Here is a 57671-nt window from a genome sequence, read left to right on the forward strand (position 1 = left end):
TTTCATCATACCGGTCAACATTTTCAATGTGGTAGATTTTCCCGCACCATTCGGTCCAAGCAGTCCATAAATCTGTTTCTTTTCTATATTAAGTGAAACATTATTTACCGCTTTTTGTTTTCTAAAATATTTACATAGATTTTGTGTCTGTAACATCATTTCCATCTTTACTATCCTTCCTTCTATATTTCATTTCTTACTGAAATATAACCTAACAGAAAAAAATAAAGATTTGATGAAGATTTATTCCCGTATGGAATAAACCATCAATTGAATATCATTATCAGAACTCGGCTTTCCACTGAAATCAGCAAAGCTGTTACAAATACGAAGTCCTAATTTACAGAATATCTCCGTGATTTCATCCAAACTATATAACCTTATAGGATTTCCTTCTTTCATTTCAGGCTTATAAAGTGCTTCTCCATACATATAGTCTACCTGCCCATATATCAGCGTTTTTCTATCCTTCTCCCATTCAAAAGCAGATAATGTAAGTCCCTTTTCTCCTGCATCCCATAACTTGCAAGGGAAATGTGTTTGGGCATAGCTTCCATTCATGATATCCATAAAGTGCTTTCCACCATTTTTTAATGCTTTCGCAATGACAGAAAAAATCTTATGATTTTCCCCATCGTCTTCAAGATATCCTATTGCTCCATCCGCCATATTCAGCACAACATCAAATTTCTTATCAAATGTGATCGTGCGAATGTCCTAACAAATGAACTTTGCATTCAAATTTTCTTTTTTTGCCTGCTCGTTTGCATAATCTATGTACGCCGGTGTAATATCAATACCGGTAACATCATACCCACGTCTGGCAAACTCCAGTGAGTGCCGACCAAATCCACATGCAAGATCAAGTATTTTTTCCGTTCCTTTTAAATGTAACTGCTTGATTAGAAAATCTACTTGTCTGTTGGTGTCTTCTACCCATGACATATTCTGAATATCCAGCGTCCAATTTTTCTGATACCAGTCTTTTTCCATTGCTTTCACCTAAATTTACCTCCTGCTTTTCATCATTCAAAAATCTGTCCCAGAAGTTTTTTCTTCTCCATATACAGGAACTCTCTATCAAATGCCTCTGCTTCCTTTTCATTTACCAGATACCCTGCCGGAGGTGCATACTCTCCTGTAATTCCATTAAGATATCCCGGTATCAGTTCTTTGCACAGAAAGAAAGATGCATCCTCGCCTTCCGGCAATCCATGATAGCGGATGCCAAGCTCGCTTGCCTGTTTAAATCCGCTTTTTCCAGAGAATAATCCAGTAAAATCTTTCCATACCCCTTCCTTTTAAGCTCCGGTGCAATACAGATCGGTCCCATGGTCATAATCGGAATACTTCTGCCATCATCGGCTGCAATCACAGCCTTCATAAACATGTTCTGTCCAATCAACTGTCCATCTAATGTCATGACAAAATCCAATTTTGGAACAAATGCCGGATCGTTGCGAAGCTGATGGAGTACATAATACTCCAGACAACCTGGGCGATACACATTCCAGAAACTCTCCCTTACCAGATTTTCTACCTCATGGTATTCATTTTCTCTTTCCAATCGAATGATAATATTTTCCTTCATTTTCTTTTTCTCCATTTCTTTTTAACTCATGGTATTGCAATATAAAAAGCCACAATTCTAAATTCAAATCCTTTAGAATTAGCGACTCTGCGTCTTTTGCGTCTGGCTCTTCATTTATTGTTTATAATTATGTTTATTTAATTTGGCAATCTGTTTGAATTTCCTTTTCTTAGCAGCAAGATAATCAACTGCATTTTTATTGTATACATTCTCTGCTTTTAATTTCATATACGTTCTATATCGTTCTTCTGCAATCAATCCGTCCTTCACAGCCTGTCTCACTGCACATCCCGTCTCGTTTTCATGAGAGCAATCGCTGAATCTGCACTTCCTTGTTAGTTCTTCAATGTCCAAAAAAGTATGATCAATTCCATCCTCTACACTCCACATTCCGAGTTCTCTCATTCCAGGCGTATCTATTACCATTCCTTTTCCCGATATCATAAAAAAAATGGATCAATGATCCATTTACAAAACTTCTTTATAAACTCTTAATACATTCTTATAGAAGATTTTTTCGACTTCTTCTTGTGTAAGTCCTGCCTTATATAAAGCTTCTTCTAATAGATTCATCATAGAAGCATCTTTAATTTCTAAAGGACATGAAATACCATCAAAATCTGTACCCAATCCAATGACATCAATTCCAGCTAAGTCCTTGATATATAGAATATGTTTGACCATATCTTCTACACAACTCTTGTGATCGTTTCGATCTGCCAAGAAACTGCCACAGAAGTTAAGACCCATGACACCACCACGTTTAGCCAATTGAAGAATCATATCATCACTCATATTACGGGCTACATTACATACACTTCTCGCATTTGAGTGTGATGCCACAAATGGTTTTGTCGTATATTTTAATACATCATAGAAACCTGCATCATTCAAGTGAGAAACATCAATAATCATACCTAGTCTTTCCATTTCTTTTACATATGAAATACCAAACTCTGTCAATCCTCTTTCTGTATCGACACTACGCTTATAGTTAGGTTGATTTCCATTCATATCTTTCATTGAAAGATTTGGATAACCAATACCATTCTCATAGTTCCAAGTAAGAGCAATCATTCTTACACCCATACGATAGTAGTTTCTTAACATAGCTAAATCATTGAAGCATACACCACCATCTTCAAGTGTCAACAAACTTGATAATTTTCCTTCTTTGTCATTCTTTTCAATATCACTAAACGTATATACAGGTGCAATATAATCTGCATACTTATCCATTTGTGTACAATACTCATCATATAAGCGCATTGTCTGTTGTTCAGGAATAGCTAGTTCTTTCTGATCTGTAAAAAGCGCAAAATTCTGTAATAAATAATTACCCTTCTTCATTTTTTCTAAATCGATCGACAAATCATTTGAATATAAACTTGCCTCTTTTCCTTTTAAATCACGACTCAATAATTCTAGAACCGTATCACAATGCATATCGACTACTCTCATCTTTACAACTCCTTTAACCATTCTATACAGCCATCTTCATAACATGAAGGAACAATTTTCTTTGCGACTTTTTTACACGCTTCACAACCATTCTCAAGTGTTACACCTAAACCAGACGTTTCTAAAACAGGTGCATCACTTGAGCCATCTCCAATAGAACTGACATCTTCCCAAGAGATTTTAAGTTCAGACAACAAACGATTCACACTATTTAGCTTTTCACAATCCTTATGAATAATGTCAATCATCGTATCTGTACTATGCACAACTTTTACATTGCAGTTTGATTCAATATGATCTTTCATAGAATCATAAATCAAATCAATATTCTCTTTTGAATCCGATATAGACACTTTCCACACAGAATCCTTTAGATACTTTTCCATGTGATTTGTCAAAATGTAATCCACATCACAATTATGCATATCCAGTTCAAATCCATGTGTCATTTTATTGGCCACAAAATAATCAGGTTGACTATAACCAACACCTAAATCATGTTTTAATGCGTATTGCCAAATAAATGAAACATCATTATTTGAAATGGAATACTCAAACATCGTCTTTTTCGTTTTCACATCAAAACAATGAGCTCCATTACAACTAATGACATATCCACCAAAGTCTTGCATCAAAATCTGCTTAGATAATGGATATACGCCTTGAAAGCATCGAGCTGAATTTAAAATGACTAAAACATTTTTCTTTTCAACTTCAATCAATGCCTCTTTAACAGCTTTCTTTACATAGATTCCACTACTTGGATTCATCAAAGAACCGTCTAAATCACAAACTATTGCCCTAACCATATAGCACTTCCTTCTACTTGTTTAATAGTAATACGAAACGAACCAAAAAAAAAGACCCCGAAGGGTCTTATTTAGCTAAAGTTCTTAGTGAAATACTACTTTTTGAATTCAACAGCTGGTAAGTTGTAGAAAGTCTTGTCTCCAAGATATTCTGCAACGTTAACAGTTCCACGTTGGTTCAATTCGTCTTCAATACGCATTAAACGGTTGTATTTAGCAATACGGTCTGTACGGCTTAATGAACCAGTCTTGATTTGTCCTGCGTTCAATCCAACAGCGATGTCAGCGATTGTAGTGTCTTCAGTTTCTCCTGAACGGTGAGATACGATGCAAGTGTATCCGTGTTTCTTAGCCATTTCGATAGCGTCGAATGTTTCAGTTAAAGTACCGATTTGGTTAACTTTGATTAAGATCGCATTAGCGATTCCTTTTTCGATTCCTTCGTAAAGGATTGAAGGGTTAGTTACGAATAAGTCATCACCAACTAATTGTACTTTGTCTCCTAGACGGTCAGTTAATTTTTTCCATCCGTCCCAGTCGCTTTCTCCTAATCCATCTTCGATAGAGATGATTGGGTATTTAGCGATCCATTCTTCATACATGTCGATCATTTCATCACTAGTCTTAGTTCCTTGACCAGATTTTTTCAATTCATATAATCCAGTTTCAGTGTTGTGGAATTCACTAGCAGCAACATCCATTGCGATCTTCATGTCTTTTCCTGGAACATATCCAGCAGCTTCCATAGCTTCAACTAATAATTCAAGAGGTTCTTCGTTTCCATCTTTACAGCTTGGAGCAAATCCACCTTCATCACCAACGTTAGTGTTGTATCCTTTTTTCTTTAATACAGATTTTAAAGCGTGGAAAGTTTCAGCAGCCATACGAACAGCTTCTTTTTCACTCTTAGCACCAACTGGCATAATCATGAATTCTTGGAAATCTACTGTAGAGTCAGCGTGTGATCCACCGTTGATAACGTTGCACATAGGAACTGGCAATGTTTTTCCGTTGAATCCACCGAAGTATTTGTATAAAGGTTCTCCGTAGAAATCAGCAGCTGCTAAAGCACAAGCCATAGAAACACCTAAAGTAGCGTTAGCACCTAAATTTTTCTTGAATGGATCTCCATCCAATTCTAACATTGTTTTGTCAATTAATACCTGGTCACGGCAATCCATACCGATAATTTTTGGAGCAATTTTAGTGTTTACGTTTTCAACAGCTTGAGTTGTTCCTTTTCCTAAGTAACGAGCTTTGTCTCCATCACGTAATTCTAAAGCTTCACGAACACCAGTACTTGCACCACTTGGTACCATAGCACGTCCGTAAGCACCAGATTCTGTAGTTACTTCAACTTCAACAGTTGGGTTTCCACGTGAATCTAGAACTTCACGAGCATATACATCAACAATAATAGGCATAATTAAAATATCCTCCTCTAAGCCTTAAGCTAATAAAATAATAGCACGCAAGCCATCTAAAATCAACGATTATAGGCCCTGAAAGCGCTTTTAACTTCCTCTTCGTTCTCATCAGTAAACACAAACCGAAAATGTTTTATTCCATATGATTCATAATCTTTTCGATTTTGAATTTCATCCGTAACATTCACATCATATAATCGCATATGACAATCTTTATCTCCAAGTAAGAAGACACGTTTACCATCTAAACCTGCTAACTCATAACGATGACTATGACACAATCCACAATTTACTCGTTTTCCATCTTTTAAAGCCGTATTTACAGGACAATAATTCATCGTCATCAAACGACGTTTCTGATATAAAGTCTTATAAACTGGAGCCTCAAAATGATAACGATTCAAAAATGCCGTCATCAATGCTTCAACTTGATACTTATCACACTCATCACTTAAAACACAACTTTCATATCCCATCTCTAAAATTGCAGCTACTGCATAAGAATTGGAAACATTTAATGAATCTACAATTTTTCCTTTACCTAAATGCGCATTCACAAATCCATCTATACCTGTAATATTTGACCTATCTATTACACCTTCATTATGCAACATTTCACTTACATAACTAGAAGAATCATCCACCTTTTGATTCATTGCATTGATTTCAAACAAATCAAATGAAGTTTTACTTTCTTTTGGCATAAACACATAATCATATTCAACAATTGCTTCTTGTTTTAGACAAGCCTCTTTCATCTTCTCAAGAGCATCCCTACGAAGTTGATTCATCACGGAAATTGGAAAATAAATATCGTCACCTAAATGATATTCAATCTGATCAAAGCTTGCCCAACTATCTTTTGTCTTAGAAAACTGTTTATTCAATGTTTCTTCATCCGTTGCACGCTTTAAAGCTTTAACACTATTAATATCCGTAGAAACACAAATGCTTGTTCTATCATTATATACTTCCATCACCATTGGCATTCCAACTGCACTACAAGTTACAACCGCATTGACTATGCTTTGACGATTCGATCTACGAATTCTTTCATCAATTGTTTTATTCAATTCATAATCCATTGTTTTACGAACAATACTACCAACATGCACACCTACAGGGCCTTCGATAAGAACGGTATTGTTTTTAGGCATAAAAGAAATCAACTTTTGTTTCTTATCATACATAAAATTCACATGACAACCCAAGTTTTCTCTTTCAAAACGAATCCCATCATTTTGATGCAGATCTTGACTTAATTGAATACAAATCTTATTTTTATTTACCTTTACAACTTTACCAATTTCAATTCCCTGATGATTACAAGTCTTATTATTCATCAATTCATTGCCACTCGCCTTATACATATGGCCTAAAGTATATTCACGATTGAATGTAACACGTAGGTTCTGTTCATCCAAATTACTTCGTTGCATATTCTCTAATACTTTTTTCACTTGAGAAACACTCTCATATACATAAGGAGCTCTCTTCATTCGTCCTTCAATTTTTAACGAACAAACACCCATATTGGCTAGTGTATTCACTTCATCCATCAAAGATAGATCTTTTGGACTTAATACATATTCTCCATGTGTATCTACTTTATTGCCATCTTCATAAAGACTATATTTCATTCGACAAGGCTGCGCACACATACCTCGATTTCCACTTCGTCCATAATGTACACTTGAAAAGTAACATTGTCCCGAATAACAAATACACAAAGCTCCATGCACAAAAACTTCCACTTCAATACCTGTATCCACACATGCTTGAATTTCTTCTTTTGTGCACTCTCTTGCCAAAACTACACGCTTTACACCTAACTTTTTTAATTGTTTAATTTGATAAGGGTTTGAAATAGAAAGCTGAGTCGAAGCATGTAACACCAAATTTGGTAGTCTATGATGTAAAAGATGGATGAATCCTAAATCTTGAATAATCAAAGCATCCACACCATAAGAATGAACCTTTTTTGCCATTTGATAAGCATCCTCAATTTCATCCTCATATAATATAGTATTCATCGTAATATATACTTTTACACCACACAAATGACATCTTTCAATAACGGCTTTTGTGGTTTCTAAATCAAAATTATTTGCGAATGCCCTTGCTCCAAAACTAGGCAATCCAAAATATATGGCATCACAACCTGCAGCTAAAGCTGCATTTAATGCTTCCATACTTCCTACAGGTGCTAATATTTCTGGTCTCATTTTCCTCATTCCTTTCAAAATAAAAGCTACAGATACAATCTATAGCTAATCTTTATTATTTTGATAATACTTTTTAATTGCCTCAAAAGTTTCTTGTGAAATCACATGTTCTATACGACAAGCATCTTCTGTTGCGATATTTTTAGGTACTCCAATATTTTGTAGCATTTCCGAAAAGAAAGTATGACGCGCATACGTTTCTTCTGCGATTTTCTTTCCTTCTTCACTCAAAGTTAAAAATTTACTCACATCTAAAACAATCAATCCTTGTTCAGACAATAATTTTACGGCATGTGAAACGCTAGGCTTAGAAAAACCCAAATAACTTGCGACATCAACGCTACGAACATGATCTAAACATTTTGATAAAACTAAAATGGCCTCTAAATAATCTTCCATCGATTCGCCTAACTGCATATTCATTACTCCTCTAACTCTTTTCTTTAATTTTAAGCTAGTCCCCTTTTAAAGTCAATTGTCATGACATATAATAGTTATATGAACGATACAAAATTAACAATCGCAAACGCGCTATTAAACTTATTAAAAACACAACCCTTAAACAAAATTACGGTAACGCAGATCACAAAAGAGGCCGGTCTAACAAGACAAACATTTTATCGTAATTTTGAAGATAAAGAAGATTTAGTCAATTGGTATTTTGAAAAGCTATGCCTGGATTCTTTTAAAGAAATGGCGGATCAAACCACTTTAAAAGAAGCCTTGATCAAAAAGTTTACATTCATTCAAAGCCAAAGCACTTTCTTTAAAGAAGCCTTCAAAGAAGATGACTACAATTCTTTGACAAACTATGACTATCGTTGTATCTACGATTTCTACAAAAAGAAAATCGAGACAAAGACAACCATTGATTCACAACTAGATTTCTTGCTTCAAATGTATTGTCACGGTTCTATTGAAATGACAAAATCATGGGTAGAAAAAAATATGTATCTAAACATTGAAACACTCGTCAATATGTTGATTGAATCCATGCCAGAGAGATTGAAACAATATATCAATCTTTAACTACAATACCTAAAAGTTTCACAAATTCAAGTGCTTGGGATGAATTTACGACAACTCCTGTTAATTTATCACTCGACACGGCTATATTTTCAATTTCACAGCTTGAGAAATCAAGCTTTTTTAATTCCGTGTTAAACCATTCCGTTGAATTTAAAACACACTTATCAAAAGAAACATGTTTAAAATTACACTGTATGAATCCTGAACCTGTTAAATCATTAGTATCAAACATGCAATCTTTAAATGTACTACCACCAAAATCACAATAATGACCTTTACATAATTGAAACAACACATCCTGCATTAAGCTTTGTGAAAGTTCCATTCCACTAATTCGACAAGAAATGAAATGAACTCGACTTAAGCTACATTGATTAAAGTGTACATTTTCAAATTCACAGTGATCAAAAATAATATCCATACATTCACAAAAACTGAAGCTACAATCTTTAAATTGACACTTACTAAATTTACACCCATCGATTGTGATATTATCTAAACTTTCTTCGATCAATACATTCTCAAATATATAATCACTCACATATGATTCATATGTCCATTCATCCATGGGTTCAAGACACGTATTTATTTTTAATTTTTTCATAGACTCTTAATTTTCAATAACACTTCTTGATTAAATAAAATATCTTTTAATAATTGTAAATCTTCATAACTCACAAAATCATATTCAGCACGATTTAAGATAATATAGATTTGTTGAAGCGCATTTTTAAGTTCCATCCATCCTTCTGGCGTACCAAATTCTTCATCAAACAATTTATGAATATTATCTTCATTCATCAAAGGATACAAATAAGAATAGATTGTTGTGGTTGAAGGATTATTAAATCCATCAAAGAAATTTTTAAATACTGGATAGATGTATTTGCGTAACATATTTAAAGTAGCTTTCGCATAGAATAAGGCACTTGCACTAAAATCTGCATCCTTGACATCCTCATAATACACTTCTAAATCACTTCCTGCTTCAATCTGGTCTAATACACTTCCAGGAAAATCTGTATAATCCTCTTCATTAATATTTAAAGCTTCATAAAAGTCAGTTTCTTCTTCAGGCTCTTCATTTTGTTTCATATTATTCATCATATTTTGAGCCATGTCATTTAACTTATTCTTTTCTTCATCACTCATATTGTCCATCATTCTTGAAATGGCTGAAAAATCAATATCACTAAATTTCATTGTTTATTACCTCATTTCTAGAAAGTATTATACACAAAACATGAGTAGATTAACATAAACAAATGTATTAGAATATACACATGAAATTATTAAATATACAAAAAGAAATCCCCGATATTCTTTTAGAAATACGCTATTGCACAACTTACAATTTCATTGGTGAAATTATTGATGGCTACATAGATCCGGTAGCGTTAGGAACAAAAGAATTGGTGGAACAATTAAAAACAATCAACTCAAAGGCGAGACAAATGGGATATCGATTAAAGATATGGGATGCCTACAGACCGCAAAGTGCCCTAGATCATTTCATGACTTGGAAAGATACTGAAGATGATAAAATGAAATCCATTTTCTTTCCTGAATATTCCAAAAAATATCTTTTTGAGAATGACTTTATCATCGAAAAATCAGCACATACCAGAGGTAGTACTGTTGATTTAACTTTAGTTGATGAAAAAACAGGAAAAGAATTAGATATGGGATCTTATTTTGATTATTTTGGCGATATTTCGAGTCCATTATACACAAAAGGATTAACGAATCATCAAATCAACAATCGCATGACATTAAGAAATTTGATGTTAGACAACGGATTTATCCCTTTAGAATCCGAGTGGTGGCACTATACTTTAAAGGATGAACCCTATCCAGATACTTATTTTAATGAAGAGGTGAAATGTGATGGAAACTAAACTATGGTCCACTTTAATTGGACTTTCAAAAACTGTGGATTCAAATCCAAAAACAGAACATACAGACACGATCATCATAGATTGTCTTCAACATCTAAGAAATCATACGGTTACACAAGATCTAATTGATTTAGTACATGAAGAAAAAGACAAGATATCACCAGGTTGTAAAACGTGCACACATCCTTGTGGCAACACGAGTGATTATGATATGTCTTTGATCAACGACAAGAAAAAAGAATTGATGTATCAAATCCTGAATTTAAGCGATATCAACTATATATATCGTGGCTTATGTTACTTAGGATTTGACATTGATGATTCTTATATTGATGAATTAATGGAAGAATGTAAAGACAAATAGGAGGTCAACATGGAAAAAGATTGGAAATTATTTAGAAAGAAACTAGGTGGCTGGCAAGAAGCCTATATGGACAAATTGGTTGAAGAATATAAAGATATCCTAAATTCAGATGCATTATCATCCGATAAATACTGGGCACTACGAAAGAAAATTTATGATGATTATAAAAGTCCTGGTGTTTTGGCAAGAGATGTTTCTCGATCAAACATGCTTTGGATCTTGTTAGGATTATTACGTGATGAAGCAATCACTATGGATGATTTAGAAGAGTTTAGTGATGAGCTGAAGGACGATATTGAACAATTTATGAAGTAAAAAGCCGAAATAAATCGGCTTTTTAATTTAGTCTTCTTTTTTACCAGCTAATTCTTTTAATGCTTTTAAAGAATCCACTTTCTTTGAATATAAAGACAATGGAGCAGAACTAGTATCACCAATTGCTGTTAAATCATATCCTTGTGCTTTACATTCATTTTCTAAATATGCTTTGTGTTGGAATGAGTTCAAATCAATTTCACCATTATTTAAAGCTTCATTTGGTAAGTTATATGCATCAAAAACAACTACATCTAAATAGATTCCAGAATTTTCATCGTCTAATACTTTTTGTACCGCTCTAAATGTATCGGCAGAACCACAAGTACCAATCTTAATAACTTTCTTTCCATCTGAACTTGATTGATATCCTTCAATATCGCTCACAAAGTTTTTATCCACTGTATAATCTTTATCATATTCAAATGCAGGGACACTCGCTCCTTTATTCTTTTCTAGAATATATTCAGCTACCACCTGACTTTGGTATGCCTTTACTACCTTTTGATAATCTTCATTATCTTTATCAGCTGTACGTGCAACGATCACATTAATAAATGGATTGTCACTTCCTACTTCTTGTACTTCTGTAATCAAGCCATCCTTTTTAGGTTTTAATCCCGCTGGAATCGCATATGTACCATTGATTGTGGCAGCTCCAAAATCATCCAAAGTCGAAACTAAAGTGTTAGCTTGTGTAGGAACAATTTCAATATTGTATTTATACTTTGTGACATCCTTCAATTCTGGAGTCCAACCAGCCTTGTCATCCACGTCAATCAAGCCTGCTTTTTCTAGAAGCAATAATCCTCTTCCTCCATTTGTGGCATCACTTGGAATTCCAATTTTTACAGGTTCACTTGATGATTGAGATGAACATCCTGTAAGTAATGTTGTAGCTACTAAGCCTGCTGTTAAAAATGTTTTAAATAGTTTGTTTGTCTTCATAATCCTTTTCTCCTTATTTATTTATGAAATAATTCTTTATTTGTGGTTGCACTCGATAATGTATTACCCAACAATTGAATCAACGAAACAATGATCAATAGTAAGATAACACATAAATTCACAACATCTTGATAATGTAAGTTTTGTCCATAATTGATTGCGAACGAACCAATTCCACCAGCACCAACTGCACCTGCAGAAGTTGTAAGTCCAATTAATGAAATAGCTGTAATGGTTGTTACACGAATCAAATCAGGTAATGCCTCATGTAGATAGACACGAAAGATAATTCCTAATGTTGAGCTTCCCATGCTTCTTGCGGCTTCAATCTTTCCTGGATTTACATCCGCTAATGCCGTTTCTACTTGTCTTGTATAAAATGGAACAGCTCCAAATACCAATGGAACGATTGCTCCTTTGACTCCAATCGAAGTACCTGCAATACTTCGTGTTAATGGAATCAAGAAAATCAATAAAATAATAAATGGTACGGCTCTAAAAACATTTGTGATGACTTCTAAAATAAAGTGAACTATTCGATTTGGCTTAATACCATCGGCTTTAGTTACAATCAATGAAATTCCAAAGGCACCTCCTATCAATAATGTGATAAGTCCTGCGATGAAAAACATTTGATAAGTCGCATTCAATGCGGTTAAAAATATATCCCAGTAATTGGCAACGTTTGGAAAGAAATCCGCTATAAATTTAGGCATTATGAATCACCTCCACCCTTACATTCGATTCATGTAGAAAATCAATGGCCGCCTGAACATTTTCCTTTGTTCCTTCAACAGAAGCAATGATTCCTCCCAAGGCATCCGCATTGACCACATCCACATTAGCCAACATGATATTTACATCCACATTGTATTCACGAGATATCTTTGAAATAGTTGCACTACCCACACTATCTCTAGTGAACGTAAGTTTAACCAATTTACTATCTGTAGGAATAATTGTCTTATTCTCAATCAACTTCGTGATATTTGATAAAGCAGAAGCTGAATTGATAAATTTCTTTGTGATTTCTTCTTTTGGATTAGCGAAGATATCATATACATCCCCTTCTTCAACAACTTTACCATTTTCCATAACCGCCACACGATTTGCGATAGATTTAATCACACTCATTTCATGAGTAATCAAAATAATTGTTATTCCTAATCTTTTATTTAAATCCTTCAATAATTTTAAAATCGATTCTGTCGCATCTGGATCTAGAGCAGAAGTTGCTTCATCACTAAGTAACACCTTTGGATTGTTGGACAAGGCTCTTGCGATGGCTACACGCTGTTTTTGTCCACCTGATAATTGTGATGGATAGACATATTTTTTATCTGCCAAATCTACAAGATCTAATAATTCATCGACACGAGTTTCAATTTCTTTTTTTGATAAGCCTGTATATTTTAATGGGTAGGCCACATTATCAAATACTGTACTTCGATCTAATAAGTTAAAATGTTGAAAAATCATTCCGATTGATCGTCTTAACTCTCTTAATTTTTTTTGACTGATATCTAAACTTCCTTGTTTTGCGCTTACCTTACCAAACCCCTCAATTTCAATACTTCCAGAATCTGGAATTTCTAAAAAATTCAAGCATCGCACCAAAGTACTTTTACCTGCACCAGAATATCCAATCACTCCATAGATTTGTCCACTTTCAATATGCAATGAAACATCATCTACGGCATGTACGTCCGCATTCTTTAAATGATAGGTTTTATCTAAATGTTCTATATTAATCATTTATAACACTCCAATCTAACAAAAAAAGCCGAGGACTTACCCCGGCCTTTGCGCACTCAAATACGCGACAAACGAATCGAAAACCGGGTCACATTTATACACATATACATTTGCATCATTGACATCATCATTGTTTTCATATTCGTTTCCTCCTTGCATGTCTGTATTCTACAAGAAGGTTTAGTTATTGTCTAATTGTTAAATTTTTGAAGCAGTTATAAATTTTATTTATTACTAAAATAATCCTTCATCGTTTGAATATACGTACTGCCAATTTCACTTAATACCGTGTATTTTCTTGTGATATAACCAATTTCCATCATGGAATTTGGATTCTCCACATTTGCCTCATATGGAACAACTACATAGTCATCCCCATTCAAATCTTTACTAATAATTCCAGAACATAACGTATATCCATTCAAACCTCGCATTAAATTCAGCATTGTTGCACGATCATTGACTTGTATCTTTCTAGGAAATTCATTTTCAACCAATATCTCCTCCGCAGTATACATAGAAGGATTGTCTCCTTGATCAAAAGTCATGTTTGGATACGGTAGCAACTCTTCATAGGTAATGGATTTTTTCTTGGCAAGAGGATGTCCCTTATACAAATACACAAAGGCATCGCAATTAGCTAATTTATGAAATTCTAAATTCCACTCATCAAATTGTTTCATCATAAAATGACGATTATAGTTGGATAAATATAAGATTCCAATCTCACTTACTGAGTTTCCCACATCTTCAATCACATGCATCGTCTTGGTTTCACTGATCGCAAAATCATATTTGGAAGTTCCATATTTCTTCACTGTATCCACAAATGCTTTGGTCGCAAATGAATAGTGTTGACAGGATACGCGAAACTTAATTCTTCTTAAACTTTCATCTTCATATCGATTCTTTAATAATTCATATTGTTGATAGAGCTGTCTTGCGTACGTTAAAAATTCTCGTCCTTGTTGCGTTACAGTAACTCCATGACTTGTACGATTAAAGATTTGAATATCCAGTTCTTTTTCAAGTGATTGAATGGCAGATGTTAAAGTAGGCTGAGATACGAAAAGCTTTTCAGCCGCCTTATTCATAGTTTTCTCATCGGACACCGTTAATACATAGAGCAATTGTTGAAGCGTCATTTTCATTCTCCTTTTATTTATACTATTTTAATGTATATTTATTAATTTTCAAGAATCCAAAATAAAAGAGCTTGATAAGCTCTTTAAATGTTAAAAAATTAATTTTCCTTTTGATGTTCTACATGCCAAGCATGATCCTCTTTAACTTTCGCAAGCTCCTCTGGATTTTCAAATAATTCAAGTGCCGTAAAAGCCAATGCTTTTGCACCTTTGACAATCGCATCCATTGCCTTTTGGCTACATGAAGCATTCACCATATCTTGACTATGTCCTGCAATCTGTACATCTGTAATACTAATGTGAGGCTGAATCGTAGGTACAACCTGACTAATATTACCCACATCACTACTTCCTGGTATTACCACATCTTCTACATGTTTTACAGTATTGCCAAGTTCTGTAATATATTTTTCATAGATCGCATCTAAAGAAGGTGTCAACACCATATTTTCCACAAGATTTTGGTACAACTTCATACTTGAAGTACAACCCGTCTGCAAAGCTGAACCCTTCACAATATTTTCTACTTTCTCATATAATTCATGCAACGTATCAATATCAGCAGCACGAATATAATATTTTGCCTTTGTATATTCCGGAATCACATTAGGAGCTGTTCCACCCTCAACAATCACACCATGAATACGAATACGATCTGTTAGTTGTTGACGCAAAACACCAATTGCGGCATACGTTAAAATCTGTGCATCCAATGCATTGATACCGTCTTGAGGGCAGCCCGCTGCATGAGCTGGTTTTCCCCAGAATTCAATATCAACAGGTGCACACGCATAATTACGTGTACTTAATCCATCTTCTGGTCCTGAACCAGGATGTACACATAAGGCAAAATCTACATCTTTTAAATAACCCTTTTTCACAAAAGAACCTTTGGCACTTCCATTTTGGCCACCCTCTTCTCCTGGTGTTCCATATACACGTACCTCTCCACCAATTTGATCCACTACACTTTTTAAGGCAGCACCGGCAAGAGAAGAAGTAGCGCCAAATACATTGTGACCACAGCCATGGCCTAATCCTGCAAGTGCATCATATTCTGCAAGAAAGACAACCGTAGGACCTGGTTTATTACTTTTGTAGGTTGCCGCAAAACCAGTTCGATGTCCTGCTGCAGGCAATTCAATCTCAAAGCCTTCTTTTTTTAATTGTTCACTCAATGTTTTTGAGGCAAAATATTCAAAGTCACTGACTTCTGGTTTGGCATGAATTGCTAAAGAAATATCTTGATATGTTTTAGCGTTTGTATCTATAAATTGAGAAATTTGATTCTTTAATTCTGACATAAAATAGTTCCTCCTAAAATTTGAGTCTATTGTACAAAGAACGATTGTTATATTCAAATTCTATTTATTTATACCTGGCTATAAATTATTTTTATTATAATGAATAAAAAGAAAAACGGCATAGCCGCTTATTCTTTTGTCAGATCCTCACCAAAATATTTAATTGAAATCTTAGATAAAGTTCCATCTTCTTTCAATTCTTTTAAAGCCTTGTTTACAGCTTTCTTTAAAGAAGCATTATCATCACCTTTTACCATTGGAATCGCATAGGGTGTAGATTCTTTGGATTGATCTACAATTTTAAATGAACTATCCTTTGTCGTTTGAAGATAATCATTGATTGAAGTAGCCGCATTGATTGTCGCATCCACACCACCACTCTTTACAAGATCCATACATTTCGTTAAATCATCTACACCTTTTACAGTAGCCCCATAATCTTCACCCAATTCCATATAAGTAGATCCAATCGAATTGGCCGTTGTCTTTCCTTTTAAATCATCAAACGAAGTGATTGTCGTATTATCGTTACGAACAACTAAGACTGTATGATCATATGCATAAGGTGTTGAGAAATCAAATTTCTTTTCTCTTTCCTTTGTGATATCGACACCATTAACAACTAAATCATACGTACCTGTTGATAGACCTGTTAATAATCCATCCCATTTACTTTCTACTATATTGGCTTTTACCCCTAATTTCTTGGCAATATTTTTGGCAACTTCCACATCAACACCCACCAATTTATCATTCTTATCATGATAAGAGAATGGTTGCCAATCCCCTTCTAAACCTATTGTGATTTCACCTTTATCTTGAATCGTAGCTAAATGGTCTTTAGAAGATCCACATCCTGCTAAAGTAAATACCATAGCTGCACTTAATAAACCTGTTAATAATTTTTTCATCTTACATTTCCTCTTTCCTTAAAAATTCTTTTGTTCGTTCTTGTTGAGGATTTTCAAAGAAATCCTTTGAATTACCCTCTTCAACTATTTTTCCTTCTTCCATCAAAATCACATGATTAGAAACATGTTTCGCAAAAGACATCTCATGCGTAACCACAACCATAGTCATCCCTTCATTAGCCAATGTTTTCATTACACTTAATACTTCTTGAATCAATTCTGGATCGAGTGCTGAAGTTGGCTCATCAAAATAAATGATGTCTGGACTTGTAGCTAATGCTCTTGCGATTGCGACACGCTGTTGTTGTCCACCTGATAATTGTGAGGGATAATGATTAGCACGATCTTTCATCCCTACTTTTTCAAGCATCTGCATACCAATCTCATTGGCTTGGTCTTTAGAAACATTTCGTGCTACTGTTAAACCTATGGTTACATTTTGTAGAGCTGTCTTATTCGCAAATAAATTGTAATTTTGAAATACAAATCCCGTATGCTTTCTAAGATCAGCAACATCCTTTTTTGATGTATTTGACAAATCATAAGATTGATCTTTAAAAAACATAGTTCCTGCATCCGCTGTCTCTAAATAATTCATACAACGAAGTAAAGTTGTCTTACCTGATCCTGAAGGACCTAGTATCGCAACAACATCCCCTTTATGAACAGTTAGATCAATGCCTTTTAAAACATGTAAATTTCCAAACGATTTATGAATATCTTTAATTTCTAATAAAGCCATACTCTATCTCCCTGTCTGATAATAATTCAGCTTCTTTTCACCCCAAGCTTGCAGCCAAGTTAAAACTGTACAGAAAATCAAATACACTAAAGCAACTTCGATATACAACTGCATAAACTGATAGGTTCTTCCCGCAATTCTTTCGGTCTGCATAAACATTTCTGTTACTGTAATATTGGCAGCTAAAGATGTATCTTTAACAAGTGAAATCAAGTTATTAAACAAAGATGGAAAAGCACTTCGAAAAGCTTGTGGTAAAACAATATGCATCATAATCTGCATATAGCTCATCCCTACACAGTATCCAGCTTCCATTTGTCCTTGCGGTACACTTTCAATCGATCCACGAATGGTTTCAGCACAATAAGCGCCTGTATTTAATGAGAATACGATAATAGCGGCCGTCATAGCTGAAATACGCACACCAATCGACTGCATCCCAAAATACATAATGAACAATTGCACTAACATTGGCGTTCCTCTAAATATCCATATATAAAATTGAACGACATATTTCATAATTGGTACTTTCGCATATTGAACCATGGCGCATACAATAGCTATTATCATCGCAAAAATAAATGATACGAGCGCAAGTGGTAATGTCATTATAATTCCTGATACAAATATTTTTGGGAATGATTCTAAAAACAATTCCATACTTTCCCTCCCTAAAATCTTTTTACTATTTTACACCCTAAAGTAAACTTTAGGTCAATTAAATCAATCCAAATGATTTTAATATTGTTAACCAAAATGTAATACTAAAAGCACTTAGCAGTGTTGTCAGCATCACTACACTTGATGTTAAAACACCTTTATGCCCCATACTTTTAGCCATCACAAAACCAGATACCGTTGTACTGGATCCACACATAATCAAAATGGCAACTAAGGCTTGATTTCTAAATTCTAATAAAGCCCCTATTGGTAAGAAGATAGCACAAAAACCAATTAACTTCATAAATGTACAGAATAAAGATGGTTTTAATTCTCCTTTTGCCTGATCAAAATCAAAAGTGGCTCCCATTGCCATTAAGCCAAGTGGTGTTGCCGTACTTGCAATCATTGAAATCGTTTTATTGATAACTTGAGGCAATTGAAATGGTAATAAACTAACAAGTACACCTATCACAATTCCTAGAATCAGAGGATTCTTTAAAATCCCAATGAATGTTTTCTTATAATCAACCTTAGATTGTTCAGCCTTAAAGAAAGATAGAATCACAACGGATACTACGTTATAAACAAATACCACACTCATCAACATTAATGGTGCAACCCCTACATCTGGATAAATATTCGCTGTTAAAGCAAGTCCTAACAAAGCTGCACTACTTCTGTAACAAGCTTGAATAAATTCACCTTGAATTGTTTTATCTTTTAAACGTAATGAAAATAATATAGACAATAGAATACTAATTAGAGTAGATACAACACAAAATACGACAAACTTTGTATCCCAAAGATCTTTAAAATTAGATTTAGACACATCGACAAACAACAATAGTGGCAATGACACTTTAAAGACAAATGAATTTAGTTTGGATGCCAAAGCATCTTCTAAAATATTCATTTTATTTAAGAAATAACCGACAACCATCAATAAAAAGATGGGAATGGTCGCATTTAAGCTAAATAATAAATTTTCCACAAAATCCCTCCAAAACTAAATTATTGTTATTTTAGCACAAAACATATCAGAATGCTTTTTTAAGCACTCAAAAAGAGCAATTTTCATTGCCCTTACTTTAACTCATTCGTATGTTTTGCACGTTCTGCATCACGCCAATTATCTTGATATTTACCTAAACAATCCACAAAACGCTTTGTGACATAGTGAGGACGTGTAATAGCACTTCCCACAACAACACTATGACATCCAACAAAAATACATTTCATCGCATCTTCTGGCGAATAAATATGTCCTTCCATGATGATGCAGGCTTCATCTTGAAGTTCACGACACATATCAGCTACCATTCTAAAATCCGCCCCTTCAATATGTGCTGTTTCCTTCGTATATCCATATAATGTTGGAGCTACAATTTCTGCACCATTTGCGCTGGCATGTTTTGCCTCTTCTAAATTAGATACATCCGCAAAAATTAAATGATTTGGATACTTCTTACGTACTTGAGGAAGTAGATCCCACGCAATCGTACCTTCATGTGTTTTTTGTGCTGTACAATCTATCGCAATAATATCTGCACCTGCTTCTACAATTTCGTCTACTTCTTTCATCGTCGGCGTAATAAATACATCTGTATCCTCGTGCCATACTTTATATAAACCAACAATAGGTAATCCTAAATTGGCTTCTTTGACTTTACGAATTTGTTCTGGAGAATTTAAACGCAATCCTACAGCACCACCCCATTTTGCGCATTCCGCCATTTTCACAACCATATCTTCTGTATAAATTGGCTCATCTTTTTGCGTTTGACAAGAAACTATAAGTCCTCCTTTTAAACTTTCTAATAATGCTAATTTTTTTGGATCATTTGTCTTCATTTTCTTCTTCTCCTTTACATACCACAAAATTTTCTGGTATTTCTTTACCATTTACATACCTATCCACATAAACGCTATGGAAATCTTTTAAATTCGCCCAATTACACATGGCTTTTACACCGTATTTAGATGCGTCTATCAATAAATCACATTTTTCACTACAGTCCATAATAGCCTTTTTACATGCCCCAACATTAAAATCAAATACATACACATTCCCATTTTCTAAATCAATACCATTCGTACTTAAAAAGGCATGATCAAAATGAAATTGTCGAATCATATCTAAAGTTAAAGAACCATAGCTTGTATCATAAGAACGATTGAATTCTCCTCCCAACAAGAAAATATCTCCTTTAAAACTAGCTGGTAGTTTTCGAATCAAATAAATACTTGGTGTCACAAGTTTAATTCTCTTATCTTGAATATAATCTAAAAGATGTACAGGCGTAGTACCCGAATCAATATATACACAATCTCCATCACGAATACTACGAGCTGCGTGTGCACAGATTAATTGTTTTTCTTCCATATTCATGTTTTCTTTTGAAACGATGGACATTTCATTATAGTTTGTAAGTGTCGTACTCACACTCTTCAAACTAGCGCCACCGCGCTCTCTTTGAATCAAGCCTTGATTTTCTAATTCAATCAAATCGCGCATTACACTTGATCTAGAAACATCAAAACTTTCTTGTAATTCTTTTACAGTCACAAATTGTCTTTCTTCTAACAGCTGCACAATCCGAACCATTCTTTCTTTTGAAAGCATATTATCCTCCTATTTTTACATACACACCTAATTGTTTACCCATTTCAATATATGGAGTTAAGATTTTACGCTCCATCATTTTATCTTTATCATAAACAAACTCTTTATTCAATTGATTCCATTTATTTTTTCCCATTGTATGAAACGGTAGAAGGTTAACTTCACTAAGTTTTAAACTTGCACAAAACTTAATGACATCTTCACAAATATCATCATTGAACCTTGGAATCACTGGCATTCTGACAATAACTTTCTTGGGACAATTCTTAGCTAGATATGTAAAATTATTTAAAATCAAATTTAAATTGCCGCCCGTAACATCCTTTAATTTTTGTGCATCCAAATGTTTTAAGTCCATTAAAAATAAATCAATATATGGTAATGCCTGCTTCAACTTATCCAAACTATAGTTTCCCGTTGTTTCTACTGCTACATGTAATCTTTTTTCTTTGCATTGTTTGATCAATTCTAAAAATGCATCAAACTGCATAAAGGGCTCTCCTCCACTAATTGTGACTCCACCATTGGATTGATCAAAATAATCCTTATCCTTTAAAATTTCCTTGAGTACGTCATCAATTTCCATATCTTTACCCGCAAAAGAAATCGCATCTTGTAAACAAGCATCCTCGCATTTTTTACAATATATACATTTTTCCTTGTCCCATTTAAATGGAAATGAAATGGCATGTTGGCTACATACATGCATACAAGTCTTACACTCAACACATTTTCTATCATCATGCATTAGTACATGTTCAATATTCCATGTTTCAGGATTGGCGCACCAAGGACAATGTAAAGGACATCCCTTTAAAAAAACAGTTGTACGAATACCCGGGCCATCGTGCGTGGCAAATTTTTCAATATTCGATACTCTAATCATATAAAGTCCTACTTAATAGTTCATCCTGAACATCTTTGGTCAAATTCACAAAAACAGCACTATATCCTGCTACACGAACAATTAAATCCGGATATTTTTCTGGATGTTTTTGTGCATCTTCTAACTGACCATGATCCACAACGGTAACCATTAATTGACATCCACCTTTTTTAAAGTATGTATCAAATAATACTTTTACTTTCTCTTTATCTTCATGCATCATACGAGGAGTAAACTTAATATTTTGAACACTTCCCCCATGATACTTTGCCTTAAATTTACTCAATGAATTCAATACGGCTGTTGGCCCATTATTTGCAGCATATCCTTGCGGATTATTAGCCGGATTTAAGTATACGCCTTGTAAACGTCCATCTAAGCTTGCATCGGTTTGATGTCCCCAATCTGTATTTGTTTGATTATTTGAAATCACAATTAAATAATAGTCCATTCCATTTAAAATACCTCGATTACGAATACCTTTCGCTACATATTCATATAAGTCATTGGCCATTTCATCCACATCGCTAATATCATTTCCGTATTTAGGTAAAGATAAAATCTCTTTACGTAAGTATTCATATCCAGAAAAATTATGTAAAGCTGCCTCATTTAATTCTTCAAGAGTATATTTCTTTTGATCATACACTAATGCTTTGATTGCATATAAGGCATCACTCGTATTGATATTTCCATAGGTTTCATTTGTACCACCTAAAATTTCAATACCTCCATCTAATATGGCCTTTTGTCGAGCCAAACAATCATCCATTAAGATCGAATTAAACAAGAAACTGACTTCTTGATTCATCACTTCATATGAGTGTTTTTGACAATATACACTTAAATCAAAATAGTAATCTAATAACACTTTATATTGATCATAGAATTCTTCAAATGTTCTAAAACTAGATAGTGGCAATACTTTAACTGGACCTGCCTTATATATATGGTCCATTGGATCATATCCTGCATTTAAAGCGAGTTGTAATATTTTAGTTAGATTCAATAACGTATTTGGTGTTCCCACACTTTTTCCTTGAATCACAAATTCTCCACATCCAAATGGAATATATTGTTCAGCTGTTTTGCGATCCACACGCATCGCATATTGCACAGCATCCACATTCACATCATCATTATATAAGGTTGGATACGTTGCTCCACTGGCAATACATTCATAGGCCATGTCCATGATATCTTTTGGCGTATTTGAATCAAAACGCAATGTAAATTGTGGTTCGACATAGCGAGTATCTTTACATACTTTTAAACAAATTCTTGTAAATAAATCACACGCTTCAACATTTTCTCTTCCTTTACCACCTACAATGATTCGGCCATTTACAGTTGTCCTTCTATTTTCAATCATTTTCCATAATGATTTTAAATAGCGATAAGCCTCATTTTCATCAATCAATCCAGAATCCATATCCTTTTTTAAAAATGGTCCAAGCACGATGTCCAAACGCCCATAGTTAATGCAGCCTGCACATAATGCATATAGCCAGAATAATTGAAGAGCCTGATGGAAAGTAGCTGGTTTATGTTCTAGTATATATTCCAAATCGTGTTTCATTAAATCTAAATCATGATTTCTAGATTCATCCAACGTATAGCTTTGATTAACCAAATCGATTTGTTTGCGAATAACAGATTTAAAGAGATACATACTTTCTAAACATGCTTGCATAAACTCATTTGTAGGATAACTTTGAATCAATTCAACCAATCCATTAATGCCTAATGTAACGAGTTTCTTATAGTCTAACATCATACCGGACAAGCGAGCTGTTGCCATAAATGGATATTTACAATCAATGAAGCGACCTGTTGTATCTTCGTTCAATACATCCTGGCAATAAATACTCTTTACATCATGATCTTGCCAATAGTCATATAACGCATCCACTCTTGCCTTCTCTTCATCAGTATTTAAATGTTCTTTAAAAGCACGAAGCTTATGGAAAACACAATAGTGCCCTACTCCACCAATACTTGTCACACTACCAAATCCAATGGGTAAAAAATCCAATCGCCCTGCAATCAAATCATCGGATTCAATACTTCTAAACAAACGAGGAAATAATACTTTTAAACATTTCACTTCACGAATCGCCTTATTTTTAGAACTATTTTCTTTGTGTACTTTCGTATAAGCCTCCATAATTTCTAATTGTTCAGAATAACTCTTTTCACATGGAATTTTAATTGAAACCTCAACATTCTGTTCACCATCAATATTAATTCTAGCCATATTTTCACCTCATATCTAAAACATACATTCATTTTGATTCATCGTCAATCATTTTTATTCATTTTCGTTCATATGTGACATTATTATCAATCTGTAACTTGTATGTAAGCGCTTGAACTCGTAAAATGAAATTAACAAGTATACAAGGAGGAAATAATACTTATGGCAAATCGTTTTATTTTAAATGAAACAAGTTATCATGGTGCTGGAGCCATCAAAGAAGTGGTTACAGAAGTTAAAGCACGTGGATTAAAGAAAGGTTTAGTTGTCACTGATAAAGACTTGATCAAATTTGGTGTAGCTACTAAAGTCACAGACTTATTAGATGAAGCTGGACTTCCTTACGAAATTTATGATGAAGTTAAGGCAAACCCAACTGTTGAACAAGTTAAAAACGGTGTAAAAGCAGCTAAAGCTGCTGGTGCTGACTATCTAATCGCTATTGGTGGTGGAAGCCCACAAGATACTTGTAAAGGTATTGGAATTATCTTGGCTAACCCTGAATTTGAAGATGTTGTTAGCTTGGAAGGTGTTGCTCCAACTAAAAACAAATCAATCCCAGTTATCGCAATCGCTACTACAGCAGGTACTGCAGCTGAAACTACAATCAACTATGTAATTACAGATACTGAAAAGAAAAGAAAATTCGTTTGTGTAGATGCTCACGATATTCCAGTTGTTGCGATCATCGACCCAGAAATGATGTCAAGTATGCCAAAAGGCTTAACTGCTAGTACTGGTCTTGACGCATTAACTCACGCTATTGAAGGATATACAACTTTAGCTGCTTGGGAACTTGCAGATACATTAAACTTAAAAGCTATCGAAATCATTTCAAGAAGCTTACGTGCTGCATGTGTTAACGATCCAAAAGGACGTGAAGACATGGCTTTAGGACAATATATGACAGGTATGGCATTCTCTAACGTTGGTTTAGGTGTTGACCACGGTATGGCTCACCCATTAAGCGCATTCTACGGAATCCCTCATGGTGTAGCTTGTGCTACATTACTTCCATATGTTATGGAATTCAACAAAGACTACACAGGTGAAAAATTTAGAGAAATCGCTCGTGTAATGGGAGTTGAAGGTGTTGATGAAATGTCTCAAGAAGAATATCGTCAAGCAGCTATCGATGCCGTTATTCAATTAAGTAAAGATTGTGGTATTGCTCAAAGCTTAAAAGAAATTGGTGTTAAAGAAGAAGACTTACCAACATTAACAGATTCAGCTATGGCTGACGTATGTACAGGTGGTAACCCTCGTCCATGTACTAAAGAATTGATCTTCGACTTATATAAATACGCATTTAACGGAAGAGACTAATAATACAATTCTAAAGAAGGCATCTTGCCTTCTTTTTATTATGCAGAAAAAGAAAAAAACGAGTTTAAATAAACTCGCTTAACGATTTACATGAACATAGCCAATAAATGGTTGACCACAAGATACACTTGTTAAAACAGTTTGGTTACCTAACCATCCACCATGAACAGCTTGACCATTTCCAACATATAATGCAACATGTCCTTGGTATACACAAATATCACCTGGAACCGGATCATTTGTCAATGTACCCAGGCTTAAATAAGCGGTTGGTGCACCATGGAAATTGATTCCAACGGCTGCTAAAGAATTTGTGACTAACATTGTACAATCTTGATATACACCAATCTGAGCTAATGCAGCATCCGCAATTCTTTGATAAAAACTCTTTTCGACATTAACTGTAATATTTTTTTCACTCATGTTACCAGCTGTATCTTTAGCTTGAATCGTTGTTGTGAATGTTCCTACATCACAAGTGTTGATATCGCTAGTTAATTGAATTGTTCCTTCTTCATTTAAAGAAACATGGCTATTGATATCAAAAGATTCATTTTGTTCAACTGTTAAAACATCTTCACAAGTGATTTCAGGAGCTGTCGTATCTTGTACTTTAACTTTTACTTCAGCACTTTGTTTTTCACTTGTTTTTTTATTTTCTCCCTCAATGGAAATTGTTTGTTTCCCAATTGTATCAACATCTAAATCTTTAACTTTTACCTTATAGTTTTTTGATTCATATACAGATACATTTTTTGTTTTCTTCTTAAATTTTACATTCGCATATTTTTTATGTAATTCTTTTTTAAACACAGATTTCATTGAATCTGCATCTTGATATTCGACTTTATAAGCTGGTGTGTTTTCCTTTGCTGAAACAGTTGTTACACCTGCAAATGTAGATGTAGCAATAATCAAACTTACGAATGCTTGGACTAATTTTTTCATAGTTATGGGCCTCCTCGTGCTTCACACAATTAAAGAGCCTACACTATTTAGTCTAAAGTGTCAAAAAAATACCCGTATTTCCCACAATTTAACATATTAATTTGTTTTAATTTGCCATTTTTTACAAGTCCGTCCCATTTATTTGTACTTTTTAGTAGAAAAGAACTACAAAAAGGACCCGAACAAATTAATGTTGTCCAAGTCCAATATTAGCTACAATCCATTTTAGAGCATATGTCGCACCTTAAATCTTAGAGCGTAAATTCATGTAACCTCACCCAATTTTATTCCACACGAAATTCATATTGTTACTCTCAATTATTGATTGTCAGACTCTGCCTGTCTGCTTTTTAAGATTTCCTTTGCTTCTTTAACAGTGATTGCACTCGAATCCGTCTCACTATTCAAGTAGATCTCTTCATCCCCATTTTGTAAGTAAGCTTCTCCACCTAGAAAGCCATCTCCTAATGGAATCACTTTTTCATCATCATCGCATCCAGGAAAATAGCCTACATCCTCATTTGTCTCTTTTACTTCTTTAATATTTACCGGTTCTTCACTCGATCTTGCGAAAGCTGGATAAGCTGTAACAGCAACTAAACCAACAAACAAAGGAACTAATAATTGAATCTTTTTCATTGTTTCACCCCCATCCATTAATCTTCATTCTCTAAATATGATGCTTTTTCAATTTCTTTTGCCTGCTTCACTGTGATAATTCGATCCCCATCCTGTAAATCAGATTTATCCACATCTGAACCATCTCCATTAAGTAAATAGCCACCACCTTTTACTAGAATAATATGCTGACTATTCTTCAATCCTTTAAATTTAAAATCCACATATTGTTGAGTCTGTACCTCTGAATCGGCATCAACATCTATAGTAGGACTTTCTACATGGATAGGCTCATAATAACTTGCTGCAAATGCTTTAAAGGTACAAACTCCTACAACAGCAGATAAACATAAAATATACATCGTTCTCTTTTTCATAAGTCTTTTCCTCCTTCTTTTGTTGCGAAAACGTTTTCCTATCTTCATTATATTCCGATTGTCTTTTTTTGCAAGCGTTTCATGTTTTAATTTATATTGCATATTTTTGAAACAATGTTAAAATTATATTGGGTGATAATTATGATACAACTAACAAAAAAAGAAAGAAGTGTGATGGACATTCTATGGGACAGTCACATTGAAATGTCAGCAAGTGAAATTAGAGAAACCTCTAATGAAGAATTGAGTATTTACACGATCCAACAAGCTTTGCGCCATTTATTAGAAGTGCATTTTATTGAAGTGTACGACATTGCCTTCAACAACAAATCCTTAACACGTAAGTATAAACCACTCGTATCACAAGCTGAATATGTAGATTCTTTTATCAACAATGATACAAGACTTCAATTAGCCAGTAACTTTGTCAATAATACGGATGATTTAAAAGAATTAGAAAAACTTCAAAAACTCATCGAGAAAAAATTAAGAGCATTAAAATGACATTTTCTCTGACTTCATTCTTCTCCGGATTATGCAGTGTTACTTTATTCATAATGTGTTTGGGATTTATACTACGACATAAAAAGGCATATAAATACTTTCGTACAGATGCACTCTTATTAATCATATGCCTGATTTTTATTCGCTTGCTGTTTCCGTTTGAACATGCACATATGATCTATATTCCAATCCAAAAAGTAATGAATCCACTTTTGGATTTCTTCAATCAAACACATGTAGTAAAGCTCTTGATCTTATTGTGGCTTATAGGAAGTGCAATCTTTTTAATCTACTTCGTAAAAGATTATATTCATACGGAATATATCTACAAAAAAATAATGAAGCAAAGTCAAATTGTTGGATATAGACAAGCTTATCCTGTATATAAATCGAATTTGATCTATGGACCTTGTGTGATTGGATTACACAAAACTATTTTGCTTCCTGAAATTGACTATTCAGAATCGGATTTAAATTCAATCCTCGCACATGAAAGTTACCACATCAAGAAGAATCACAATCTAATCAAAGGCATATTAAATCTTATTTGTTGCATGTACTGGTGGTTTATCCCCATATATTTCTTCAAAAAATATATTTTCCTATATTTAGAAATGAAAACTGATGATTCTATAATCCAAAATCTTGATGAAAAAGAAAGCTTTGCCTATATGCAAACCTTAATTCAAATACAGAAGCAATGTTCTCAGAAATCATTCACATCCTATATTTCTTCTAATGGATTCATTCTTAATTACAGAATCCATTACATGATGAGAGGTCTACACAAAAAGAAAACAAATGCTTTTATTTTGGTTTCAACTGTATTGATCTGTTTCTTATCTACCTTTATAAATATTTCTGGATATTATACAAATACTGAGTTAACAGAAAATACCTTTGAGATCACAAATTCAAATGCGTATATATTCGAAAACAAAAACAATCCTCCATCCTTATTATTTTATTTAGATAATCAATATATCTTAGGTGGATATACCAACTTAAAAGAAATACAAGACGAACAAAAATTGCCGACATACAAAGATCTCGGAAAAACCCGAAACATTCAATCAATCACAAATACACAGAATACAGTCATCAAGAATTCAAAACAAACTACTTACCGATGGAAATATAAATTAGAAGATGGTTATGTATACAGAAGGCTATATAATGCATGTAAAAACACTTGGGTTTCCGATTGGATGTCAGCCTGAAATTTATAACGAAGATTACCACAGTCTTCGTTTTTTTTATTCAACAAGGATAACTTAAGCATTAAAACGCCTGAAAAAAAGGACCCAGACAACTAAAACGTTGTCCAAGTCCAATATCAGCTATAAACAGTTTTGGAGTATATGCCTCCTGTTAAAAATCTTGGATAGCAAATTCACCTAACCCATTCAAATTTATCGTGCCAAACCTAATAGTTCCTAACGATTAATATTCTAATTTTTTAACCTTTTCCCAAGTAAATTGAGGATCACCAAAGTGTCCATAACATGATGTTTTGTGGTAAACTGGCTTTCTTAGATCCAACTCTGAAATGATATTTCCTACTTCGAAATTGAAGTTTTTCTTTACAATTTCCAATAGTTTTTCATCATCAAATTTACCTGTTCCAAAAGTATCTACACATAATGAAACTGGTTGAGCTTTACCAATTGCGTACGCAACTTCAACTTCACAACGACGTGCTAGACCATTCGCAACAATGTTTTTAGCTACATAACGAGAATAGTAAGCAGCACTACGGTCTACCTTAGTAGGGTCTTTACTAGAGAAGCATCCTCCTCCAATACGTCCACGTCCACCATATGTATCACATACGATTTTACGTCCTGTCGTTCCTGAATCTCCCCATGATCCACCTACAACGAAGCTTCCAGATGGGTTGATGAAATATTTAGTATTTTCATCTAAATATTTTTCATCAATACAAGGTTTGATAACTTCGTTCATAATCAATTCTTTGATTTCTTCTTGCGTAATATCTTTTGAATGTTGTGTAGAAACTACGATTGTATCAATACGTTTGATTTCATCATTTTCATATTCAACAGATACCTGTGTTTTTCCATCTGGTTTTAATAAGTCTGGGTGTTCTCTTCTAACTTTTGTCAATTGACGAGCTAAAAGGTGTGCATAATAGATTGTTAGTGGCATATACTCATCATTTTCATCACAAGCATATCCAAACATAATACCTTGGTCACCTGCACATACTTCATCACGGTTTACCGCATTGTGAATTTCAGGACTTTGTTGGTTTACAACAGTATGTACATGATATTCTTCTGTGTATCCAATACGTTTGATTTCATTTAATGCGATTGTTTCATAATCCAATTCAGCCTTTGTATTACATTCACCATAAATCAATACAAAATCATCTTTAATTGTACATTCAACAGCCATATTTGAATATGGATCTTGAGCTAATGCAGCATCTACGATTGCATCGGCAATTTGGTCACAAATTTTATCTGGATGACCTTCAGTAACACTTTCACTTGTAAAAATATAATCTTTCATTTTGTCTCCTCCTCTTGCTTATCCATAAAAAAAACATACTTTAAGAAGTATGTTACAATTCTCTATACTTCTTATCGCTGTTAGCAGGACCACCTTAACATATCGTCAGGTTGGCGTGAAGTCAACGAGCTAACTCTCTACTTCAACTCTGGATAATTTTTTTACGCATAAAGATTAAAACATGAAACTACAAATAATGCAAGAAATTCATCATTATAATTATACACATATGAAAAAATGGCTAAATTCTATAGCCATTTCTTTCTAATATCCTAATACTTCATCCACTAAAATCACATGAATACGATCGGGTTCCATGCTGTTTCTTGTGATGACTAGTTGATCACAAATGCAGCCTTCCGCTAAACAATTTGCACAACTACCTGTTAATTGGCAAGGTCTATTTCCTTTAAAACGTTGACTGTTGATTGGAGCAGCTACATTTCTTAGTCTAGAAATAGCACTCTCTACATCTTTTGTGACCTTATTCATACCCACAATCATTATGACATGTCTAGGACCAAAACATAAACATGACACACGATTACAATGCCCATCCATATTGACTAAGATTCCATCTTCTGTCATGGCATTTGTACTCATCAAATAGTAGTCTGCATAAAAACAATCTCTTTCTAATTTATATTTTTCTTCGGCATCTTTAGCCTGATCACGATCGATGACTTTAAAATTTCTTTTATAAAGCTCTTCCTTAATACCAATTTTATTTAAAGTATCCGAACCTCCCCAACCTACACTTGAGCCTGGTTCCATAATTTCAAGCGCCAAATCTACAGCTTCTTGTTTTGAATGTACATAATACCCATTCATATGTCTGTTTTTTAAACCTTGAATTACTTTTTTAGATAATAAATTATTTCGTTTTGTGATCATTTTTTACACCTCGATCCATTCTATTCTATTAACTACAATTGATGTTGGACGATCCTTCTTACCTTGGATCAAACAAATTCGATCTTTTTGAATATTCGCTTTTTGTTGCTCATACAAACGAGGCATGATAACCGCATCCATTTTACCAGCTTCATCCTCTACACTCATGAAGCACATCCAGTCACCTTTCTTTGTCTTATGCGTTCTAAAAGATGCGACACGCACTAAGATATTCATATACCCATCTCTATTTACCGCATTCAATAATGGAATGCAATTTGGATATTTATGCACACGCAAAGATTGCACAGGATGCTCACTTACATAAAAATCATACACATATTGTTCTTTTTGTGCCTTTTGAATTGGATTCTCTTTGATTCTTTGAATCCCCGGACGAGAAACAATACTAAAGTCAAAGCGTAAATCGTTAGGATCTTCAATTCGTACAATGTTTACATAATCCATGAGTTTTCTTAAATTCTCATTTAAAGTAGCTCGATTATACCCAAAACAATCCAATGCACCTCCATCAATTAAGATACGAATTGTAGATTCATTGATCTTATACATACTTGCCTTGGCCAAAAAGTCAAATAAATCTGTATAAGGACCATGCTCAATAATCGTTGGATAAATCGTCTTACCTACCCCCTTTAAAACTTGTAACGGCATACGAATTGAATTAGCTTCAATTGTATAGAAAGCCTTTGAATGATTAACATCACAACCATTCACAACAATGTTTCTTCTTTTACATTCATAAATATATTGCGACGTTTTTATACCCGAACCAATGACACTATTTAATAAACTCTGATAAAAATACAAAGGATAATTTGCCTTTAAATAAGCCATTTGATAGGCAACTAAACTATAGGCATAACTATGTGATTTATTAAATCCATAACCTGCAAATTGTTCCATAATTGAAAATATCTCATTGGAAACCGAATCTTTGATACGATTCTTTCGTGCACCTAATATAAATTGCTCTTTTAAGTTCTGCATGACGTCTAATTTCTTTTTGGACATAGCCTTACGAAGCGTATCAGCTTGTGCAAGACTAAAGCCTGCGATCACTTGGGCCGTCTGCATAACCTGTTCCTGATAAATCATAATTCCATAGGTTTCTTTTAAGATAGGTTCTAATAAAGGATGTGGATATACAACTTTTGAAGGATCCTTTTTCCTTTCAATATATGTATCAATATGTTGCATCGCTCCAGGACGATACAAAGCTAATACGACACTAATATCCTCAAATTTATTGGGTTGTATCTTTTGTAGTAAAGATGTAATTCCACTCGACTCCAATTGAAATACACCTAATGTATTTCCAAGTGATAGTAATTGATATGTTTTCGCATCCTTTAAATTGATTTTCATCATATCTAAAGAAATATGTTTTTGTTCTTTTAGATTCGTGACGATTTGATGAATCGTTGTTAAATTACGAATTCCCAAAAAATCCATTTTGATCAAGCCTAAATCCTCTAGATATTCGGCTGTAAATTGAGTAGCCTGTATATCACCATCCACACTCACAAGAGGACAGACATTCACAATTGGCTGATTCGAAAGAACAATTCCTGCTGCATGCAAGGATGTATGGCGTGGTAAACCTTCAATATTTACACACATCTTAAATAATTCAATTAATTTTTGATCCGATTGAATCCTTTTTCGAAATAAAGCATTCTCATTATAAGCCTGCACCAAAGTAATTTTTGGTGTATTCTTTAACATTTTAGAAAGCTCATCCACAATTCTTGCCGGAATATTCATCACACGGCCTACATCACGAATGGCTTGTCTTGCCTGCAATGTATTAAATGTTACAATATGACTCACATGATCTTGTCCGTATAATTCACGAACATATTGAATAACTTCATCGCGTCGATCATCTGGAAAATCCGTATCAATATCGGGCATAGAAATACGTGATGGATTTAAAAATCTTTCAAACAACAAATTATTCTGAATTGGATCAATATGCGTAATACCTAGACAATAGGCAACTAAAGAACCAGCTGCACTTCCACGTCCTGGACCCACAAATATATCTTTACTTCTGGCATATCGAATAAAGTCCCAGACAATCAAAAAGTAATCGGTAAATCCCATATTGATAATGACACTCAATTCATATTCTAGACGATTCATATAAACGGCATTTAGATTGCCATTTAATCGTTTTTCCAATCCCTTTTTACAAAGTTTAACCAAATAATCACTAGAATCAATATGCAACTTATTTTCGAACACTGGAAGCTTTGATTTTTGAAAAGCCATTTGAACATTGCACATTCTTGCGATTTCTTCTGTAGCCAATAAATCACTTTCATCATACAAGGCTTCCATTTCTTGCGGACTTCTTAAATATCTTTGAAATTGCACATCTAAGCCTTGATTTTCAATATTTGTTTGTTTGGCAATCGCTCTTAATACTTGTAAAGATTTTACGTCTTCACGATTCTCATAAAGAATACGCGATAGTGCTACACACTTACAATCAAGTTGTTTTAAAATCTTATTATCGACTCTTTTCTTTCCTGAATCATTCATAGATATAGAAACATAAAAATCCGAAAACGAATTTTTACACAATTCTACAAATGTACTTAACTTTTCTAAATCTTGATGTTCAATATATGCACTAAATGTGTCTTTTCCATCACTTGAAGTAAGCACAACACAATCTTTGGCATACTTTACAACTTCTTCAAAAGCTATATTTTCTTTAATAATGGAACTTAATTTATATAAATTCTGTAGACCCATATCATTCTTCGCTAGAAGAATAAAATGAAAAGATTCTTCATTATAGATGGAATCCACTTCTAAACCAATGATAGGATGTACATTATGTTTTTTACATAGTTGATAGAACTCCATCGTTCCATACATCACATTATGATCGGTTAAACATACATGATTATATCCGAGTTGTTTTTGATGAAGAATCATATTTTCTAAACGAATAGGTGATTCAAGTAAAGAGTATGAACTTCGCATATGTAAATGAACCATGAAATCCCACCTTTCTATTGTAGATATTATATCACAATAAAAGAGATAGCTTATTAAGCTACCTCTCGATTTGATAAAATTTCAATAATTTGATTCACTTGATCACGCGTCAAGTTTTTGATTCCACTTGCACATTCGTGACCGCCACCGCCAAATTCCATGGCAACATCACGAATTGGAATATTTCTTGATCTTAAAGATGCACTGTAGTGAATTCGATCTTCCATGCGTGTAAATAAAGCCCACATTTCAACACAATCAATACCGGCTAAACAATACACTTTATCTTTGGCATCTGTAAAGCTTAAACCATACTCTTCATAATCTTCACATTCTAGAATCGAATAAAGAAATTTATTTTTAAGTATTGTATGATTTCGTACAACCGTTTCATATCTGTAATCTTCAATCGATTTAGAGAAGTTGAGTTGTTCAACTTTAGTAACATCTACACCTTGCTCAAATAAGTATTTTGCAGCATCGAATGTAGCTGGACGAACATTGTTTGTCGTAAAACGAATATTGTCTGCCGTCAATCCAAGATATAACATCAATGCACTTTCTACAGGAATATTCACTTTTTTTTCTTGAAGATATAAAGCTAATAACTCACAAGTAGCACTTGCCTTATCGTCGATCCATTCTTCATCACAAATGGTTTCTACTTGCACATGATGATCAATACGAATCGATTTTTTGGCGAATCGATAACGCTCATCATCAATACGTGCTGCATTTGAAGTATCTAAAACAATAGCTAAGCTTGAAGCTACTACTTCATCATCTACTTCATCCATTTCTACATTGTTTCTTTGCGATACAGGACAATTACTTCCTAAACAATAGATTTTTTTATCTGGGTAGGCACTTTCTAAATAGTACTTTAAACCAAATTGAGATCCAATCGCATCCATATCGGCAAAAACATGTCGAAAGATTGTGATTGTATTAAAATCTTTTACACTTTCTAAAATATCATTAGGCATTAGCCATCAAATCCTTGTAGGCATCACGTGCGATAACTAATTCTTCATTTGTAGGTAATAACCATACTTGCATTTTTGATTCAGGAGCACTTAATAATTTTTCAACACCGCGAACTCCATCGTTGTCTTCTGGTTTTACTACAACACCAAATGCTGATAATCCATCACAAATTCTTTGACGCATTGCACAGTCATTTTCACCGATACCACCCGCAAAAACGATCGCATCAGCTCCACCCATTAATCCATAGTATCCTGATACAACTTCAACAATACGGTTAACATAAACATTTTGAGTTAAGATTGCGCGTGGATTTCCTTCTTTGATAGCTGCTTCAATATCACGTCCATCACTAGAGATTCCACTTACACCTAACATACCAGATTTTTTGTTCATAATTGTATCCATTTCATCTGGTGTATATCCATATTTATTTTCTAAGAATGGAACGATTGCAGGGTCAATATCTCCACAACGAGTACCCATCATGATTCCTCCTAGAGGTGTGAATCCCATTGATGTCTTATATGATTTACCATTTTTTACAGCTGTAATACTTGCACCATTTCCCAAGTGACAAGTGATGATATTCATTTCTTCTTGTTTTTTTCCTTGAAGTTCAGCTAAACGTTTTGTCAAATATTCATGGCTAGTTCCATGAGCACCATAACGACGCACTTTATCATTTGTATAATATTCATAAGGAAGTGGGAAGATGTAGTTTTCTTCTGGCATACTTTGGTGGAATGCTGTATCAAATACGAATGTGTGTTTACATTCTGGTAAAGCATCTCTAAATGAACGGTATCCAACTAATGCTGCTGGGTTGTGTAAAGGAGCTAATGCACATAATTCTTCTACTTTAGCTTCTACATCTGCATCTACAGGAACAGAATGAGAGAAATATTCTCCACCATGAACAACACGGTGTCCAATCGCTTTAATATCTTCTAAACTATTTACAACTTTGTGTTCGATCAAAGCTTCCATTAATTTTTTAACGGCTACTGCATGATCTTTGATATCTAAGATTTCCTCAATTTTTTCTCCATTGGCTTTCATTCCAAAAATAGAATCATTCAAACCAATACGCTCAACATTTCCTTGTGCTAGAACTTCTTCTTCTGGCATTTTGAAAACTTGGAATTTCAAAGATGAACTTCCTGCATTAACACTCATAACAATCGACATTTTTTGATCCTCCTAAAAAATTTCTTTTAATATTTCGATTTGTTCAACATCCTCATGTTGTAAAATCCATGAATCTAATAATTTTTTCTTAGCGACATATCCAATCGCTGCTTCATATTTTTCCAGTAATTTCGTAGCTCGATGAACCGAATCCATCGCGGCTGCACGAGAAATCTCTAGTTCCTCACTTATTTCAGTATAAGAGAAATCTTCTTCATAGTAAAGAGATAAAATCTCTCTTTGCCTTTCAGTCAACAATTCTCCATATACATCGAATAAATCATTCGCATCCAATTTTGAAATCATTATTCTTCCATACCTTTTGTGATTCCCATCAAGAAGGCATTGATATCAAATGGTCTTAAATCAGCTGGTTTTTCGCCTAAACCTAAGAAGCGAACTGGTAAATGTAATAAATCTCGAATCGCAAGTACCACGCCACCTTTGGCAGTTCCATCCATCTTCGTTAAAACAATACCTGTAACATCTGTAGCTTCTAAGAATACTTTTGCCTGAGAAATACCATTTTGTCCTGTAGTCGCATCTAGAACTAACCAAACTTCTTGTGGTGCACCCTCGATTTCTCTTTGTACAACACGATGCATCTTGCTTAATTCATTCATCAAATTTGTCTTATTTTGTAGACGACCTGCTGTATCGCAAATCAAAATATCTACATCATTTTCTTTGGCATAACGACAAGCATCGACAAGTACAGAACTTGGATCTTGATTCATTTTACCTTTAATACAATGTACACCTAAACGATTTGCCCAAGTATCAATTTGATCAATGGCTCCTGCACGGAATGTATCGGCTGCAGCTACCGCAACTTTCTTTCCTTGCTCTTTATAATATTGAATCAATTTTGCACTTGTAGTCGTTTTACCACTACCATTTACTCCAACCATCAAAATGACAGTTGGACCATCTTCATTCATTTTGATTGCTTCATCACTAGATTCATCATAGAAATCATAAAGAATCGATACTAAATAATCTAACATAGAATCATAATCTTTAACATGTTTTCCATTCGATTCAAACGCATCCACAATTTTTTGTGCTGTATGAATACCCACATCACTTTCAAGTAGAATAACCATGATTTGTTCTAATAAATCATCATCAATTCCATGAAAGTTATTGGATAAAGCACGAATACGATCTCCAAAACTTTTCTTTGAACGATCAAGACCCGATAAATATTTATCTTTGTCTTCACTTTTCACGAAAGCCTCTTTGATTTTTGAAAAGACCGACATTACTCTTCCTCCTTAGCTATATGTACTGCATCTTTTAACTGCACCTTTAATACTTTACTAACACCATCTTTTTGCATCGTAACACCATATAAAGTATCACACTGTTCCATCGTTCCTGGTCTATGTGTTACCGCAATAAATTGAGATTGACCACGATAATGCGATAGATAACGTGCAAAACGCTCTACATTAGCCTGGTCTAATGCCGCTTCAACCTCATCGAAGATACATAATGGCATTGTTCTAGCTTTTAATATCGCAAACAATACACTGATTGCAATCAATGCTTTTTCTCCACCGGAGAATGTTTGAATATTTTTAACCATCTTTCCAGGAGGCTGCACATCAATATCAATACCCGTATTTAATACATCGTCCGGATCTACCATAGAAAGACTTGCACGTCCTCCACCAAACATAGCTTTAAACACACCATCTAATTCAGCGTTGATTTTATTAAACATTTCAGTAAATTGACTGATCATTGTCTTATCCATTTCATCAATGGCCGCCAAGATTTGTTGACTTGCCTTTTCTAAATCTTCTTTTTGGCTCGTCATAAAATCAAAGCGTTCTTTGACTTCTTTATATTCATTTGGCGCATCCAAGTTTACATTCCCCAAACGAGAAATGGCTTGACGAAGCTGGATAACTTCTTCTTTAGCACTTTCGATTTCTACATCTTCCTTTTTCGTTAATGCATATTCATAAGTCATTTCATAATCGGTACTTAAACGGTTCAATGCATTTTCCAATTGTGTTTTGACCTTCACAATTTCCATTTCATAATTATGGATTTGCGATTGTTTAGAATTCATTTCTCTTCGAACTAAGCGAATTTGATTTTCAAGCTGTTCCGCATCATTGCCCTTATCAAAGCGTGACTGACGCAAGCTTTGAATTTCTAAAGACAATGAATCTAATACGGCATGCATTTTAGACATTTGAACAACAAGATCATCTTGTGCTAATTCTGCATTTTCTTCAATATCGACACCTAATTCTTGGTATTCTGCAAGAATTGAATCGTATTTTGCCTTTTTTGTTGCATAAATATTTTCTAATTTTGCCAATTCGATTTGTAAAGTTACGATCGCATCATTTTCTTTTTGAAGTTTTTGTGTAAGAATTTCCGTTTCATTCAGACAACTATCGGCTTTGATTTTTTGCCCCTCAATTTTAGAATTGATCGTATCTAATTCTTGACGCATTGTAACTGGTGTACTTTGGTTTTTCGTAACACCACCCGTCATACTACCACCTGTATGAACGATATCTCCATCTAAAGTAACGATCTTATATGCATAACGTAATCGTTTTGCGGTTTCGTTGGCATTTTGTAGTGTATCTACGACAATGACATTGCCTAATAATCTTTCTTTTACAGGATCAAAAATCTCTTTACAATCCACGCATTCACTCGCAAAGCCTAAAAAGCCAGGGCTAGTTGAGGCAATCGTAATGACTTGTTCATTCATCTTTCTAGGATAACATACACTTAGTGGCAAGAAAGTAGCACGCCCACTACGGTTTCTCTTTAAGAATGAAATGGCATTTCTTGCATCCGCCTCATTTTTAGTGATGATCTGATAAATGCTTCCACCTAAAGCCGCATTGACAGCTAAAGCTTTATCTGTATGCGCAATCAATAATTCACTGACAACGCCATAAACGCCGGATAAAGAATTCTTAGCCTGCATAACAGAGCGTACACCTTGTTGGTGTGCAAATGGCTGTTTCATCATATTTTCTAATACTTGTCGACGATTTTGAAGTTGTGTCAAAATATTGTTTGCCTGATCTGATTCATAACGAGCTTTAGAAATCTTCGTTTTTAGATCATTCACTATATTACGACGGTTGTTCAAATCTTGTTGCGTCTGCATCAAACGTTGATGACGATCTTGATATTCAAATCGAGCTTCCTCTAGCATAGCTTGAATTTCTTTTTGACGAGCCTTTTTATCAGCCACCTTCAACATATATTTACGCTTTTCATCTTGTTCGATTTTACGTCTTTCAAGCTGATAATTTTCTTCCATCGCCTTTGTATATTTACCTTGTAACTCATTGATCTGTTTATCAAGAGCATACATTTCTTTACGAATATTTTCTAAGCGCGTTTCCTGCTTTAATAATTCTGCATTTTCAGATGTATGCATAGCTTGAATATCAAACAATTCTTTATTGATTTGATTGATTTTCTCATTATATTGATCAATGTCTTCTACAAGTACACTGATTTCAATTTTTGATAATTTATCTCTTAAAGAAATATATTTTTCAGCTTTTTTTGCTTGTTTTTCCAAAGGAGAAATTTGCCTTTCAAGCTCATCTAGAATGTCCTGCAAACGATCTAGATTTTCTTTTGTCTGCTCTAATTTTGACAATGACACCTTTTTTCTCTTTTTATATTTTGCGACACCCGCAGCTTCTTCAAACAAAGAACGCCTGTCTTCTGGTTTGGCATCCGCAAAAGAAGAAATATTTCCCTGTGTAATAATACTTAAGGAATCTTTTCCTAAACCTGTATCCATAACTAAATCATTAATATCTTTTAGTCGGCAAGGCGTTTTATTTATAAAATAACTTGCTTCATTATTTGCGCGAAGTATTTGTCGTGTAATTTCGATTTCATCAAAATCCGAATCAAAAACACGTGTTGAATTGTCAAACACCAATGTAACGCGTGCCATATTTACAGGTTTTCTATACTCACTTCCCGAGAAGATAATATCTGACATATTGGTTCCAGAACGAAGTGATTTTACACTCTGTTCACCTAGTACCCAACGAATAGCGTCATTCACATTACTTTTACCACATCCGTTTGGTCCAACTATACCTGTAATATCTTGATCAAATTGAATCACTGTTTTGTCCGCAAAGCTTTTAAAGCCTTGTAATTCAATACGTTTTAAAAACATCAAGACCCTCCACTCTAACTAGTGTATTATATCAAAATTTGCACATAAAATATATGTAGTTTTAATTTCTAGATTGTATATTATTTATTATTATGTTATAGTGTGCGTATGAACAAGAAAGATAGTATGCGGTATGTTTATCCACTTTGTTTTGGTGAAGAAGTAGGAAATTGTATCACACATGGAGTTATGGCAATTTTGATTCTATTTGCACTTCCTTACTATAGTGTCCGCGCCTATTTAAGGGGCGGTGCTATTGAAACACTAGGAACAGCAGTATTTTTGATTTGTCTTCTCTTTATGTTTGCCGGATCTTGTCTTTACCACAGCATGCCACATGAAACAACACACAAGTATGTATTTAGAAAGCTAGATCATATTATGATCTTATTAGCAATTGCGGGTACCTATACGCCTATTTGTTTAAAACTAATGAATAATTGGAAAGGATATACTATATTAGCAATCGAATGGGCTATGGTCATTGCGGGAATCTTATTGAAATCGATTGCGACGAAAAGTTATCCTAAACTTTCAATGACAATCTATATGATCATGGGATGGTTAGCTGTCTTTATTTTGCCAACATTGATTAAAGAAACACGACCAATCTTCATTATTCTGATTGCCTTAGGTGGTGTCATGTATACCATTGGTACTTTCTTTTATTCAAAGCCCCAAAAAAGATACTTCCATTTTGTATGGCACATTTTCATTATCTTAGCAAGTATATGTCACTTGATAGCCATTCTGTATTTCATCTAAAAAGAAAAACCTATATTATAAAATATAGGTCCTTTTTTTAAAACAATCGAGCAATATCATTATATGTTGCATAAATAAAGAGTATCATCAATAATACAAAACTTGCCAAAATAATATTTTCAACAATTTTAGTTGAGACTTTTCGTCCAATTAATTTCTCAATGAGTAAAATCAAAATTCTTCCACCATCTAATGCAGGAATTGGAAGTGCGTTAAAGATACCAATATTTAATGAAATCATCGCAAATAGACTAAAATACATATCTAAGCCATATTGAACAGATTTACTTGTCACATTTAATATACCAACAGGGCCTGATAAATTTTCAAGTCCTTGTCCACGAATAATCATATTCAAAGATTTAAATATAGTTGTTGCACTATCCCAAGTATTTTGACAACCCACCCATAATGATTGATACCATGGGATTTTTTTGGCATACGCAATCGCCTTATAGCCAAGTGTATAGCCTTCCATATCTTTATCATAAGATGGAGTTAATGTCGTTTTAAATGTTGTTTTATCTCTTTTCACAGTTAATGTGAGTGTATCATGATGATATTGAATAAACTCTAAAATTTCATATTGTGTTTTAGGTTGAATACTATTTCCATCTTCACTTAAAACTTTGATAATATGATCATCCTTTTCAAGTCCTGCCTTTTGAGCAACTGAGTTTTCTTCAACTACATAAACAACAGGTTTAGCTTCTTCAACCACATAGCCTTGTGCTAAAGCAACTCCCATATAAATAATCCATGCCAAAAGAATATTCATCACAATTCCTGCAATCATAATACAGACTTGTTTCCATTTTTCTATACCATTTAATCGTCTGTTTTCTGGTATATCTTTTAACCAACTATCTTCTTCACTTTGGGATCCATCTTCTTCTCCAGCCATCATAACATAGCCACCAAAAGGAATGGCACGAATTGAAAAAGCTGTTTCTTTTCCTTGTTTTTGATAAAGGCATGGACCCATACCAATCGAAAATTCTTTACAATAAACACCAAAATGTTTTGCGACTAAAAAATGTCCTAATTCATGTAAAATGACAATCACACTTAACATGATAATAAATGCGATTAATCCAATAACAAAATCCATCTATATCCCCCTTAGAGAATGATTGTATATAACACACTAAATAACATGATATTCAATAATAGTGAGTCTACACGATCCAAAACGCCACCATGTCCTGGTAAAAGGTTTGAGAAGTCTTTTACCGCAAAATGACGTTTTATAGCACTAAAACACAAATCTCCAAGCTCTGCAGTAATAGGACATAATAAACATAAAAATGTATTTAATACTGGATTTAAATTTGAAATATAACTAAAGCTTACAGCTAAGCTCAATATAAATCCAAATACAATGCCTCCTACAAAACCTTCCCAACTCTTTTTTGGTGAGATTCTAGGATTCATTTTGTGTTTTCCAATAGCACGCCCTACAAAATATGCGCCTGTATCACTTCCGTATGTGGCAAATACAATCGTCCATAAGTATTGATGTATGCCTGAAATCTGTCCAACAGCATGATATACTAGTGAGAAAATCGTTACGTATGAAATACATACAAAAGAATCCATAATTGAGAAATTCTCTACAAATACAACTAAACTCCACAAGAATACAACAATAAGTGTTACTACGACTAAAAAGTATTTATCAGGTAAGACTCTTGTGAGTATGACAGCCAAAGCACTCAATGGCATTACATATTTTGGCCAACTTTTAAAATCAGGTTGAATATGCATCCATTCATAAGCTCCTGCACATACGATAAATAAGGCCAAAGCTTCAAGCCAAAGCCCACCAAGTGCTACAGGTAAAGCAACAACAAGAATGATACCTATTGCGGTAATAATTCTTTGTTTCATGAAGTTAAGCCTCCAAATCTACGATCTCTAGAGGCAAATTCATCTAAACAATCTCTTAATGCTTTTTCATCAAAATCTGGCCATGCGACAGGTGTAAAAATTAATTCAGCATAAGCTAGTTGCCATAATAGATAATTGGAAATACGAAGTTCTCCACTTGTACGAATCATCAAATCGATATCTTCTGGTACAAATAAATACTTAGAGAATTCTTCTTCCGTTAAATCATTTTCTCTTTTACCTTGAACCACCTCATCAGCATATTTTTTCATACCCAATAGCATTTCTCTACGTGATCCATAATTAATAGCTAAACATAATTCTAAGCCGGTATTATCCTTTGTCATATTTACAGCTTTATTGATGACATCTTGTGTTGCTTGTGGAAATTTTTCTAATTCCCCCGCAAATGTAACCTGGATATTCTTTTCCATTAATTCATTGATAAATTTATTGAAGAATAAGCCTGGTAATTTACATAAATAAGAAACTTCATCTTCAGGTCTTTTCCAGTTTTCAGTTGAGAAAGCATATAGAATTAATTTTTGAATTCCCATGTCCTGAGCAGCTAAAGCTACAGTACGAATTGTATCCGCACCTTTTTTGTGTCCAGCCGTTCTTGGTAAGCCTCTTTTTTTGGCCCAACGCCCATTACCATCCATGATGATAGCTACTGTTTTTGGTATCATAAAAGCCTCCTTTTTAAAAAAGTCCAAATTGAGTTTGGACTTAGACATTTAATATTTCTTTTTTCTTTGTTTCGGTAATTGAATCAACATCTTTAATATATTTATCTGTCAATTTTTGTGATTCTTCCAATGTCTGTTTCTTTTCATCTTCAGGAAGTTCTTTATCTTTCTTGATTGCATCATTTGCATCACGACGTACGTTACGGATAGCAACCTTAGCTTCTTCACCGTATTTTTGAGCATCTTTTGCTAATTCTTTACGACGATCTTCTGTTAATTGAGGAACTTGAATACGAATAACGTCAGCTTCTGCTTGTGGATTTAATCCTAAGTTAGCAGCTTGAATCGCGTGTGCAATACCTTTAACGATTGAACGATCGTAAGGTTTAACAACTAATTGTGTTCCTTCTACAACTGAGATTTGTGCAATCTGATTGATTGGAGTCATTGCTCCATAATATTCAACTTGTACACGTTCTAGCATTTGTCCGCTAGCACGTCCAGTACGGATTTGACGTAGGTTTGATTCTAGATTATCAATAGCCCCCATCATTTTTTCTTCTGCATTTAATAAAATATCACTCATGTTATTTCTCCTTATTTCTTTTTAGTGATTGTAGTACCGTTTACTTCACGGCGAACAGCCTTAACAATATTTCCTGGTTCATTCATATTGAATACAACTAAATCAATATCATTATCCATACACATACTAATAGCTGTTGAATCCATGACTTGTAAGCCTTCATTTAGTACATCCATATAATTTAGTGTATCATATTTTTTTGCGTTTGGATTCTTTTTAGGATCTGAATCATAAACACCATCAACACCGTTTTTTGCCATTAAGATAACATCTGCATTAATTTCAGAAGCACGTAATGCAGCTGTTGTATCTGTTGAGAAGTATGGAGAACCTGTACCAGCTCCAAAAATAACGATTCTGCCTTTTTCTAAGTGACGCAATGCACGTCTTAAAATGAATGGTTCAGCTACTTTTTGCATTTCAACAGCTGTTTGAACACGTGTTTGCACACCTTCTTGTTCTAAAGCATTTTGAACAGCTAAAGCATTAATAACTGTACCTAACATTCCCATATAATCAGCTTGAGCACGGTTCATTCCCATTTCAGCCATCATTTTACCACGAATGAAGTTGCCACCACCGACAACGATTGCAAGTTCTACCCCTAACTTTTGAACTTCTTTCAATTCTTTTGCTAATCTCTTTAAGATTTCTGGATCAAAAGCAGCTTCAGGACTAGATAATGCTTCACCACTTAATTTTAATAAAACACGTTTATACATAATATTGCTCCTTATTGAATTATCATAACAATTATACACTATCTTGCCATAAAGAAAAAGAAAAACCCTTGGAATTTCCAAGGGTTATAAGTAAAAGTTAAATTACTTAGCCATTTGAGCAGCAACTTCTTCAGCAAAGTTTTCTTCGCGTTTTTCGATACCTTCACCAGTTTGGAAACGTACGAATGTTACTACTTCAGCTTTGTTGTCTTTCAAGAATTGAGAAACCTTAGTTTTTGGTTCTAAGAAATATTCTTGATCTAATAAGCATTGGTCTTTAAAGTGTTTGTCAACTTTTCCTTTTAAGATTCCTTCCAATACTTTTTCTGGCTTTTTAGCCATGTTAGGATCAGCTTTCATCATTTGTAATTGAAGTTCACGTTCGTGTTCAACTTCTTCACCTGGTACTTCAGCTTGAGATACATATTTTGGAGCCATACTAGCAACTTGCATTGCTAAGTTTTTAGCTACAGTAGCATCTTCAGTTCCTTTAACAACTACAACAGCAGAAATTGATCCACCCATGTGCATGTATGAACCGAAAATTTCATCATCTGCTTTTTCAACAACAGCAACACGACGGAAAGAAATTTTTTCTCCGATTGTAGCTGTAGCATTGATGATTAAATCATTGATAGTTCCTTCTGCAGTTTGGATGTTTAAAGCTTCTTCAGTTGAAGCAGGTTTGTTTGCAAGAATTGCTTCTTGTAAAGTGTTCATCAAACCTAAGAATTGTTCATTCTTACTTACGAAGTCAGTTTCTGAGTTAACTTCGAATAATACAGCAGTGTTTCCACTAACAGCAACACGAGTTAAACCTTCAGCAGCGATACGTCCTTCTTTTTTAGCAGATTTTGCGATTCCCTTTTCACGTAACCAGTCAACAGCTTTTGCAATGTCACCTTCACATTCAGTTAAGGCTTTTTTGCAATCCATCATACCAGCACCTGTTTTTTCACGTAATTCTTTTACTTGAGCAGCAGTGATAGCCATTTTAGCATCCTCCTATATTTTTAATTATTCAGCAGCTTTTGCTTCTTCAGCTTTAGCAGCTGGTTTTACGTCTTCACCTTTTTTGTTGAAAGGACGACGGTTTTTACGTTCGAAGTTACGTTTTCTACGTTCTTCATTTCTTTGACGACGACGACGTTCGTTTTCAGCGATTTGTGCTTCTACGTTTTTGATTACGTCTTCCATAGTTACATCATCTTCAGTTTCATCTAAGTAAGCCATTTCTAATAGACCACCCTTAGCATCAACGATAGCGTCAGCTAAGATTGTTGTAACTAATTTGATTGAGCGAACTGCATCATCATTAGAAGCGATTGCGAAATCAGCATCTTCTGGATCACAGTTTGTATCTAACATAGCGAATACAGGGATTCCTAATTTTTTAGCTTCTGCGATAGCATTGTGTTCTTCTTTTGGATCAATAACAACTAATGCATCTGGAAGTTTCTTCATTTCTTTGATTCCACCTAAAGAACCTTCCAATTTAGCTTTTTCTTTACGTAAGTTAGCTTGTTCTTTCTTAGTATAAACTTCGATTTTTCCGCTAGCTTCCATTTCTTCGATTTCAACTAAACGTTTGATACGTTTTTGGATTGTACGGAAGTTTGTTAATAAACCACCTAACCAACGTTTGTTAACATAGAAAGATCCTGAACGTAAAGCTTGTTCTTCAACAACTTCAGCAGCTTGTTTCTTTGTTCCTACGAACAATACTTTTCCTCCACGTTCGCTAATAGCTTTTAATTCATTGTAAGCAGCTTCGATTTGTGCTTGAGTTTGGTTTAAATCTACGATATAAACCCCGTTGCGACTTGTGTAGATGAATGGTTTCATCTTTGGGTTCCAACGGCGAGTCTGGTGACCAAAGTGAACACCGTTCTCTAACATTTTCTTCATTGATACGATTGACATAATAGTCCTACCTTTCCGTTTCTCCTCCATCATTTCAGACGCATGCAACACCTTAGTGCACGGGCACACGAATCCATGATGTGTGTAATAAGCGCAATCACGCGCTTTTACATTATAGCAATATCCACCTTAACTTGCAAGATGTTATTTCTTAAAAGGATGTGCTTTTTTATAAGCCTTCACTAACTGTGCAGTAGTGACATGCGTATAAATTTGTGTCGTTGATAAAGAGGAATGTCCTAATAGCTCTTGAACAACACGAATATCTGCTCCATTATCCAATAGGTGTGTCGCAAAACTATGTCTAAGCATATGAGGATGCAATTTCATATGCATACCTATCTTTTTGGCATGCTTATCCATTAAATATTGAATGCCACGAGATGTGAGCTGTTTACCCTTTAGATTCACAAACACATGATCATCAATTGCGTATTTTGACCAAAACTTACTTTTATACTCCAATAATTCTTTTTCAAAACCTTGATAAAAAGGCACAATACGATCTTTATCCCCTTTACCACGAATATGTACAATGCGATTATTTAGATCTATTTGTTTCCACTCTAAATTCACACATTCACTTACACGTAATCCACATGCATACATGATCGTAAATAATATACGATCGCGATATTCATCATCCTTCGCGTCATTATAAGAATTTAAAAATTCCTGAATCTCTTCCACAAACAAAAAATCGGGTATTTGTTTGGATTTCTTAGGCGTTTGTATTCCTATCAACGGATTTTCGATAATACCCATATATTCAGCCAAATACGCATAAAACGAACGATACACGCTCATTTTGCGAGCAATCGAGCTTGATTTAAGATGACCTAATGTAGCTAGAAAATTCATAAAAGTCAATCTATCGCAAGATTCAAATGAATCAATAGATTGACTTGATAAATATTCTTTAAATTGGTTTAAATCATTTTTATATGACTCGATTGTTTTTTCAGATTGGGTATTTTTACGATAAATATATTTTAAAAATCGCTCAATCAATTCATCCATCGACTTCATCCTTGATTTGCGCAATACGAGCTAGTGCTTGAGATGCAAATTTTTCTTTACGCTCATACTTCTTGCATTTTTCATTTAAGTGCATAATCCCAAAGTTTGCGTTCATTGGCTGAAAATGTTTAGCATCACAATGCGTGATGTAATAGGCTTGTGACCCCATAACACACGTATTTCCAAAACAAATTGGCTCTTTACCTTGTATATATAATGCCATATTAACTCCGGCAATCAATCCGGATGCACAAGATTCCACATATCCTTCAACACCTGTTAATTGTCCTGCAAAGAATAGATCATCGCGTTTTTTAGATTGATATGTTTCTTTTAAAACGACGGGACTTGATAAATATGAATTTCGATGCATAACACCATAACGAGTAATCTTCAAATTTTCCAATCCTGGAATCAAGGCAAACACTCTTCTTTGTTCCGGCCAAGTTAAATGCGTTTGGAAACCAACAATATTATACATGCTCGCAGCCACATTATCTTGACGCAACTGAACAACAGCTACAGGATGCGAATCCTTATCTTTTTCAAGTCCAACCGGTTTTAATGGGCCAAACAACATTGTCTTTTTTCCTCGACGAGCCATTTCTTCAATTGGCATACAACCTTCAAAATACGTTTCTTTTTCGAATTCATGCAAATTCACACATTCTGCATGAATAAGTGCATCATAGAATGTTTCAAATTCATCTGCATTCATTGGACAATTAATATAACTTGCTTCTCCCTTATCATAACGAGATTTATAATACGCTTTACTAAAATCAATAGAGTCCTTTTCAATGATTGGTGCAGCTGCATCATAAAAATGAAAAGTATCTTCTGCCGTAAAATCATGAATAGCCTTTGCTAAAGAATCACTTGTCAAAGGTCCAGTAGCAATAATGCATGGTCCTTCAGGTAAACTTGTCATTTCTTCATTTACCACTTCAACCAAAGGATGATTTTTGATTGTGTCTGTAATGTATTGAGAAAATGTTTCTCGATCGACTGCTAATGCACTTCCTGCAGGCACCGCATGCATGTCGGCTGATTTCATGACCAAAGAATCCATTTGGCGTAATTCTTCTTTTAAAATTCCTACCGCATTATTCATCGCATTTGAACGAAGCGAGTTTGAACATACAAGTTCTGCAAATCGATCTGTATGAAAGGCTGGACTTTCCTTCTTAGGACGCATTTCAACCAATCGCACAGGAATGTTTCTTTTTATAAGTTGCCAAGTTGCCTCACATCCGGCAAGTCCTGCTCCTACAACTGTAACTTTTTCCATTATTTTTCTTCCTCTGTTTTCTTAGGTTCTTTTTTTATATAGTGGCATTTTGGATAATTTGAACAACCAATAAAAGTTGTCCCAAAACGCGATTTTCTTCGAACAAGCTCATGCCCACATTCTGGACACATCTCGCCTGTTGGTTCAGGTTTAGCTTTCTTTTTCAAAGATTCAATTGTCTTACATTCCGGATAATTCGAACATGCCCAGAATTGACCATAGCGACCTCTTTTAATAACCATTTTTGCTCCGCAGTTTGGACAAATCTTTTCTTCTTTTGCCTCTTCTGGAAGTTCTTCCTCATTATTTTCTGTGTAACGACATGTTGGGAAATTGATGCATGAAATGAACTTACCAAAACGTCCATTACGATAAACAAGTTCGCCACCACATTCAGGGCAAGTACGTCCTACACGTTCCAATTCTTTTTTCGGCATTTTTTCATAAGCATCTTCTACTAGTGGTGCAAACTTATCATAGAACTTATGCATATAAGAAATAGAATCTTCATTGCCTTCTGCAATTTCATCCAATGTTTTTTCCATATCCGCTGTATATTCAACATTGATTACACTTGAAAAATATTGTTGAAGCTTTTCATTTGTCAAAATGCCTTGTTCACTAGGGAAAAATACTTTTGTCTTTGAAGTTTCACTTGCCTTTTCCAAAGATGCATAGCCACGTTTTTGTAAAGTATCAATGATTGTCGCATATGTACTTGGTCTACCTATTGATTTTTCTTCTAGATCCTTGATTAATTTTGCTTCTGTATATCGTGCTGGTGGTTCTGTAAAGTGCTGTTTCGAAATTGGTGTTACATTTTTTAATATTTCATTTTCTTCTAAAGTTGGAAGTAATGCATCACTTTGTTTTTCGTATTTTGAATAGACTTTATAATAACCATCAAAAGTCATTGTTTGTCCACTTGCACTAAATTCCAAATCATTGTTTGTGATTTTAATACTTGTTACATCATAAACTGCATCTTTCATTAAAGATGCCAAAGTACGAGCATAAATCAAGGAATATAAACGATATTGATCAGTCGTCAAATGATCCTTAATCGATTCTGGCGTACGATGGATATTCGTTGGACGAATTGCTTCGTGTGCATCTTGCGTGTTCTTGCCATTTTTTTGATGAACATGACCAACATATTCTTTGCCATATGTATTTGTGATAAATTCTTTGGCATCTGAAACAAAAATATCTGATAAACGAGTTGAATCCGAACGCATATATGTAATCAAACCTTCCATATTTCCGCCTAGATCAATACCTTCATACATCTTTTGAGCAACGCTCATTGTTTTCTTTGCCCCAAACCCTAATTTCGTACTTGCTTCCTGCTGCATTGTTGAAGTTGTAAATGGAAGTTTGGGTTGTTTTTTCTTTTGTTTTTTAGAAATAGATGAAACAACATACTCCCCATTACATCTTTCTAATAATGCCTTAGCCTCTTCTTCGTTTTTGATTTTTGGCTTTTTACCTTCTACTTTAACTAAATCAGCTTCAAAAGCTTTATTTTGCTTTTTACATTGCGCATGAATCGTCCAATATTCTTCTTGTTTAAACGCTTTGATTTCATTTTCACGATCAACGATCAACTTCAATGCGACAGATTGCACACGTCCTGCTGATTTTGACTGGATCTTATTCTGTAATAATTTGCTTAATTTAAATCCAATAATTCGGTCTAACATACGACGTGTTTCTTGTGATTTCACAAGATCCATATCGATTTGTCTCGGTTCTTTCATCGCTTCAAGAATAGCTGGTTTTGTGATTTCATGGAATACAATACGATTGTTGTCTTCAATATTTAAATCCAAAACACGAGCTAAATGCCAAGCAATAGCTTCTCCTTCACGGTCCGGGTCACTCGCAAGATAGATATCTTTTGCCTTAGAAGCATATTCTTTTAATTCTTTTACAACTTCTTTTTTTTCTTTACTAATTTTATATTTAGGTTCAAAATCATGTTCTACATCGATTCCTAAACCTTCTTTTCCACTTGTTGCCAAGTCACACACATGGCCTTTGCTGGAAACGACTCTGTAATCTTTTCCTAAATATTTCTCAATCGTCTTCGATTTGGAAGGCGATTCCACTATAACTAAATGTTTTTTCATTTTATTACCCCATATTCACGCTATATAAAACATTAAAAATTTCATTTTGTCAATCCTAGATATCATCAACATCTTTAATATCCACCAAAATATTGGCCCCATTACTAATCAGATAATTACAGCCTTGATGCTTATCATCTTGAAAAGCAGTAGGTACACAATAGATGGGTACACTTAATTCTAAGCATTCATTTACTGTGATCATCGTACCACTTTTATAGGCTGCTTCAATCACAACTAAACTATTGCTTAATGCGGCAATTAAACGATTACGCCATGGAAAATGATAGGCCAAAGGTTTTACATGCATTGGATATTCACTGATAATCAATCCACTGTTTTTCATCCTTTCAAATAAATATGTGTTTTCCTTTGGATAAATCACATTAATACCACAGCCCAGTACACCAATTGTTTTTATCGCATTTTGATGTGCTCTCGCATCAATTCCTTTCGCTAGACCTGATACAATGACATACTTGGATTGTAGTCTTTGTACAATCGTATCCGTATTCTGTAAAGCTTGTGTTGAACAGTTCCTTGCACCAACAATCCCCACGCCTTTTTCTTTCAATAAATTGATATCTCCTTGATAGAAAATGATCCATGGTGGATAGCGAAGTCTTTTAAACGCATCTGGATATGCATCATCCATAATTGTAAGATACGCATATGGATAATCAATGATGGAATAGTTTTCATGTGCCTTTATGGCATTGCCAATTTTCTTCCAATCCCCATCATATTGGATGGCATACCATAAAATAGCTTGCCTGTTTATTTTCATATACTCTTATACGAAAAAAAAGAGACTTTTTCTAATAAAAGTCTAAAAAAGTCTAATTTCTTCAAGTTTTTTTACAGGTCCATAGCTTCTGCGATAGAAATCTTGAAGTCCATATTGATTTAAAGCTTCAATATGCGCTTTTGTTGGATACCCTTTATGTTTAGCTAGACCATACTGTGGATACATTTCATCTAGTTTTTTCATCCAACGATCTTTGGTTACTTTCGCTAAAATACTTGCAGCGGCAATCGATAATGATTTTTGATCTCCCTTTACGATAGCTTGGTAAGGTTTATCAATATCTGGTAGTGGCATCGCATCACTTAACACAAAATCACATTGTGCCTTATTCGCGATTTCCATCATCGCCTCTTGTGTGGCACGATAGATATTCTTCTTATCGATCGTCTTTTCATCTACCACAAGAATTTGATAATACAAAGCATCTTGAATAATTGTTTTGAACAACGCTTCACGCTTTTTTTCACTCAATTTCTTTGAATCATCAATCAACTCATTTTGATATCCCTTAGGAAAAATTACGCCAGCTACCATCAATGGTCCTGCAATAGGGCCTCGTCCTGCTTCATCCATCCCAAGAACACTTTGATTATGATCCCAATAATCATGTTCCAAAGGTCTATCCAACATGTGGTTTCTCCCAAGTAATTAAGCCACATTTATTTTCTCGAATATCTTTGACAAAACTTAACATTAAACGATTTTCATCGATTTCACCTTTTAATAAATATCCACGTTTTATTGCGATATTCTGTAAAGTTTCATATGGTGTATCGGCAATCTCGACATGATATACACTATCAAAAATTTCCGGTTTTTCGCTCATTAAATATTCACAGGCAAATAAAGCTAAATCATCCATATTTACAACTTGATCTTTTATCGAACCTAATAAGGCTAGTTTCAAGCCTACTTGTTGATCTTCAAATTTTGGCCATAATACACCTGGTGTATCTAACAATTCTAAGGTTTGACCCACTTTGATCCATTGAAGACTTTTTGTCACGCCTGGACGATCTCCTGTTTGAGCTGCTTTTCTTTTCGCAAACGTATTGATAAATGTACTTTTACCAACATTTGGTATTCCACATACCATAGCACGTAAAGCTCTAGGCTTCATTCCTCTACGTTTTTGTTTTTCAATTAAATTTATACATAATTCATTGGATGCTTTTATTAATTGTTTTGAAAAATTTTCGTGAATAAAATCCAATGCCAATACTTTTTGATTCTCAGTTTCTAAAGCATTTACCCATTGTTTCGTTAGTTCTTTATCCGCCTTATCCTTCTTCGATAAAAGAATTAATCTCGGCTTATTTTGAATCAGTTGATCCAACATGGGATTCTTACTCGCATCCGGCATTCTTGCATCACGAATTTCAATTATAAAATCTACCTTTTTTAAATTTTCTTCCATTTGCCTTTTGGCTTTGGTCATATGACCTGGAAACCATTGTACATTTGCCACTAATCTTTCACTCCTATATCTGAAATTGGTAACAAGACTAACATTTTCTTTGCGAATAGTTGTGATTTTTTAACAGGACCTACATATCTAGAATCTTTAGAATATGGTCTGTTATCCCCCATCACATAGTATTCATCATCCCCTAGTTTAACTTCTTCAAAATCTTGAACATCCGTATTATCTGAATTTGGCACTTTGTTGAAGTAACCAAATTTATCTACACAAGACTGGCGATAATCTGGATCTATATATTGCGTCTCATCCAATACTTTTCCATTAATAAATACGATATCATTTACACAACTTACTGTATCTCCTGGCATACCAATAACACGTTTCACCCAATGTGTTTTTTGGCCATTTTCTTCCATAGTTACGACAACGATATCTCCTCGTTCAACACCATTAAAGAGTACACCTCCAACATTGGTAAAACCAAATTCTCCATCTTTTAATGTTGGGTACATACTTCTTCCATCAACGCGTACTGGGTGTGCCACAAAGTTCACAAACAATAAGATGACAATGGCACTTACAACGAAAACTTTTATAAACCCTAGTATATCTTCGAGTAATGTACGTTCATCATCCTCGTTATATCTTAACTCACTTTTTTTAGCTTTCTTCATATTTTTCTATCCCCCTAATTGTTACAAATCTATTATAAATCTTTTCAGAAAAAAAAGCCTGAAAATCAGACTTTTTTAAACAATTAACGAACTTCTTTAAGACGAGCAGCTTTACCTGAACGGTTACGTAAGTAAGATAATTTGTTACGACGTACTTTACCGTGACGAACTACTTCAATGTGGTCAATGATTGGTGAGTGTAAAGGGAATTTACGTTCAACACCAATTTGGTTAGAAATCTTACGAACAGTAAATGTTTCAGAGATTCCTCCACCTGCACGTTCAATTACAACACCTTCGAATACCTGGATACGGCTCTTGTCACCTTCTTTAATTTTAACGTGAACACGAACAGTACTACCAGAACGGAATGCTGGAATGTCAGTTTTTAATTGTGATTTTGTTACTTCATTAACTAATGCTAAGTTCATTTTCTTTTCTCCTTTTCTTCTAATATTTGGTTATCAGTTCATTCACACAATGTGCCAGCGGAACTACCTATGCGTAAACGCCTATTTATATTATCATGTCAACCGATTTTACGCAAGATTAATTTTTGTTTTTTAATACGGCATCAACAACTTTTTGATCTTCTTTGTTTAATTCTAAATTTTCTAATAAGTCCGGACGATATAAGGCTGTTCGTTTCAAAGATTCTTCATGGCGATATTTTTTAATATTCGCATGATGACCACTCAATAATACATCAGGAACTCTTTTTCCCTCATATACTTCAGGACGAGTATATTGGGGATATTCTAATAATCCATTTGAAAATGAGTCATCATCACTTGAATCCTGCCTAATAACACCAGGCAAGATACGCAATATACAATCACACATGACCATACATGCACTTTCTCCGCCAGTTAAGACAAAGTCACCTAAAGACATTTGAATATCCACATAATCACGAATTCTTTCGTCAAATCCTTCATAATGTCCACATATAAAAATTAAATGTTCCTTTAATGATAATTCTTTTGCGATTTGTTGATTAAATGTTTTGCCTTGAGGTGTCAATAAGATCACTGTGCTATTTTCTGTACGAATCGATTCTAATGCATCTAATATTGGTTGGCACATCAAAACCATTCCGGCTCCACCACCATAAGGCGTATCATCTACATGTCCATGTTTTTCCTTTGTAAACTTTCGAAAATCAATCGTTTCAAATTCAAACAAATCTTTTTCTTTGGCACGCTTAAGAATACTTGTCGTCATTAATGGTTCAAAATATTCTGGGAATAATGTTAATACTGAAATTTTCATCGTAAACCATCCATTTCACGAATTGTGATTTCATGTGTATTTTTATTTACATCTATAATAAATGCTGGTACAAAAGGCAATAAGAAACTATTTCCCTTTGATTTAACGCGAAGTACTAAATTGGCACCTGTTTCTAATATATCTACAACTTCACCAAGATTTTCTTTTCCCTCATTATATACAGTACAATGCATCAATTCATGATAATAATATTGGCCTTCATCAAGTTCTGGTAAATCTTCTTGGGCAATAAATAAATTTTTTGTCTTTAATTGTTCTGCTTTTTCAATGGAATCAATACCTTCAAAATAACAATAACCAAAGCCTTTTTGTTCGCGATAACGCACTACAGTTAAAGTATGACCATCTTCTAAATGTAAGACTCTTCCTTTTTCAAAACGGTGTTGGGGATCATCTGTCACAAGATATAATTTACATTCACCCTTAAGTCCATGAGTATTAATGATTTGAGCTACTTTTATCATATGTCCTCCCTAAAAAAATCAGGATGTGAAATCACATCCTAATACGCTTCAAATTTTACTGAAATTCTTTTGTGTACATCACGTGCCGCAATAGACATCATTTGACGAATACTGCTAGCCATAATTCCTTTACGGCCAATTAAACGTGCAACATCTTCACTATTGGCATATACATACAATAAAATTTCATTTTCATTTGTAGTTGCCATTGTTTTTACAGATAATGCTTTTTGATCATCTACAATTGGTAAACAAATGTCTAATAATGTTTTTTCTAAATCAATCATTATTTTGAACTTTTAGCTTCGTGCATTTCTTTTAAAACACCTTCGTGTGATAAAATTGAACGAACTGTATCAGTTGGTTGTGCACCATTGTTTAACCATTTCTTTGTTAATTCTTTGTCTAAAGTAACTTTGTTTTCAGCTTTAGATGGGTTGTATGTACCAATTTGTTCGATGAAACGACCATCACGAGGACTACGTGAGTCAGCAGCTACTATACGGTAGAAAGGAGCACCCTTTTTACCCATTCTTTTTAAACGTAATTTAACCATATTTAAATTCCTACCTTTTCTAATTTATTAAAGCTTATAAAGAATAACATGAATAAAATAAGGTGTCAAGTATTTTTACTTTACACCTTATATTTTTTATTTTTTCTTCTTTTTCTTTTTAGATTTCTGTTTCTTACTACCAGCATGCTTTGACATTCCTGGCATTCCACCACCACGTTGCATATTCTGCAATGCAGCCATATCTGGAAGTTTTGCCTTACCACTCATCATCTTAGTCATCATCTGCATTTGTTCTAATTGATTGATCAAACGATTGACATCCATGACTTTCACGCCGGCACCTTTCGCAATACGATTCTTTCTTGATGCTTTTAAACATGATGGGTTTTCACGTTCATATTCCGTCATAGATAGAATAATGGCTTCACTCTTTTTCATTTGTGAATTCATTTGTTCATCATCTAAATTTTTAGCTACCTTATTAATACCTGGAATCATATTCATCATTTT

Annotated in this window: 64 protein-coding genes (1 of these 64 running past the window's edge); 8 read left to right on the top strand and 56 right to left on the bottom strand. The window is 34.2% G+C overall.

Features of this window, described 5'->3' with window-relative positions:
- From Q0E86_RS05020 to Q0E86_RS05065, 10 genes are all read right to left on the bottom strand, one after another.
- On the bottom strand, nt 1–165 hold a 165-nt coding region (locus tag Q0E86_RS05020; protein WP_295755081.1), incomplete at its 3' end, for an ATP-binding cassette domain-containing protein.
- Nucleotides 166–243: 78 nt separating this feature from the next.
- On the bottom strand, nt 244–669 hold the full coding sequence (locus Q0E86_RS05025) for a hypothetical protein (RefSeq protein WP_295754980.1): 426 nt from the start codon (nt 667–669) through the stop codon (nt 244–246).
- 48 nt (nt 670–717) lie between these two features.
- The gene (locus Q0E86_RS05030) at nt 718–993 is read right to left on the bottom strand and encodes a class I SAM-dependent methyltransferase (protein WP_295755082.1); all 276 of its coding nucleotides are present in this window, start codon (nt 991–993) and stop codon (nt 718–720) included.
- Nucleotides 994–1165: 172 nt separating this feature from the next.
- Complete coding sequence (locus Q0E86_RS05035) at nt 1166–1591, bottom strand: GNAT family N-acetyltransferase (protein ID WP_295754982.1); 426 nt, start codon at nt 1589–1591, stop codon at nt 1166–1168.
- A 114-nt stretch (nt 1592–1705) separates the two neighbouring features.
- Nucleotides 1706–1981: a hypothetical protein gene (locus Q0E86_RS05040; RefSeq protein ID WP_295754984.1), complete on the bottom strand. Its 276-nt coding sequence runs from the start codon at nt 1979–1981 to the stop codon at nt 1706–1708.
- Nucleotides 1982–2059: 78 nt separating this feature from the next.
- The gene (locus tag Q0E86_RS05045; protein ID WP_295754986.1) at nt 2060–3052 is read right to left on the bottom strand and encodes a dipeptidase; all 993 of its coding nucleotides are present in this window, start codon (nt 3050–3052) and stop codon (nt 2060–2062) included.
- 2 nt (nt 3053–3054) lie between these two features.
- Nucleotides 3055–3861, bottom strand: a complete 807-nt coding sequence (locus Q0E86_RS05050) for a Cof-type HAD-IIB family hydrolase (RefSeq protein WP_295754987.1) — start codon at nt 3859–3861, stop codon at nt 3055–3057.
- A 95-nt stretch (nt 3862–3956) separates the two neighbouring features.
- Nucleotides 3957–5285, bottom strand: coding sequence for a phosphopyruvate hydratase (gene eno, locus Q0E86_RS05055; RefSeq protein WP_118356950.1), 1329 nt, complete (start codon nt 5283–5285; stop codon nt 3957–3959).
- A gap of 62 nt (nt 5286–5347) precedes the next feature.
- Nucleotides 5348–7513, bottom strand: coding sequence for a U32 family peptidase (locus tag Q0E86_RS05060; RefSeq protein ID WP_295754988.1), 2166 nt, complete (start codon nt 7511–7513; stop codon nt 5348–5350).
- Nucleotides 7514–7558: 45 nt separating this feature from the next.
- Nucleotides 7559–7930 (bottom strand): metal-dependent transcriptional regulator, encoded by a 372-nt coding sequence (locus Q0E86_RS05065; protein ID WP_118319178.1) that lies wholly within the window; start codon nt 7928–7930, stop codon nt 7559–7561.
- Nucleotides 7931–8011: 81 nt separating this feature from the next.
- On the opposite strand from Q0E86_RS05065, the gene Q0E86_RS05070 reads away from it, so the two are divergent.
- On the top strand, nt 8012–8542 hold the full coding sequence (locus Q0E86_RS05070) for a TetR/AcrR family transcriptional regulator (RefSeq protein ID WP_295754992.1): 531 nt from the start codon (nt 8012–8014) through the stop codon (nt 8540–8542).
- Here the strand turns inward: Q0E86_RS05070 and Q0E86_RS05075 are convergent.
- Together Q0E86_RS05075 and Q0E86_RS05080 are read right to left on the bottom strand one after the other, a co-directional pair.
- Nucleotides 8532–9146, bottom strand: coding sequence for a pentapeptide repeat-containing protein (locus tag Q0E86_RS05075; protein ID WP_295754993.1), 615 nt, complete (start codon nt 9144–9146; stop codon nt 8532–8534). The genes Q0E86_RS05070 and Q0E86_RS05075 overlap by 11 nt on opposite strands.
- The gene (locus Q0E86_RS05080) at nt 9143–9745 is read right to left on the bottom strand and encodes a hypothetical protein (protein WP_295754995.1); all 603 of its coding nucleotides are present in this window, start codon (nt 9743–9745) and stop codon (nt 9143–9145) included. Before Q0E86_RS05080 ends, Q0E86_RS05075 begins: the two co-directional genes overlap by 4 nt.
- A gap of 80 nt (nt 9746–9825) precedes the next feature.
- Between Q0E86_RS05080 and Q0E86_RS05085 the strand changes: the two genes are divergently transcribed.
- From Q0E86_RS05085 to Q0E86_RS05095, 3 genes are read left to right on the top strand one after another with little or no spacing between them, the layout of a single operon-like run.
- A complete protein-coding gene (locus Q0E86_RS05085) occupies nt 9826–10440 on the top strand; it encodes a M15 family metallopeptidase (RefSeq protein WP_295754997.1) in 615 nt (204 codons plus the stop codon).
- Nucleotides 10430–10804, top strand: a complete 375-nt coding sequence (locus Q0E86_RS05090; RefSeq protein WP_295754999.1) for a hypothetical protein — start codon at nt 10430–10432, stop codon at nt 10802–10804. The genes Q0E86_RS05085 and Q0E86_RS05090 overlap by 11 nt, the downstream gene beginning before the upstream one ends.
- A 9-nt stretch (nt 10805–10813) precedes the next feature.
- Nucleotides 10814–11119 (top strand): multidrug transporter, encoded by a 306-nt coding sequence (locus Q0E86_RS05095; RefSeq protein WP_295755001.1) that lies wholly within the window; start codon nt 10814–10816, stop codon nt 11117–11119.
- A 27-nt stretch (nt 11120–11146) separates the two neighbouring features.
- Here the strand turns inward: Q0E86_RS05095 and Q0E86_RS05100 are convergent, their stop codons facing one another.
- The 13 genes from Q0E86_RS05100 to Q0E86_RS05160 all read right to left on the bottom strand — a co-directional run bounded on the left by Q0E86_RS05100 (nt 11147) and on the right by Q0E86_RS05160 (nt 24353).
- Entirely contained in the window at nt 11147–12067 is a 921-nt protein-coding gene (locus Q0E86_RS05100; protein WP_295755002.1) for a MetQ/NlpA family ABC transporter substrate-binding protein, read from the bottom strand.
- A gap of 17 nt (nt 12068–12084) precedes the next feature.
- Complete coding sequence (locus Q0E86_RS05105; protein WP_295755004.1) at nt 12085–12783, bottom strand: methionine ABC transporter permease; 699 nt, start codon at nt 12781–12783, stop codon at nt 12085–12087.
- On the bottom strand, nt 12776–13822 hold the full coding sequence (locus Q0E86_RS05110; protein ID WP_295755005.1) for a methionine ABC transporter ATP-binding protein: 1047 nt from the start codon (nt 13820–13822) through the stop codon (nt 12776–12778). The genes Q0E86_RS05105 and Q0E86_RS05110 overlap by 8 nt, the downstream gene beginning before the upstream one ends.
- 224 nt (nt 13823–14046) lie before the next feature.
- Nucleotides 14047–14967, bottom strand: coding sequence for a LysR family transcriptional regulator (locus Q0E86_RS05115; RefSeq protein WP_295755007.1), 921 nt, complete (start codon nt 14965–14967; stop codon nt 14047–14049).
- Nucleotides 14968–15065: 98 nt separating this feature from the next.
- Nucleotides 15066–16271 carry a M20 family metallopeptidase gene (locus Q0E86_RS05120; protein WP_295755009.1) on the bottom strand — a complete coding sequence of 402 codons (1206 nt, stop codon included), beginning with the start codon at nt 16269–16271 and terminating at the stop codon, nt 15066–15068.
- A 128-nt stretch (nt 16272–16399) separates the two neighbouring features.
- Nucleotides 16400–17182, bottom strand: coding sequence for a transporter substrate-binding domain-containing protein (locus Q0E86_RS05125; RefSeq protein WP_295755011.1), 783 nt, complete (start codon nt 17180–17182; stop codon nt 16400–16402).
- Nucleotide 17183: 1 nt separating this feature from the next.
- Nucleotides 17184–17924, bottom strand: a complete 741-nt coding sequence (locus tag Q0E86_RS05130; RefSeq protein WP_295755013.1) for an amino acid ABC transporter ATP-binding protein — start codon at nt 17922–17924, stop codon at nt 17184–17186.
- A 3-nt stretch (nt 17925–17927) separates the two neighbouring features.
- Nucleotides 17928–18584 carry an amino acid ABC transporter permease gene (locus tag Q0E86_RS05135; protein ID WP_295755015.1) on the bottom strand — a complete coding sequence of 219 codons (657 nt, stop codon included), beginning with the start codon at nt 18582–18584 and terminating at the stop codon, nt 17928–17930.
- Nucleotides 18585–18642: 58 nt separating this feature from the next.
- A complete protein-coding gene (locus tag Q0E86_RS05140; RefSeq protein ID WP_295755016.1) occupies nt 18643–19578 on the bottom strand; it encodes an AEC family transporter in 936 nt (311 codons plus the stop codon).
- 92 nt (nt 19579–19670) lie between these two features.
- Complete coding sequence (locus tag Q0E86_RS05145) at nt 19671–20438, bottom strand: N-acetylmannosamine-6-phosphate 2-epimerase (protein ID WP_295755018.1); 768 nt, start codon at nt 20436–20438, stop codon at nt 19671–19673.
- Nucleotides 20425–21210: a DeoR/GlpR family DNA-binding transcription regulator gene (locus tag Q0E86_RS05150; RefSeq protein WP_295755020.1), complete on the bottom strand. Its 786-nt coding sequence runs from the start codon at nt 21208–21210 to the stop codon at nt 20425–20427. Before Q0E86_RS05150 ends, Q0E86_RS05145 begins: the two co-directional genes overlap by 14 nt.
- A gap of 1 nt (nt 21211) precedes the next feature.
- Nucleotides 21212–22096 carry a glycyl-radical enzyme activating protein gene (locus Q0E86_RS05155; RefSeq protein ID WP_295755021.1) on the bottom strand — a complete coding sequence of 295 codons (885 nt, stop codon included), beginning with the start codon at nt 22094–22096 and terminating at the stop codon, nt 21212–21214.
- The gene (locus Q0E86_RS05160) at nt 22089–24353 is read right to left on the bottom strand and encodes a pyruvate formate lyase family protein (RefSeq protein WP_295755023.1); all 2265 of its coding nucleotides are present in this window, start codon (nt 24351–24353) and stop codon (nt 22089–22091) included. The genes Q0E86_RS05155 and Q0E86_RS05160 overlap by 8 nt, the downstream gene beginning before the upstream one ends.
- A 162-nt stretch (nt 24354–24515) precedes the next feature.
- On the opposite strand from Q0E86_RS05160, the gene fucO reads away from it, so the two are divergent.
- The gene (gene fucO / locus Q0E86_RS05165; protein WP_295755025.1) at nt 24516–25679 is read left to right on the top strand and encodes a lactaldehyde reductase; all 1164 of its coding nucleotides are present in this window, start codon (nt 24516–24518) and stop codon (nt 25677–25679) included.
- Between the two features lie 78 nt (nt 25680–25757).
- Here the strand turns inward: fucO and Q0E86_RS05170 are convergent, their stop codons facing one another.
- The 3 genes from Q0E86_RS05170 to Q0E86_RS05180 form a co-directional block, all read right to left on the bottom strand.
- Nucleotides 25758–26627: an NlpC/P60 family protein gene (locus Q0E86_RS05170; protein WP_295755026.1), complete on the bottom strand. Its 870-nt coding sequence runs from the start codon at nt 26625–26627 to the stop codon at nt 25758–25760.
- A gap of 318 nt (nt 26628–26945) precedes the next feature.
- Entirely contained in the window at nt 26946–27266 is a 321-nt protein-coding gene (locus Q0E86_RS05175; protein ID WP_295755027.1) for a hypothetical protein, read from the bottom strand.
- A 17-nt stretch (nt 27267–27283) separates the two neighbouring features.
- Nucleotides 27284–27622: a hypothetical protein gene (locus tag Q0E86_RS05180; RefSeq protein WP_295755029.1), complete on the bottom strand. Its 339-nt coding sequence runs from the start codon at nt 27620–27622 to the stop codon at nt 27284–27286.
- A gap of 141 nt (nt 27623–27763) precedes the next feature.
- Here Q0E86_RS05180 and Q0E86_RS05185 point away from each other — a divergent pair, with 141 nt between their 5' ends.
- Together Q0E86_RS05185 and Q0E86_RS05190 are read left to right on the top strand one after the other, a co-directional pair.
- Nucleotides 27764–28126, top strand: a complete 363-nt coding sequence (locus Q0E86_RS05185; protein WP_227994043.1) for a BlaI/MecI/CopY family transcriptional regulator — start codon at nt 27764–27766, stop codon at nt 28124–28126.
- Nucleotides 28127–28299: 173 nt separating this feature from the next.
- Nucleotides 28300–29346: a M56 family metallopeptidase gene (locus Q0E86_RS05190; RefSeq protein WP_295755030.1), complete on the top strand. Its 1047-nt coding sequence runs from the start codon at nt 28300–28302 to the stop codon at nt 29344–29346.
- Nucleotides 29347–29569: 223 nt separating this feature from the next.
- On the opposite strand, the gene metK is transcribed toward Q0E86_RS05190, so the two are convergent.
- The 8 genes from metK to Q0E86_RS05230 form a co-directional block, all read right to left on the bottom strand.
- Entirely contained in the window at nt 29570–30664 is a 1095-nt protein-coding gene (gene metK / locus Q0E86_RS05195) for a methionine adenosyltransferase (protein WP_118356928.1), read from the bottom strand.
- Between the two features lie 264 nt (nt 30665–30928).
- Nucleotides 30929–31558: a lactate utilization protein gene (locus tag Q0E86_RS05200; protein ID WP_295755032.1), complete on the bottom strand. Its 630-nt coding sequence runs from the start codon at nt 31556–31558 to the stop codon at nt 30929–30931.
- Between the two features lie 3 nt (nt 31559–31561).
- A complete protein-coding gene (locus Q0E86_RS05205) occupies nt 31562–34594 on the bottom strand; it encodes a DNA polymerase III subunit alpha (RefSeq protein ID WP_295755034.1) in 3033 nt (1010 codons plus the stop codon).
- A gap of 53 nt (nt 34595–34647) precedes the next feature.
- Complete coding sequence (locus tag Q0E86_RS05210) at nt 34648–35580, bottom strand: bifunctional oligoribonuclease/PAP phosphatase NrnA (protein WP_295755036.1); 933 nt, start codon at nt 35578–35580, stop codon at nt 34648–34650.
- Nucleotides 35573–36772, bottom strand: coding sequence for an acetate/propionate family kinase (locus Q0E86_RS05215; RefSeq protein WP_295755038.1), 1200 nt, complete (start codon nt 36770–36772; stop codon nt 35573–35575). The genes Q0E86_RS05210 and Q0E86_RS05215 overlap by 8 nt, the downstream gene beginning before the upstream one ends.
- A gap of 12 nt (nt 36773–36784) precedes the next feature.
- Nucleotides 36785–37078, bottom strand: a complete 294-nt coding sequence (ylxM, locus tag Q0E86_RS05220; protein WP_295755040.1) for a YlxM family DNA-binding protein — start codon at nt 37076–37078, stop codon at nt 36785–36787.
- On the bottom strand, nt 37078–38037 hold the full coding sequence (gene ftsY / locus Q0E86_RS05225) for a signal recognition particle-docking protein FtsY (protein ID WP_295755041.1): 960 nt from the start codon (nt 38035–38037) through the stop codon (nt 37078–37080). Before ftsY ends, ylxM begins: the two co-directional genes overlap by 1 nt.
- Nucleotides 38037–40964 carry a chromosome segregation protein SMC gene (locus tag Q0E86_RS05230; RefSeq protein WP_295755043.1) on the bottom strand — a complete coding sequence of 976 codons (2928 nt, stop codon included), beginning with the start codon at nt 40962–40964 and terminating at the stop codon, nt 38037–38039. The genes ftsY and Q0E86_RS05230 overlap by 1 nt, the downstream gene beginning before the upstream one ends.
- Before the next feature lie 108 nt (nt 40965–41072).
- On the opposite strand from Q0E86_RS05230, the gene Q0E86_RS05235 reads away from it, so the two are divergent.
- A complete protein-coding gene (locus Q0E86_RS05235; RefSeq protein ID WP_295755044.1) occupies nt 41073–41729 on the top strand; it encodes a hemolysin III family protein in 657 nt (218 codons plus the stop codon).
- Nucleotides 41730–41766: 37 nt separating this feature from the next.
- Here Q0E86_RS05235 and rseP read toward each other — a convergent pair whose 3' ends face one another.
- The 20 genes from rseP to ffh all read right to left on the bottom strand — a co-directional run.
- Nucleotides 41767–42840, bottom strand: a complete 1074-nt coding sequence (gene rseP / locus Q0E86_RS05240) for an RIP metalloprotease RseP (RefSeq protein WP_295755045.1) — start codon at nt 42838–42840, stop codon at nt 41767–41769.
- A gap of 11 nt (nt 42841–42851) precedes the next feature.
- On the bottom strand, nt 42852–43619 hold the full coding sequence (locus Q0E86_RS05245; RefSeq protein WP_295755047.1) for a phosphatidate cytidylyltransferase: 768 nt from the start codon (nt 43617–43619) through the stop codon (nt 42852–42854).
- Nucleotides 43616–44308 (bottom strand): isoprenyl transferase, encoded by a 693-nt coding sequence (locus Q0E86_RS05250; RefSeq protein WP_288520534.1) that lies wholly within the window; start codon nt 44306–44308, stop codon nt 43616–43618. The genes Q0E86_RS05245 and Q0E86_RS05250 overlap by 4 nt, the downstream gene beginning before the upstream one ends.
- A 40-nt stretch (nt 44309–44348) precedes the next feature.
- The gene (frr, locus tag Q0E86_RS05255) at nt 44349–44894 is read right to left on the bottom strand and encodes a ribosome recycling factor (RefSeq protein WP_003865904.1); all 546 of its coding nucleotides are present in this window, start codon (nt 44892–44894) and stop codon (nt 44349–44351) included.
- A gap of 11 nt (nt 44895–44905) precedes the next feature.
- On the bottom strand, nt 44906–45616 hold the full coding sequence (pyrH, locus tag Q0E86_RS05260) for a UMP kinase (RefSeq protein WP_003865905.1): 711 nt from the start codon (nt 45614–45616) through the stop codon (nt 44906–44908).
- A gap of 102 nt (nt 45617–45718) precedes the next feature.
- Nucleotides 45719–46609: a translation elongation factor Ts gene (tsf, locus tag Q0E86_RS05265; protein WP_270484704.1), complete on the bottom strand. Its 891-nt coding sequence runs from the start codon at nt 46607–46609 to the stop codon at nt 45719–45721.
- 24 nt (nt 46610–46633) lie between these two features.
- A complete protein-coding gene (gene rpsB / locus Q0E86_RS05270) occupies nt 46634–47539 on the bottom strand; it encodes a 30S ribosomal protein S2 (protein WP_040466456.1) in 906 nt (301 codons plus the stop codon).
- Nucleotides 47540–47683: 144 nt separating this feature from the next.
- Nucleotides 47684–48559 (bottom strand): site-specific tyrosine recombinase/integron integrase, encoded by an 876-nt coding sequence (xerA, locus tag Q0E86_RS05275; RefSeq protein WP_295755053.1) that lies wholly within the window; start codon nt 48557–48559, stop codon nt 47684–47686.
- Complete coding sequence (gene trmFO, locus Q0E86_RS05280) at nt 48552–49850, bottom strand: methylenetetrahydrofolate--tRNA-(uracil(54)-C(5))-methyltransferase (FADH(2)-oxidizing) TrmFO (protein WP_295755055.1); 1299 nt, start codon at nt 49848–49850, stop codon at nt 48552–48554. Before trmFO ends, xerA begins: the two co-directional genes overlap by 8 nt.
- Entirely contained in the window at nt 49850–51982 is a 2133-nt protein-coding gene (gene topA / locus Q0E86_RS05285) for a type I DNA topoisomerase (protein ID WP_295755057.1), read from the bottom strand. The genes trmFO and topA overlap by 1 nt, the downstream gene beginning before the upstream one ends.
- Nucleotides 51983–52037: 55 nt before the next feature.
- On the bottom strand, nt 52038–52769 hold the full coding sequence (dprA, locus tag Q0E86_RS05290) for a DNA-processing protein DprA (RefSeq protein ID WP_295755058.1): 732 nt from the start codon (nt 52767–52769) through the stop codon (nt 52038–52040).
- Between the two features lie 42 nt (nt 52770–52811).
- Complete coding sequence (locus Q0E86_RS05295; protein ID WP_295755060.1) at nt 52812–53420, bottom strand: ribonuclease HII; 609 nt, start codon at nt 53418–53420, stop codon at nt 52812–52814.
- On the bottom strand, nt 53410–54258 hold the full coding sequence (gene ylqF, locus Q0E86_RS05300) for a ribosome biogenesis GTPase YlqF (protein ID WP_295755062.1): 849 nt from the start codon (nt 54256–54258) through the stop codon (nt 53410–53412). The genes Q0E86_RS05295 and ylqF overlap by 11 nt, the downstream gene beginning before the upstream one ends.
- Nucleotides 54258–54887 carry a signal peptidase I gene (lepB, locus tag Q0E86_RS05305; RefSeq protein ID WP_295755064.1) on the bottom strand — a complete coding sequence of 210 codons (630 nt, stop codon included), beginning with the start codon at nt 54885–54887 and terminating at the stop codon, nt 54258–54260. The genes ylqF and lepB overlap by 1 nt, the downstream gene beginning before the upstream one ends.
- A gap of 83 nt (nt 54888–54970) precedes the next feature.
- Complete coding sequence (gene rplS / locus Q0E86_RS05310; RefSeq protein WP_003865915.1) at nt 54971–55318, bottom strand: 50S ribosomal protein L19; 348 nt, start codon at nt 55316–55318, stop codon at nt 54971–54973.
- Between the two features lie 118 nt (nt 55319–55436).
- Nucleotides 55437–56159 carry a tRNA (guanosine(37)-N1)-methyltransferase TrmD gene (trmD, locus tag Q0E86_RS05315; RefSeq protein ID WP_295755067.1) on the bottom strand — a complete coding sequence of 241 codons (723 nt, stop codon included), beginning with the start codon at nt 56157–56159 and terminating at the stop codon, nt 55437–55439.
- Nucleotides 56156–56644, bottom strand: a complete 489-nt coding sequence (rimM, locus tag Q0E86_RS05320) for a ribosome maturation factor RimM (protein WP_295755069.1) — start codon at nt 56642–56644, stop codon at nt 56156–56158. The genes trmD and rimM overlap by 4 nt, the downstream gene beginning before the upstream one ends.
- Before the next feature lie 38 nt (nt 56645–56682).
- Complete coding sequence (locus Q0E86_RS05325) at nt 56683–56931, bottom strand: KH domain-containing protein (RefSeq protein WP_295755071.1); 249 nt, start codon at nt 56929–56931, stop codon at nt 56683–56685.
- Complete coding sequence (gene rpsP, locus Q0E86_RS05330) at nt 56931–57200, bottom strand: 30S ribosomal protein S16 (RefSeq protein WP_295755073.1); 270 nt, start codon at nt 57198–57200, stop codon at nt 56931–56933. The genes Q0E86_RS05325 and rpsP overlap by 1 nt, the downstream gene beginning before the upstream one ends.
- Nucleotides 57201–57296: 96 nt before the next feature.
- Nucleotides 57297–57671, bottom strand: partial view of a signal recognition particle protein gene (ffh, locus tag Q0E86_RS05335; RefSeq protein WP_295755075.1) — the 3' end only. It continues 1044 nt past the right edge of the window; 375 of the gene's 1419 nt are visible here — the last part of the coding sequence; the start codon falls outside the window, past its right edge — the gene reads right to left on this strand; its stop codon occupies nt 57297–57299.

Source organism: uncultured Holdemanella sp. (assembly GCF_934754935.1).
Lineage (GTDB): Bacteria > Bacillota_I > Bacilli_A > Erysipelotrichales > Erysipelotrichaceae > Holdemanella.

Coding starts and splice junctions, on each gene's coding strand:
- Q0E86_RS05160 (WP_295755023.1), bottom strand. CDS start 24,353: ATGGCTAGAATTAATATTGATGGTGAACAGAATGTTGAGGTTTCAATT.
- Q0E86_RS05295 (WP_295755060.1), bottom strand. CDS start 53,420: ATGTTGGATAGACCTTTGGAACATGATTATTGGGATCATAATCAAAGT.
- frr (WP_003865904.1), bottom strand. CDS start 44,894: ATGAGTGATATTTTATTAAATGCAGAAGAAAAAATGATGGGGGCTATT.
- metK (WP_118356928.1), bottom strand. CDS start 30,664: ATGAAAGATTATATTTTTACAAGTGAAAGTGTTACTGAAGGTCATCCA.
- Q0E86_RS05100 (WP_295755002.1), bottom strand. CDS start 12,067: ATGAAGACAAACAAACTATTTAAAACATTTTTAACAGCAGGCTTAGTA.
- Q0E86_RS05230 (WP_295755043.1), bottom strand. CDS start 40,964: ATGTTTTTAAAACGTATTGAATTACAAGGCTTTAAAAGCTTTGCGGAC.
- ftsY (WP_295755041.1), bottom strand. CDS start 38,037: ATGTCGGTCTTTTCAAAAATCAAAGAGGCTTTCGTGAAAAGTGAAGAC.
- Q0E86_RS05085 (WP_295754997.1), top strand. CDS start 9,826: ATGAAATTATTAAATATACAAAAAGAAATCCCCGATATTCTTTTAGAA.
- Q0E86_RS05115 (WP_295755007.1), bottom strand. CDS start 14,967: ATGACGCTTCAACAATTGCTCTATGTATTAACGGTGTCCGATGAGAAA.
- Q0E86_RS05040 (WP_295754984.1), bottom strand. CDS start 1,981: ATGTGGAGTGTAGAGGATGGAATTGATCATACTTTTTTGGACATTGAA.
- Q0E86_RS05325 (WP_295755071.1), bottom strand. CDS start 56,931: ATGATTGATTTAGAAAAAACATTATTAGACATTTGTTTACCAATTGTA.
- Q0E86_RS05135 (WP_295755015.1), bottom strand. CDS start 18,584: ATGGAATTGTTTTTAGAATCATTCCCAAAAATATTTGTATCAGGAATT.
- Q0E86_RS05070 (WP_295754992.1), top strand. CDS start 8,012: ATGAACGATACAAAATTAACAATCGCAAACGCGCTATTAAACTTATTA.
- Q0E86_RS05105 (WP_295755004.1), bottom strand. CDS start 12,783: ATGCCTAAATTTATAGCGGATTTCTTTCCAAACGTTGCCAATTACTGG.
- Q0E86_RS05125 (WP_295755011.1), bottom strand. CDS start 17,182: ATGAAAAAATTATTAACAGGTTTATTAAGTGCAGCTATGGTATTTACT.
- Q0E86_RS05025 (WP_295754980.1), bottom strand. CDS start 669: ATGGCGGATGGAGCAATAGGATATCTTGAAGACGATGGGGAAAATCAT.
- rpsP (WP_295755073.1), bottom strand. CDS start 57,200: ATGGTTAAATTACGTTTAAAAAGAATGGGTAAAAAGGGTGCTCCTTTC.
- tsf (WP_270484704.1), bottom strand. CDS start 46,609: ATGGCTATCACTGCTGCTCAAGTAAAAGAATTACGTGAAAAAACAGGT.
- Q0E86_RS05065 (WP_118319178.1), bottom strand. CDS start 7,930: ATGCAGTTAGGCGAATCGATGGAAGATTATTTAGAGGCCATTTTAGTT.
- Q0E86_RS05185 (WP_227994043.1), top strand. CDS start 27,764: ATGATACAACTAACAAAAAAAGAAAGAAGTGTGATGGACATTCTATGG.
- Q0E86_RS05035 (WP_295754982.1), bottom strand. CDS start 1,591: ATGAAGGAAAATATTATCATTCGATTGGAAAGAGAAAATGAATACCAT.
- Q0E86_RS05180 (WP_295755029.1), bottom strand. CDS start 27,622: ATGAAAAAGAGAACGATGTATATTTTATGTTTATCTGCTGTTGTAGGA.
- rpsB (WP_040466456.1), bottom strand. CDS start 47,539: ATGTCAATCGTATCAATGAAGAAAATGTTAGAGAACGGTGTTCACTTT.
- Q0E86_RS05215 (WP_295755038.1), bottom strand. CDS start 36,772: ATGTCGATTGTTATGAGTGTTAATGCAGGAAGTTCATCTTTGAAATTC.
- Q0E86_RS05245 (WP_295755047.1), bottom strand. CDS start 43,619: ATGAAACAAAGAATTATTACCGCAATAGGTATCATTCTTGTTGTTGCT.
- trmD (WP_295755067.1), bottom strand. CDS start 56,159: ATGAAAATTTCAGTATTAACATTATTCCCAGAATATTTTGAACCATTA.
- Q0E86_RS05030 (WP_295755082.1), bottom strand. CDS start 993: ATGGAAAAAGACTGGTATCAGAAAAATTGGACGCTGGATATTCAGAAT.
- Q0E86_RS05145 (WP_295755018.1), bottom strand. CDS start 20,438: ATGAAGACAAATGATCCAAAAAAATTAGCATTATTAGAAAGTTTAAAA.
- Q0E86_RS05045 (WP_295754986.1), bottom strand. CDS start 3,052: ATGAGAGTAGTCGATATGCATTGTGATACGGTTCTAGAATTATTGAGT.
- Q0E86_RS05060 (WP_295754988.1), bottom strand. CDS start 7,513: ATGAGACCAGAAATATTAGCACCTGTAGGAAGTATGGAAGCATTAAAT.
- Q0E86_RS05170 (WP_295755026.1), bottom strand. CDS start 26,627: ATGAAAAAATTAGTCCAAGCATTCGTAAGTTTGATTATTGCTACATCT.
- fucO (WP_295755025.1), top strand. CDS start 24,516: ATGGCAAATCGTTTTATTTTAAATGAAACAAGTTATCATGGTGCTGGA.
- rplS (WP_003865915.1), bottom strand. CDS start 55,318: ATGAACTTAGCATTAGTTAATGAAGTAACAAAATCACAATTAAAAACT.
- lepB (WP_295755064.1), bottom strand. CDS start 54,887: ATGAAGAAAGCTAAAAAAAGTGAGTTAAGATATAACGAGGATGATGAA.
- rimM (WP_295755069.1), bottom strand. CDS start 56,644: ATGATAAAAGTAGCTCAAATCATTAATACTCATGGACTTAAGGGTGAA.
- Q0E86_RS05130 (WP_295755013.1), bottom strand. CDS start 17,924: ATGGCTTTATTAGAAATTAAAGATATTCATAAATCGTTTGGAAATTTA.
- eno (WP_118356950.1), bottom strand. CDS start 5,285: ATGCCTATTATTGTTGATGTATATGCTCGTGAAGTTCTAGATTCACGT.
- Q0E86_RS05075 (WP_295754993.1), bottom strand. CDS start 9,146: ATGAAAAAATTAAAAATAAATACGTGTCTTGAACCCATGGATGAATGG.
- dprA (WP_295755058.1), bottom strand. CDS start 52,769: ATGAAAATAAACAGGCAAGCTATTTTATGGTATGCCATCCAATATGAT.
- pyrH (WP_003865905.1), bottom strand. CDS start 45,616: ATGTATAAACGTGTTTTATTAAAATTAAGTGGTGAAGCATTATCTAGT.
- Q0E86_RS05120 (WP_295755009.1), bottom strand. CDS start 16,271: ATGTCAGAATTAAAGAATCAAATTTCTCAATTTATAGATACAAACGCT.
- Q0E86_RS05050 (WP_295754987.1), bottom strand. CDS start 3,861: ATGGTTAGGGCAATAGTTTGTGATTTAGACGGTTCTTTGATGAATCCA.
- rseP (WP_295755045.1), bottom strand. CDS start 42,840: ATGGATTTTGTTATTGGATTAATCGCATTTATTATCATGTTAAGTGTG.
- Q0E86_RS05150 (WP_295755020.1), bottom strand. CDS start 21,210: ATGCTTTCAAAAGAAAGAATGGTTCGGATTGTGCAGCTGTTAGAAGAA.
- Q0E86_RS05210 (WP_295755036.1), bottom strand. CDS start 35,580: ATGCCTAATGATATTTTAGAAAGTGTAAAAGATTTTAATACAATCACA.
- Q0E86_RS05080 (WP_295754995.1), bottom strand. CDS start 9,745: ATGAAATTTAGTGATATTGATTTTTCAGCCATTTCAAGAATGATGGAC.
- Q0E86_RS05155 (WP_295755021.1), bottom strand. CDS start 22,096: ATGATTAGAGTATCGAATATTGAAAAATTTGCCACGCACGATGGCCCG.
- Q0E86_RS05095 (WP_295755001.1), top strand. CDS start 10,814: ATGGAAAAAGATTGGAAATTATTTAGAAAGAAACTAGGTGGCTGGCAA.
- trmFO (WP_295755055.1), bottom strand. CDS start 49,850: ATGGAAAAAGTTACAGTTGTAGGAGCAGGACTTGCCGGATGTGAGGCA.
- Q0E86_RS05235 (WP_295755044.1), top strand. CDS start 41,073: ATGAACAAGAAAGATAGTATGCGGTATGTTTATCCACTTTGTTTTGGT.
- Q0E86_RS05110 (WP_295755005.1), bottom strand. CDS start 13,822: ATGATTAATATAGAACATTTAGATAAAACCTATCATTTAAAGAATGCG.
- topA (WP_295755057.1), bottom strand. CDS start 51,982: ATGAAAAAACATTTAGTTATAGTGGAATCGCCTTCCAAATCGAAGACG.
- Q0E86_RS05190 (WP_295755030.1), top strand. CDS start 28,300: ATGATCTATATTCCAATCCAAAAAGTAATGAATCCACTTTTGGATTTC.
- Q0E86_RS05205 (WP_295755034.1), bottom strand. CDS start 34,594: ATGGTTCATTTACATATGCGAAGTTCATACTCTTTACTTGAATCACCT.
- Q0E86_RS05200 (WP_295755032.1), bottom strand. CDS start 31,558: ATGATCACAAAACGAAATAATTTATTATCTAAAAAAGTAATTCAAGGT.
- Q0E86_RS05175 (WP_295755027.1), bottom strand. CDS start 27,266: ATGAAAAAGATTCAATTATTAGTTCCTTTGTTTGTTGGTTTAGTTGCT.
- xerA (WP_295755053.1), bottom strand. CDS start 48,559: ATGGATGAATTGATTGAGCGATTTTTAAAATATATTTATCGTAAAAAT.
- ylxM (WP_295755040.1), bottom strand. CDS start 37,078: ATGATTTCAAAATTGGATGCGAATGATTTATTCGATGTATATGGAGAA.
- Q0E86_RS05250 (WP_288520534.1), bottom strand. CDS start 44,308: ATGATACCAAAAACAGTAGCTATCATCATGGATGGTAATGGGCGTTGG.
- Q0E86_RS05090 (WP_295754999.1), top strand. CDS start 10,430: ATGGAAACTAAACTATGGTCCACTTTAATTGGACTTTCAAAAACTGTG.